Raw genomic sequence first — 57,023 nt, forward strand, 5'->3', positions numbered from 1 at the left:
TCAGCGTTTCGAGGACGATCCCGCCATTTCCTGCGTGGTGCTGAGGGGAGAAGGCGAGAGAGGGCTCTGCGCCGGCGGTGATGTCCGTATCATCCATGATCTCGGCAAGGCAGGCGACCCGCAAGTGCTGGATTTCTGGCGGGAGGAGTTTCCGCTCAACTATCGCATCGCCCGTTTCGGCAAGCCCTATGTGGCCTTGATGGACGGCATCGTCATGGGCGGCGGTGTCGGTATTTCCACCCATGGCAGCCACCGCATCGTCACGGAGCGCACGCGGCTCGCCATGCCGGAAACGGGCATCGGTTATTTCCCCGATGTCGGCGGCTCCTGGCTTTTGCCGAGAGCGCCCGGCGAATGCGGCACCTGGCTGGGGCTGACGGGCAACGCCGTCACCGCCGCCGATGCGATTTATGCCGGCTTTGCCGACTATTGCGTGCCATCAGGACGTCTCGACGCACTGGTGCAGGCTCTGTCGAAAGCTACCGATATCGAAGGTGTCGATGCGACGATAGCGTCCTACGCCACTGACGAGGGCGAGGGCCAGTTGGCTGCAAATAGGGATATCATTGACGCGACATTCCGTTTCGACACGGTCGAGGTAATCTTCGCCGCACTTTCGGCGCGTGACGATGCTTTTTCACGCGAGACCCTCGAAGTCCTGCGTAAACGTTCTCCCACCAGCCTAAAACTGACCCTGAAGTTATTGCGCCTCGGCCGGGAAAGCGCGAGCCTGATCGAATGCCTGGAGCGCGAATTTGCCGCCGGCACGGAGATATTGCGGCAGCACGATTTTTACGAAGGCGTGCGCGCCGCTCTGGTCGACAAGGACCGCAATCCCCGCTGGCGGCCTGCACGGCTGGAAGAGGTGAGTGAGGAAGACCTTGCACCTTATCTTGCCGCGCATTCCGGCAATCTGTTTCCCGAGCATCGTCTTTAGCTCGACGCAAAAGAAATCCGGCTTCCCGCCCCATATGAAATCATCGCCTTTGGATGTTTAATTCTTTGGGCAAAATTTCCAATCCACTCCTCCGCAAAGCACGACTGTTTCTCGTCGCTGTTGCCGTTGCCCGCTATGTTGAGCACCATTCGAATTGCCGGGGGTATTCATGAAACGTCTTCTCATTATCGGTACTGCCATTGCCGCTCTTTTTGCAGGTGCGGCGCAGGCGCAGTCTCCGACGACCATTCTCAACGCGTCCTATGATGTCGCCCGCGAGGTTTTTGCGGCCGAGAACGAGGCGTTCATCAAGCTGCATCCGGGCGTCACGGTCGATCAGTCGCATGCCGGCACTTCCAAGCAGGCCCGCGCCGTCGTTGAGGGGCTGGAAGCCGATGTCGTCACCTTCAACCAGGTGACGGATGTCGATTTTCTGGTGAAGCAGAAGTTCGTGTCCGCCGACTGGAAAAAGGATTTCCCGAACGACGCCTCGCCGTTCTATTCCTTCCCGTCCTTTCTCGTGCGCGCCGGCAACCCCAAGGGTATCAAGGACTGGGATGATCTTGCCCGCGACGACGTGAAGGTGGTTTTCCCCAATCCGAAGACCTCGGGTAACGCCCGTTACACCTATCTCGCCGCCACGGCTTACGCCAAGGAGAAGTTCAACGGCGACGAGAAGAAGGTTCAGGAATTCGTCAAGAAAATCTTCGACAACACGCCGGTGTTTGACACCGGAGGTCGCGCCGCCACCACCACCTTCGTGGAGCGTGAAATCGGCGACGTGCTGATCACCTTCGAAGCCGAGACCCGCGGCATTGCCAAGCAATATGGCGCCGAAAAGGTCGAAGGCGTTGTGCCTTCCGTCAGCCTGCTCGCCGAATTCCCCGTCGCCGTGGTGGACAAGGTCGTCGACAAGCGCGGCTCCCGCGACCTGGCGAAGAGCTATCTCGACTTCCTTTATACCGAGGAAGGCCAGCGCATCGCCGCCGAGTTTGGCCACCGCGTCCATAATGAAAAGGTCGCCGGCGAGTTCAAGGACAAGTTCCCGGCCATTCGTCTCGTCAACGTCGATGATGTCTTCGGCGGTTGGGATAAAATCCAGAAAGAGCATTTTGCATCCGGCGCGACGCTTGATACGCTTTACGGCAGCCGTTAATCACAACGATAGACGACAGGCAAACGACCCGGCGGGAAACTTCCGGGTCGCTTTATGATTGATGGGGGCGGGGTTTGAAGCGGAATGTTCTGCCGGGGCTGAAATTGTCCCTTGGCGTTACCCTCACTTATGTCGCCATCATCGTGCTTCTGCCGCTCTCGGCGCTGGTGTTCAAAGCCGCAAGCCTTGGGCCTGCCGAATATTGGTCGATCATCTCTTCGCCACGCGCCGTTGCCAGCTATCGCGTCACCGTGCTTTGCGCGCTGGCCGCGACGTTGTTCAACGTCATTTTCGGGGTGGCGCTCGCCTGGGTGCTGACGCGTTATCGCTTTCCGGGCTGGCGCATCGTCGATGCCATTGTCGATCTGCCTTTTGCGCTGCCCACCGCCGTTGCCGGCATTGCGCTGACGACGCTGTTTGCGGGGAATGGCTGGTTCGGTTCTCTGCTGGCGCCGCTCGGCATCAAGGTGGCCTATACGCCTGTTGGAATCATGGTGGCGATGGCCTTTACCAGCTTGCCCTTTATCGTGCGCACCGTGCAACCGGTGCTTGAAGACCTCGATCCGGCGCTGGAGGAAGCGGCACAGTCCCTTGGCGGCTCGGATCTGGAAATCTTCCGCAAGATCATCCTGCCGCTGCTGACGCCGGCATTGCTTGCCGGCCTTTCGCTTTCCTTCGCCCGCAGCCTGGGTGAATTCGGGGCGATCATCTTCATCGCCGGCAATCAGCCGTTCTCGACGGAGATCACCGCACTGCTGATCTTTATCCGGCTGGAGGAATATGATTATCAGGCCGCCGCCGCCATCGCCTCCGTGTTGTTGATAACCGCCTTTGTGATGTTGGCCGTGACAAATTACCTGCAGGCGCGTGCGCTGCGTTATACGGTGAGGAGCTGAGGCATGAGCACCGTTTCCCGACATCGCAAGCCGCCGCGCGTTGGTGACGCGCCTCTCATTCGCCGCAGCCTGATCGCCTTCGTGCTCGTCATCGGCGCCCTGCTCGTCGTCGCACCTCTCATCATCATCGGTGTCGAGGCGTTTTCGCAGGGCTGGAAGGTCTATTCCGCCACCATCACCCATCCCGATACCCGTCACGCCATCATGCTGACGGTTTTGACGGCGCTGATCGCCGTGCCGGTCAATACGGCCTTTGGGGTTGCTGCGGCCTGGGCCATCACCAAATTCGATTTTCCCGGCCGGCGCTTCCTGCTGGTACTGATCGAAATACCCTTCTCGATTTCGCCGATCGTCGCGGGTGTCGCCTATCTCTTTGTGTATGGGTTGCAGGGGCTGTTCGGACCGTTTCTCGATGCCCATGATATCAAGATACTGTTTGCGCTGCCCGGCATCGTTATCGCCTCGATGTTCGTGACCGCACCTTTCGTGGCACGCGAACTGATCCCGCTGATGCAGGCGCAGGGCCGCGATCTTGAGGAGGCCGCGACGTCGCTCGGCGCATCCGGTTGGCGCACCTTTTTTTCGGTGACGCTGCCGAATATCAAATGGGCGCTGCTTTATGGCGTCGTGCTCTGCAACGCCCGCGTGATGGGCGAGTTCGGCGCGGTGTCGGTCGTATCAGGCAATATCCGCGGACAGACCAATACGCTGCCTCTGCATATCGAACTGCTTTACCATGATTACCAGACGGCTGGCGCCTTTGCCTCGGCCTCCATCCTCGCTTTGCTTGCCGTGGTCACCATCATCGCCAAGGTGGCGCTGGAACGGCGCGGTGCCGGGCGCGGAGCCAAAAAGACCAACGGCGATGCCGCCATCGCCACGGAGACCTGATTCCCATGAAAATCCGCCTCGAAAATGTGGTGAAGACCTTCGATACCTTCCGCGCCGTTCGCGATGTTTCGCTGGATATCGAAAGCGGCGAGCTTCTGGCGCTGCTCGGCCCTTCCGGCTCCGGCAAGACCACGATTTTGCGCATGGTCGCGGGTCTGGAATATAGCGATGGCGGCCGCATCTTTTTCGGAGATGAGGATGCCACCAATATTCCGGTGCGGGACCGAGGCGTCGGTTTCGTGTTCCAGCATTATGCGTTGTTCCCGCATATGACGCTGCACGAAAATATCGCCTTCGGCATGAAGGTTTCGAAGGTAAAGCGCGACAAAGCGGCGATTGATGCCCGGGTCAAGGAACTTTTGAACCTCGTCAAACTCGATGGTTTGGGGGATCGTTTCCCGGCGCAAATCTCCGGCGGGCAGCGACAGCGCGTGGCGCTGGCCCGCGCCCTTTCGGTCGATCCCAAGGTGCTGCTGCTCGATGAACCGTTCGGGGCGCTGGACGCCAATGTGCGTCGTGACCTGCGGCGCTGGCTGCGGGAAATTCACGATTCGCTTGGCATCACCACGATTTTTGTGACCCACGACCAGGAAGAGGCGCTTGATCTGGCTGACCGCGTGGTCATTCTCAATCAGGGCGGGATCGTGCAGCAGGGCACGCCGAAAGAGGTGTGCCGCCAGCCCAACAGTTCTTTCGTCATGCGTTTCCTTGGCGATGCCAACCGGGTGTCCGGCGTGGCGCGCGGCGGCAAGGTCTATGTCGGCGACAACGAGCTGCCCTTCTCCTATGCCCAAGGCGACGGCGCCGTCGATATCTATGCCCGCCCCGGCGATCTTGAATGGGAAGATCTGCATGAGGGCATTCCGGCTTCCGTGGAGCGTGTCCTCGACCGCGCCGGCGAGCGCCGGGTGATCGCCAGCACCGATGGCGGCGATATACTGGAGTTCGACGTGCCGCCTGAAAACGATGTCACGGCCGGAGATCGCGGTTCGGTCATCATCCGCCGGGCGAAGATTTTCCCGGCGGCATAGGGGCGACAGCTGGCTTCAGATCAGAAGTTCGAAAGCACTTTTCGCCACAAGCCTGCCATTGATCATCAGCTCGACCTTGTGGATACCGGCATAGTGCTTGCGAGTGGTGAAATCGCGCATGGCGCGGCTGATTGACAGCGCGCAGGTTTCGCCGGGTTGAAGTTCGACTTCTTTCCATTTGAAAACCTTGGCGGAGGCATCGCCACTCTTCTTCACGTAATGCACGGCATAATCGATCACCAGCTTCTGCGGGCTTTTCGCGGTTGAGGTGAAAGAGGTGGAAATCCGCACCGGATTGCCAAGAGCAACCGTCTCGGGCGACACCTGAAATGCCGCAAGCCTAATCTGCGCTTCCTCATGGGCGCCGAGATGGGCAAGCGCTGCGGCATCACCCTTCTTGATGAGGGTGCGCAGGGCCTGCCGCATGATCCAGCGCGTATGCGCGTTGTCCTTCGGCCATGTGTCGATCAGCGCCAGCACGAAAGCGGGATTATCCTTGGTAATATCATTCAGGTGATTGGCGACGGATTTGCGCACATACAACGCTTCATCGGCTTTCATGGCGTCGAGGATCGCGGTGACTGGGGAGGGATCATCGATCAGCGGTTTCAGCTGGAATGACCAGGGCAGGCGGGGCCGGCAGCCTTCGCTCGCCAGCCGCCGCACATGCTCGTTTTCGTGCAGCGACCATGTTTCCATCACGGCAAGCGTGGCGCCCAAGTCCTTTTGCAGGAAATGACGGATGGCAAATTCCGAGGAGCCGAAGCGGGTGAAATAGGACAAGGCCTGCATGGAAAGGTCGAAATCATCGCGGCCATAGAGTGCAACATATTCCGGCAGCGAAATGGAGGCGAAACCGTTGCCGATGCCGGGCGCCGCGGCCGTCAGGATCTCGATGTTGCGGGCATAGTCGCCGGGCAGCGTGGCATGCAGGCTCGTCGCCACCTGCCGCATGCGCTGCATGATGCCGAGCGCCTCCAGATTCGTCGTGGCGTGTGCCATGAAGGTGGAGACGTCAAAGCGCGGGTGGACGGCCTTGGTCTGATCGGCGATGTGCTGCAGTTTTTCGCGGTTGAAGATTTCTTTCAATGCCGGTGCCGCGGTGTCGCTCATGTTGCCCTCAAAGTTCACTTTTTGTTCTTTTAGGGGAAGATGAGATTGGGGGCAAGGGAAGACTGAGCGGCTTTCGGACACTGCTGTCGGACCGAGCGGGTGCCACGGGTTTCTTCTCCCCGGCGGGGAGAAGAAATTTTGGAATACTTTAACTCATCTGACTGACGAATTTGGTCTCCAGGTAGGCCTGAACCGCTTCCGAGCCGCCTTCCGTGCCATAACCGGAATCCTTGATACCGCCGAAGGGGACTTCGGGAAGCGCAAGGCCGTTGTGGTTGATGGTCAGCATACCGGCTTCAACCTGATGGCCGAGCGCATGCGCGGTCTTGACCGAGCTGGTGAAGGCATAGGATGCAAGGCCGAAGGGCAGGCGGTTCGCTTCGGTGATGGCGTCATCGAAGGTAGAGAAGCGGTTGATGATCGCGACCGGGCCGAAGGGCTCGTCATTCATGATCTTTGCATTGGTAGGCACATTGGCGAGCACCGTCGGTTCGAAGAAATTGCCTTTGTTGCCGATGCGGCGTCCGCCGGTTTTCAGGTCTGCACCATGGGAAACGGCGTCGTTGATGAGGCCTTCCAGTGCGGGAATGCGGCGCTCATTGGCAAGCGGACCCATTACGACATCGTCTTCCAGGCCATTGCCGACCTTGATCGCCTTGGTCGCTTCCACGAAACCTTCAAGGAAGCGATCCGCCACGCCGTCCTGCACCAGGAAGCGGGTGGGGGCGACGCAGACCTGGCCGGCATTGCGGAACTTCGCAAGCGAGGTCACCTGGATGGCCTTTTCGATATCGGCATCGTCAAAGATCATGACAGGTGCGTGGCCGCCCAGTTCCATTGTGGCGCGCTTCATATGCTTGCCGGCCAAGGCCGCCAGATGTTTGCCGATAGGCGTGGAGCCGGTGAAGGAAATCTTGCGGATGACCGGATGCGGGATCAGATATTCGGAAATCTCCGACGGAACGCCATAAACGAGGCCGATGACGCCGGCCGGCACGCCCGCATCCACGAAGGCGCGGATAAGTTCAGCCGGTGACGCCGGTGTTTCTTCCGGCGCCTTGACGATGATGGAGCAGCCGGTGGCAAGCGCTGCGGAAAGCTTGCGGACGATCTGGTTGATCGGAAAATTCCAGGGCGTGAACGCCGCGACGGGACCGACCGGCAACTTGATGGCAAGCTGCGAAACGCCGGTTGCACGCGCGGGAATAACCTGGCCATAGGTGCGGCGCGCTTCTTCCGCGAACCAGTCGATAGTATCGGCGGCGCCCATGATTTCGGTGGCGGATTGCGCCAGCGGCTTACCCTGCTCGCGGGTCATGATGTAGGCGATCTTGTCCTTGCGTTCGCGCAGGATGTCGGCAGCCTTGCGCATGATCTTCGAACGCTCGAAAGGCGAGGTGTCGCGCCAGACCTTGAAACCGCGCTCGGCTGCGGCAAGCGCCAGATCGAGGTCTGCTTTCTCGGCGTGGGCGATAGCGCCAATGATTTCGTCGGTTGCCGGATCGGACACGGCAATCGTCTTGCCGGAAACGGCGTCTCGCCATTCGCCATCAATGAGGAGTTTGATGTCGGGATAGGTGTGCATAGGGGCTACCTTCATGATGCGGCCGATACGGCGGATGCCGTCCGGCCCGGAGACGTGAACAGAATTTTCCTGACCGGACGATATCCGGCATCGCGGCTTACGCTGCGCGGAACGGGTGTCTGGATGTTTCCGGCATCCGGCATCGCCGAAAACGGGAACGACAGCCTTTATATTAAGTTTCGGGCGATATGTTTCAACCGTGTACCCCGGCAATCGTCACGATTTTTCTGTGACGGGGAACCTGTCTTTGCCATTCCGGTTTGGTATCTGAAGGGACGGCGATTGGTCGGCCAATCTGCGCGAATCAGAAGAGATTCTGTGCAAGGGTGGAACAGGTTTTCGCCACAATTCGGCCTTTGTCGCACCTGACGGGTTGTGATGAAGGGCTTCTCGCGTTTGCCGTTTGCGCCATAACAGGGCGTCGAGCCTCAAAAAGCGACAATAGGACGGAAAAATTATCCAAAGGGTTTACTCCAAACCTAGAGAAAATACGGATAAAATCTCAGTGAGGATATAACATCGGTTCCTGATATATATTGTGAGCGTCGGTGCCCTTAACCTTCACAGGTTGGCGATAACCCTCGAACTGAACGTTGTCGATGGAGAAAAAGTATGAATCTCGCCCGGGTACTTCTCAGTGCGTTCTTGTCGCTCGTGTGGCTTTCCTGCGCCCAGGCCGGGCCGATTGCCAAACCGCAGGGCAAACCGATATTAACCATATCCGGAAACATCACAAACACGAATGCCGATGGTGCGGCGCAGTTTGACCGCGACATGCTGGAAGCGCTCGGCATGGAGACGGTGGAGACGACGACGCCCTGGCATGATGGCCGTGTTCGCTTTGATGGTGTTTCGCTGGCAAAGTTGATGGATGTCGTGGGCGCAAAGGGCACCAGCGTCACGGCAGTCGCTTTGAACGATTATGTCAGCACGATACCGATTGAAGATTTTAAGAAATTTAACGTTATCCTGGCGATCAAGCTGGATGGAAATTACATGACAGTTCGCGAAAAAGGCCCGTTGTTTGTCATCTATCCCTATGACAGCGACCCGGAGCTGCAAAAGCAGACCTATTATTCGCGGTCCGCATGGCAAGTTGCCAAACTGATAGTGGAATAAAGGTGCCGTTTGCGAAAACTTGTGGCGGTGATCATCTGTTGCTTCGTCCTGGCAACGGGCTATATCGCTTTCGTCATTGCCGAGCGGCAGACCGCTCTGCAGAAATTCGCCCGCTATAATGACTCCTGGGCCGTCAGCCAGACGGTGGCGGAATATCTGCGTCTGCAGAACAAACTGGCCGTCTTCGCGCTCAATCCCGGCAAGATAGACCGGGACGAATTACAGTTGCGTCTGGACATCATGCTGAGCCGGCTGGAGCTTCTGAAGCAGGGCAATCTAGGGGCTTTTATCAATGAAAAACAGCAGTGGCGGGATCTCGTAACCCGCCTCGACGCTATTCTGGCGCGTCTGGAGCAGGACGTGAACACGCTTGATCCGGCAAAGGTTCCGGATCTCCTCTCGACGATGAGCGCGCTCGATGCGCCGATGACAACGCTCGCCTCCTCCTCTGTCGCTTATGACGTCAATCTCATCGATACCGCGCACGAGGATGTGCGCAAGCTGCATATTGTTTATACCGCGCTGGCCGGCGGCCTGATCCTGTGCGGTATTGCACTCGTCATATTGCTGCTTCGCCAGAACGATCTCCTGAACCGGGCGCAAAAGAGCATGCGTGGTCTGACGGACGATCTGCGCGCCGCGACGCTGGAGTTGCAGGCAAAAAATGTCCGGCTCGAGCATGATGCCTATCATGACGCACTGACGGGCCTGCCGAACCGCGCGCTGTTCAGACAGGAACTGATCGAGAGGCTGCGCCGATCCTTCGGCGGCACGGGAACGACGGCGATCCTTCTCCTCGACCTCGACGGGTTCAAGGACGTCAACGATACGCTCGGCCATGATGCGGGCGATGCGCTGCTTCAGGCCGTGGCGCAGCGCCTTTCGGCCATTGGCGGCGATTACGACATGGTCTGCCGTCTGGGCGGCGATGAATTTGCAGTCGTCTCCGACGATCTGAACGAAGACGCTGCCCGCCGCCTTGCCACCAAACTCATCGACCAGATCAGCCGCACCTATCAGCTGGGTGAGCAGGAGGTCAAAATCGGCACCTGCATCGGCATCGCCATCTCGCATGGCGCCGTCGATGCCGATGAATTGTTCAAGCGTGCTGACCTGGCTCTTTACGAGGCGAAAGCCATCGGACCGGGCCGGGCAAGCGTGTTCAAGGTCCGCATGCAGAAGCAGCTGACGGAGAAGAAATCCTTCGAGGCCGATCTGCAGACGGCGTTGCAGAACGATGAGATGGAAGTCTACTACCAGCCGCAGGTGGCGACGCAGACCCGCAAACTCTGCGGTTTCGAAGCGTTGCTGCGCTGGAAACATCCGGTCAGGGGCGATGTGCCGCCCAGCGTCTTCATTCCTGTCGCGGAAAGAACCGGCCTCATCCATTCGCTCGGAAAATGGGTGATGGAGACAGCCTGCCGGGAGGCGATGGGCTGGGACGAAGACATGAAGGTGGCGGTTAATCTTTCGCCCGTTCAGTTCCACAGCACCAACCTCATCCAGAACGTGATGGGCGCGCTTGAGAAAAGCGGGTTGGAACCAAGCCGTCTCGAGCTTGAGATCACCGAATCGATCCTGCTCAACAAGAGCGACCAGACGATCAACACGCTGTCGCGGCTGAAGGCTGTCGGCATCAAGATCGCCATGGACGATTTTGGCACGGGTTATTCATCGCTCGCCAATCTGCGCGGTGTGCCCTTCGACAAGATCAAGATCGACCGATCCTTCCTGCGCGATATCACCAGTGACCGTGACGCCTTGGCGATCGTGGAATTCGTGGTCGGCGTCGGCCGCAGTTTGCGCATGACGACGATTGCGGAAGGTATCGAGACGGAAGAGCAATATGAATGTGTCAGACGTCTGGGATGTGATCAGGTGCAGGGATATCTGATCAGCCGGCCCTTGCCAGCCAAGGAACTGGTGGCCTGGAGTTCCGTCTGAAACGGGCTTGTTTTGCGACCTTGCAAGCGTGTCGAATTCTTAACCGATATATCATTGCCTGCTAAAACCGATATCGGTCGCCGCGCCGATGTTGTAGAGCAGTCCCGGTCGATGTGGATCATTCGGACGAAGCAACCGGGTTTTGCGAAAAGGCTTGAGACATGGAAATACTGGACGTGCATGGAGTTGCCCTGCCTCTTTCTTCCGATGAAGTGTCGCCCGTCATATGGCAGGCGCTGACCGACGGTAGCTACGAGGCGAAGGAGGCCCGCAGCGTCCTGAAAGCCATCAAGCCCGGCGACCGCGTTTTGGAGCTGGGATCCGGTATCGGCATCATCACCTCGATCATCGCCGGCATCGAGGATGTTTCCGTCTGGGCCTTCGAGGCCAACCCTGCAACGGCCGCGCTGGCGGAGCGGGTGATCAAGGCCAATTGCCGCGACAATGTGGTGTTTTCGCAGGGGCTCCTTACCGCAGACGAGCCTCGCTCCTATCCTTTTTATGTTCGCAAGGATCTCTGGATGTCGTCCATGGACGAAAATCAGGGTCCTTATGAAAAACGCATCGAAATCTCCTCGGCGAATATCGATGAATTCGTGGCCGAGCAGAGCATTACCGCGCTCGTCATGGATATCGAGGGTGCGGAGCGCGATCTGCTTGGCAAGGCCGAGCTGGCCGGTGTCGAGCGGATATTCGTCGAGCTGCACGACCACCTCTATGGTCTCGCCGGCGTTCGAGACATCATGCAGGCGCTGACCGCCAAGGGTTATGCCTATGATCCGCGCGGCTCACGCGGTCCTTGCGTGCTGTTTTCCAGGGATGACAGCCCGAGGGAATACGACCCGGACGTGGATTGAAAGCCGGGCCCCTCACGCCGAGGGTGATATTAGAGAGTTTGTTTTAAATCGAGGGCGGAGCGCGGCGCGTTCTGCCCTAAATCATTTTCCCATCCGCTCGCGCCATCCGGTGCAACTTTTGAGGCTGCGTGAAGTTTAGTGCCGTGCCATAATCCCGCAGGCAGCGGGCGGCTTCATTATTATTGCTAAAAACGCAATTCATTCCGAATTATTATTGTAATTGTTGCGGCCGTTTTCCTGCGTCATTATCCCTCCATCAAACCGGCGCACAAGAAGCTGCACTTGAGATGCCAACGCAACCGAAGGAGAAACGATCATGGGCTTTGTTAAGACGACAGACGGAACCGAAATCTTCTACAAGGACTGGGGCCCGAAGGATGCCCAGCCGATCATGTTCCACCATGGCTGGCCGCTCTCGTCTGATGACTGGGATGCGCAGATGCTGTTCTTCGTTTCCAAGGGTTTTCGTGTTGTCGCCCATGACCGCCGTGGTCACGGCCGCTCCGCCCAGGTTGCCGACGGTCACGATATGGACCACTACGCTGCCGACGCCTTCGCCGTCGTCGAGGCGCTCGATCTGAAGAATGCCGTCCATATCGGCCATTCCACCGGTGGCGGCGAAGTCGCCCGTTATGTCGCCAAGCATGGCGAACCCGCTGGCCGCGTTGCCAAGGCCGTTCTCGTTTCCGCAGTCCCGCCGTTGATGCTCAAAACCGAGGCCAATCCCGAAGGCCTGCCGATGGACGTGTTTGACGGCTTCCGCTCGGCACTTGCCGCCAACCGTGCCCAGTTCTTCCGCGACGTGCCGTCCGGCCCGTTCTACGGCTTCAACCGCGATGGCGCGACCGTGCATGAGGGCGTTATCCAGAACTGGTGGCGTCAGGGCATGATGGGCGGCGCAAAGGCCCATTATGACGGCATCAAGGCTTTCTCCGAAACCGACCAGACTGAAGACCTGAAGAATATCAGCGTTCCGACGCTCGTTCTGCACGGTGAAGACGACCAGATCGTTCCGATTGCCGACTCGGCTCACAAGTCGGTCAAGCTGCTGAAGAACGGCACGTTGAAGACCTATCCAGGCTTCTCGCACGGCATGCTGACGGTCAATGCCGATGTGCTGAACGCCGACCTGCTGGCCTTCATCAAGGCTTGAGCCTTCTGCTGAACCGAAATGCGGCCGATTGTTCGGCCGCATTTTTATGCGGATGAGGTCAGATGGCTCTGCCAGGCGGCGCGATAAGACGTAAGGCCCGGCATATCCCCCGCTGTGAAATGTCGCTCGCGACCGGCAACCGGCTTTATCCCGGTGAGGAGCGCGGCACCCGCACTGGTTCCCGTAGACCCCTCCATAGCAATGACGTCGGTTGCGGCGAAAGCGGCGAGTGCCTTCAAATACAGCGTGTTTCCGGCGAAAGGCCCCTCAACGACAACCGGCCCTCTCCGCTCAACGAGCGAAAGGCAGAGCTCCGTCATCAGGGCGAGATAGAGTGAGGCAGCCGCATGTCGCTCCGCCCCTGTTGCATCGCTATCCGCGATCCAGCGTGATGCGCTTTCCGGAAAAGGGCCGGAGCCGCGGACGACGCTCGGCAGCAACATCATCCCTTTCTCGACAACGCCACTGAGCGTGGCTTCGATTTCGTGGGGCGTCGCAGCTCCGAATTGCTGCGCCAGCATCTCATATTCCCTGCCGCCCATGAAGCGGGAGGAGGGAACGGGTCGCCCGAGAGCATCGACATTCAAAAGCGTGTCGCGGGCGGGATCCAGTGCATCCGCCTTGCCGCCAATGGCGAAATTCACCACCCAGGTGCCGGTGGAGACGACGGAAAAATCGCCCTCCCGGCGCAATAGATGCGGCAGGAGCGACGCGTTGGAATCGTGGATGCCGCAATAGACTGGCATATCGGGTGAGAGCCCGGTTTCCTGCGCCAGTGATGGGCGGATAGTACCCAGCACGTCGAAAGCGGAGCGGACAGGTGCCATCAGGTGCTCGATGCCAAGACGCCCGACCAGCGACGAGAAGCTTTTCCGGCGCGGGTTCCACAGGTCAGTATGGCACCCGAGCGATGTCGTTTCGGTTGCCTGCACCCCAGTCAGCCGGCCCGCCCAATATTGCGGATAGGTGACGATGCTGCGCACCTCGGCGAAATCGTCTGGAAAGTTGGTTTTCTGAAAGTGGATCTGCGCACCGAGGTTCAGTCCCGCGGGAAGTTGCGGTGAGCCGGTTTCGGCAAAATCGGGCCTGATGCCGCGATAGGCCTGCTGAACCGGTTCGGGGTAGCTATGCTCGTAATCGAGCACCGGCATGGCGAGGTCGCCGGTTCCATCGAGAAGCGCTGCCGAAGCGCCATGGGTGGTGATGGAAATCGCATCGAAACCCGGCTCGCGGCCAAACCGTTGAAGAGCGGCAAGAATGAAGTTCCAGAGCATCTCCACATCGTAATGCGGGTAGGGGCCATCGCGAAGAACCGGGTTCGTCCGCTTCTCTGCAGCAATCTCCTCGCCGCTGCCGGTGTCGATGACGACCACCTTGGCATTGGTCTTGCCGATATCGATGACCGCGACGCGGCCCGGTTTGATTCTGTCGCTCATGTCAGATGGAACACCGTCACCAGGTCTTTTGCGACGGGCGAGTTGTCGGGATTGCTCTCCATGATATCAGCCATATGCGCCCACCATTTTTTCATCACGGGATGTTCAGGCAAAGCCGCCATGCCATGGACCTTCGGCCGGGTCAGCACGCCGAAAAGAATGTTGGTTTCCGGGTCGAGATGGATGGAGTAGTCGCTCACACCCGCCTCGTGCAGCAGCGCCACCAGCTCCGGCCATATCTCGTCATGGCGCTTTTTGTATTCGGCCTCCTTGCCGGCGAAGAGCTTCATCTTGAAGGCGTGTTTTTCGAGTTCCGGCATGGCTCAGCCTCTCATGGCCCGAAGGCGGCGAACGACGATGGGGATGGCGATGGTAATGATCAGCAGCAGGCCGACGAAAATCGACATGACGATGCCGGGCACATTCAGAAGCCCCAGACCGAAAGTGACGAGACCCATGACGAAGGCAGCGATGACGACGCCCGCAATGGTGCCGGAGCCGCCGAGGATAGACACGCCACCCAGCACCACCATGGTCACCACCTCAAGCTCCCAGCCCTGCGCGATTGACGGGCGGGTGGAGCCGAGCCGCGAGGTGAGGCAGACGGCGGCGATGCCGCTCATCAGGCCGGTGAGCAGGAAGAGGATGAACTTCACGCGCTCGACGGGAATGCCGGAAAAGCGGGCGGCGAAGGGGTTTGTGCCGATGACATAGACCTGCCGGCCGAAATTGGTGGCGTGCAGCAGAATGGCGAAGAGGACGGCCATGATGACGAACAGCACGAATTCGAAGGAGATCACCCAGAACACGTAGCCCTGGCCGAAATAGGCGAAATCCGCCGGATATTTGCCATAGGCCTGATCCCCCAGCACCATATAGGAAATACCGCGAAACAGGCTCATCGTGCCGATGGTGACGACGATGGAGGGTAGTTTCAGCCCCGCGACCAGAAATCCGTTGAAGGCGCCGCAGAAAAGCCCGGTGCCGATGCCGATGGCGACGAGGCCTGATGTGCCGACCCCCATCTGCACCGCCGCACCCATGGCGGTGGAGGCGAGCGCAATGATGGCGGCAACCGACAGGTCGATTTCACCGGCAATGATCAGAAGCGCCATGGCAAAGGCGATGATCGCCTTTTCGGTGAAGTTGAAGGTCGCGTCGGAGAGATTCCAGGCATTGAGGAAATAGGGCGAGGCGAGCGAATTGGCGATGAAGATGAGGATCGCGACCCCAAGCAGCAATACTTCCCAGCTGGCCATGATACGGCTGAGCGGCGTGCCGAGTTTGTCGGGAATGACGCGCGGTGCCTGTGATGGTTGGGAATTCGTGCTCATGCGGATGCTTCCTTGCCATGGTCTGCCGCGGCCCGGTCACGCAGGATGATACGGCCTTTTCTGGCTTCAGCGCGGGCGTTGAAGACAACGGCGAGCACGATGACCACGCCTGATATCGCCATCTGCGCGAAGGGAGAGATGCCGATGACGGGAAGCGCGTTCTTGATGACGCCGAGGAACAGCGCGCCAAGCACCGCACCGGCCACCGAGCCAATGCCGCCGGCAATCGAAATGCCGCCGATCACATTGGCCGCGACGCTGTCCAGCTCGAAACCGGCGGCGATGTCCACATAGGCAACGGCGTAACGCGACACCCAGAGATAGCTGGCGAGACCGGCCAGCGCGCCTGAGAGCACGAAGGCGAAGAAGCGCGTGCGGCCGACATCGATGCCCGCATAGACTGCGGCACCCGGATTGCCGCCGGAGGCATAAGCGGAGCGGCCGAAGGAGCTGCGGGTCAGCACCAGCCAGGCTCCCGCGATGATGAGAATGGCGACCCAGGACAGAACAGGCATGCCGAGGATCATCGTGCGCGGCACATTGAGGAAGGTCGGCGAAAACTGATGCGCATTCACCCAGCCGCCGCCCGAGAGCACGAAAGCCATGCCGCGATAGATGGTGAGCGTGCCGAGCGTTACGACAATGGGCGGAATGCCGAGCCACCAGACGAGGATGCCGTTGAGCGAGCCGAGAAACGCGCCGATGCCGACCGCCATGACGATGAGCAGCGGCAGCGGGACACCCGGAAAGGCGGCATTGGTCATCGCCACCGCCATGCCGGTAAAGGCGAGGTTGGCGGCGACGGAGAGGTCGATGGATTTGGTGAGAATGACCGCCATCTGGCCTAGCGCCAGGATGATGAGGATGGACGTGTCATTGAAGATATTGACGAGATTGCCGGGCCGGGCGAAGCCGGGCGCGCGCAGGGCAAAGCCCGCAATCATGATGATGATGATACCCGCCAGCAGCCATTCGCGATTTTTGAGTAGACGTTGCATGTTTTGCCCCTCTCAGGCATTGCCGGTGGCAGCGCGCACCAGCTTTTCCGGAGAAAATTCGGCGCGTTCGAACTGGCCCGCCATCAGGCCTTCGCGCATGACGATGGCGCGGTCGGACATGCCGAGGATTTCGGGAAGTTCGGATGAAATCATGATGATCGACAGGCCCTCTGCCGCAAGCTCGCTGATGAAACCATGCACGGCGGCCTTGGAGCCGATATCGATGCCCTTGGTCGGCTCGTCGAGAATGATGACCTTCGGCTTTGTGGCCAGCCATTTACCGATCACCACCTTTTGCTGATTGCCGCCCGAAAGCGTGCCAACGGGCACCGAAAGCGCGGCAGCGCGCAGATCGAGCCGCGCGGCATATTTGCGCGCCAGCGCGAATTCATTGGCGGCAGCGAGAAACCCCTTGCGCGACGTGCGGGTGAGCGAGGGCAGCGACATGTTCTGATAGATCGGCATATCGAGTGCCAGCCCGTGGCGGCCACGCTCTTCCGGCACGTATACGATGCCGGCGCGGATCGCATCTTCCGGTGAGCGGATGGTGAGCGGCTGGCCATCCAGCGTCACCCCTCCCGAAGCCGGGCGGGTGATGCCGAACAGCGACTGGCAGAGTTCGGAGCGCCCGGCGCCGATCAGCCCGTAAAGACCGAGAATTTCACCCTTGCGCAGCTCGAGGGAAATGTCGCGGAATTCGGTCTGGTGTGAATAATCACGCACCGAAAGGACGGTTGGACCAAGGGTGACCGCCTGCTTCGGGAAGGCATTCGTCACGTCGCGGCCAACCATCAGCCGCACGATTTCATCTTGCGGGGTGGTGGCAAGCGTGCCGGCGCCAACCATTCTTCCGTCACGGAACACGGCATAATTCTCGGCGATTTCATAGACCTCATCGAACTTGTGGCTGATGAAGAGGATCGCCTTGCCCTGCCGCTTGAGGTTCTCGACGATGCGGAAGAGATCGTCGATCTCCTTGCGGGAAAGCGCGGCTGTCGGTTCGTCCATGATGACGATGCGCGCCTCGACCGACAACGCGCGGGCGATGGCCACCAGATGGCGCTGGGCGATCGAAAGATCTTTCAACCGGATGGTAGGATCGATGGTGCTTTCGAGCTGTTCCAGCAGAATTTTGGCCCGCTCGTTGATGGTCTTCCAGTCGATCAGGCCGAAACGACCTTTTGGCGCATGACCGAGGAAAATGTTTTCGCCGACCGAAAGCTCGTCGAACAGCACGGTTTCCTGATGAATGGCGGTGACACCGGCATCGATGGCATCTTGCGCACCGTGAAAGGTCACAGCTTTGCCATCCAGCAGGATTTCGCCCTCATTAGGGCGATAGATACCCGTGAGAATCTTGACCAGCGTGGATTTGCCCGCGCCGTTCTCACCGATCAGCGCGGCGACCTTGCCGGGGTAGAGCGCGATATCGACGCCATCAAGCGCTTTCACGCCGGGGAATATCTGGCTGATGCCGCGCATTTCCAGAATGGGCATGGCGCTGGAAGCCTGTGAGATGTTTATGGTTTGGGTTTCAGCACGCATCATTCCGTCTTACCGGTCAGTTTTGAGTGAAGTGATCGGGGCCACCCCCCTCTGCCCTGCCGGGCATCTCCCCCACAAGGAGGGAGATCGGCCAGAAGAAACGCTCGCTCACTCGCAACGTTAGAGATGGCCGAGAGGCCGCCGCATATCGATCTCCACCCTTGTGGGGGAGATGCCCGGCAGGGCAGAGGGGGGTAGCCTCCGCACCGCCGGATATTATCAAGATCAGAAAATCTTCGAGAACTGATCGATATTCTTCGCGTCGTAGATAAACGGATCGGCCATGGCCGCTTCGCTGTTTTCAACAACCTTGATCTTGCCCATGCGGCCTGCCTCGATTTCCGAGCCCGGCTTGCCATCGGCTTCGCCCTTCACAAGGCGATAGGCGATCTGGGTGGCGGAATAGCCGAGGTCGATCGGGTTCCAGATGGCGAATTCCTTGGTCGCGCCCGACTTGATGGCGCCGGCCATTTCAGACGGCAGGCCAAGGCCCGTCACGAAGACCTGGCCGATCTTGCCCGCATCCTTCACGGCCTGCGAAGCGGCGAGAACGCCAACCGTCGTCGGTGCGACAATGACCTTGACGTTCGGCTGCGAGGAGAGAAGGCCCTGCGCTTCGCGGTAGCTCTTGTCGGCCAGGTCGTCACCGTAAACCGTGGTGACGAGGTTGAGGCCGGGGAAGTCCTTCAGCTGCTTCTTCATCTCGCCGATCCAGACATTCTGGTTCGTGGAGGTGGTGGTGGCGGAAAGAATGGCGAAGTCGCCCTTGCCGCCGTCCAGATGGGCTGCCGCGAGCTGCAGGCACATCTTGCCGATCAGCGCGTTGGAGGACGGGTTAAGCTGAAGAATACGGCCTTCAGGTGCGACGCCGGAATCCCAGGAAATGACCTTGATGCCGCGCTGGGCGGCCTTCTTGAGCGCCGGAACAACGGCGTCCGGGTCGTTGGCGGAAATGGCGATGGCATCGACGCCCTGTGCGATCAGCGAATTGATGACTTCGATCTGGCCTTCCGCCGTGGTGCTGGTCGGGCCGGTATAGATGATCTCGACACCGCCGAGGTCCTTGGCAGCTTCCTGCGCGCCCTTGTTGGCGGCTTCGAAAAAGCCGTTGCCGAGCGATTTGACGACCAGTGCGATCTTGACGTCCGCAGCCTCGGCAATGCTGCCAAGTCCTGCGACAGAAAGAGCAGCGCTGAGTGCCAAGACGCTGGTCAATGTTCTGCGTGTAAGTTTCATGTCCCTTTTCCTCCCGTTTTGAACCTTGTTTTTCCCTCCAGCGCTCCTCAAGCGACTGAAGAAGAATTCTCCTCATCCGGCGGACCGGCGGTTTTTCCCGCCGCCACCGCGCCGGCGATCAGCAATTCCACGCCGGCATTTTCCACCATCCTTGCCGCTTCGTCCGAAATCCCGTCATCGGTAATGATGGTCGTGACGTTTTCGAGCGGGCATAAAATCAGGCTGGATCGTTTTCTGAATTTCGAGGAATCGACCATGACGATCAGCTCCTCGGCCTGCCGCATCAGCTTCTGTTCGCTCTGGATGACCAGTGCGTCGGATTCCATGATGCCAAGCGCGCCCACGCCCTGCGCCCCGAGAAAAATCCGTCGCGCATAAAAATTGCGGATCGCGTCGTTTTCGAAAGGCGACAGGATAAGGCTCTGATCGCGATAGATCGCGCCGCCCGGCACATTGACGTTGCATTTGGAATGTTTGACCAGATGTTCGGCGATGGCGAAAGAATTGGTCATCACCTGCAGCCGTCGCGCCGCCATGTAATGCACCATCTGGAATGTCGTCGTGCCGCCATTCAGGATGATCGCGTCACCATCATTGCAGAGATCAACCGCCTTGCGCGCAATTGCGCGTTTCTTGTCGATATTGACCGATTCGGAGACGCGGAACGGGCGGGCTGCGAGATTGCCGAGCTGCGGCGGATGAACCGCTTCCGCTCCGCCGCGCACGCGCCGCAACTTTCCCTGAACATGCAAAGACGCAATATCCCTGCGGATCGTCGCTTCGGACGCATCCGTCAGTTCGGCAATATCCTGCACCGTCACGACAGCTTTTTCCTGCGTGGCGCTCAAGATGATGCGATGGCGTTCGCGTTCGTGCATGGGGTCCTCCTGATTGTGATTATTCGCAATCTCTTTACGTTGTCAATCAAGAACGATCAAATTAATCAATATCGCGCTGCAACATGAAAATTTATGATCGTTTTTGATTGACATTCTGCTTTTGGATGCGCGATACCTGCCATCAAAGGAGGCGGGCCGAGATCGGCTCCGCGAATACAGACAGATATTGGGAGGAAGACATGACGGGAACATCCCGCCTTCTCGAAAGCCGTTGGGACGACGCTTACGCACAGGCGCTCGATGAGCCCGGCAAGCTGCTTTATCGCTCCAATCTGCTGGGTGCCGACAAGCGCATCACCAATTACGGCGGCGGCAACACATCTGCAAAGGTGCTCGAGACTGACCCGCTAACTGGCGAAAAGGTCCGGGTGATGTGGGTGAAGGGCTCCGGCGGCGATGTCGGCACCATCAAGCTCGATGGCTTTGCCACCCTTTATCTCGAAAAGCTGGAAGCGCTGAAGGGCATCTACAAGGGTGTTGAAGATGAGGACCGCATGGTCGGCTTTTTGCCGCACTGCACCTTCAACCTTAACCCGCGCGCGGCCTCCATCGATACGCCGCTGCATGGTTTCGTGCCTTTCGATCATGTTGACCACATGCATCCGGACGCGATCATCGCGATTGCCGCCTCGAAAAACTCCAAAGAACTGACACAGCAAATCTTTGGCGATGACATCGGCTGGCTGCCCTGGCGTCGTCCGGGTTTCCAGCTGGGTCTCGATCTGGAGGCTTTCGTCAAGGCCAATCCGAAGGCCAAGGGCGTGGTGCTGGAAAGCCACGGCCTGTTCACCTGGGATAACGACGCCAAGGCATGTTACGAACTGACGCTCGCCATCATCAACAAGGCGATCGAATGGTTTGCGGCTGAGACCGAAGGCAAGACGGTCTTCGGCGGTGCCGTGGCCAAAAGCCTGCCGGTGGCCGAACGCCGCGCCATCGCCGCCCGGCTGATGCCGGAAATTCGTGGCCGCATCGGCCGCGAGGAGCGCAAGCTCGGTCATTTCGACGATCAGGACGCGGTTCTGGAATTCGTCAATTCGAAGGACCTGAAGCCGCTTGGGAGCCTCGGCACATCCTGCCCGGACCATTTTCTGCGCACCAAAATCCGGCCTCTGATTCTCGATCTCGATACCGCGAAACCCGATGTGGACGCGCTGACGGCGGGTCTGGACAAAGCGCTTGAGGCTTACCGCGCCGACTACAGCCGCTATTACGAAGCCTGCCGCCACGATAACTCGCCGAAGATGCGCGATCCAAACCCGGTGATTTTCCTGATCCCTGGCGTTGGCATGTTGTCCTTTGCCAAGGATAAGGCGACGGCCCGCATCGCTGGCGAGTTTTATGTCAACGCCATCAACGTCATGCGTGGTGCATCCACCGTGTCCGAATATCAGGGCCTGCCTGAGCAGGAAGCCTTCGATATCGAATATTGGCTGTTGGAAGAAGCAAAGCTGCAGCGCATGCCGAAGCCAAAAAGCCTTGCCGGCCGTGTTGCCTTTGTCACCGGCGGTGCCGGCGGCATCGGCCGGGCAACGGCGGAACGGCTGGCGGGTGAGGGCGCTTGCGTTGTGCTGGCGGATATTGACGAGGCGGCGCTGGAAGCTGCCAAGGGCGATTTCGTCAAGCGTTACAGCGGCGATGCCGTGCGCACCGTCAAGCTTGATGTAACGCAGGAAGATGCGGTCATTTCCGCCTTCACGGAAGCGAGCGTGGAATTCGGCGGCGTGGATATTCTGGTCTCCAATGCCGGCATCGCTTCCTCCGCGCCGGTGGAAGAGACGACGCTTGCCATGTGGAACAAGAATATCGACATTCTCGCCACGGGCTATTTCCTCGTGTCACGAGAAGCATTCCGGCTTCTGCGGCGCCAGAATCTCGGCGGTAACGTCGTGTTTGTCGCCTCCAAGAACGGCCTTGCTTCTTCGCCCAATGCATCGGCCTATTGCACGGCCAAGGCTGCGGAAATTCATCTTGCCCGTTGCCTTGCGCTCGAAGGGGCGGAGGCCGGTATTCGCGTGAACACCGTCAATCCCGATGCCGTGCTGCGCGGTTCGAAAATCTGGAATGGCGAATGGCGTGAGCAGCGTGCGGCGTCGTCCAAGATCGAGGTGACCGATCTGGAGGAACATTACCGCAAGCGTTCGATGCTCAAGCTCAACGTGTTTCCGGAAGACATCGCCGAGGCGATCTACTTCCTGGCATCCGATGCTTCGGCCAAGTCGACCGGCAACATCATCAATGTCGATGCCGGTAATGCGCAGAGTTTTACGCGATAATTGGGGACGGTGACAGGCGGGTGCACCGCCGTGATGACCGGGGAGGAAGAGATGACCGAGACGAAAATCGCCGCCGATGTGATCGCGGCTGAAAACGAAAAGCGCGCCGGCGCACAGAAAGACGATTATCAGGCGCTGGGCAACCAGCTGGCGCGCCGCAACATCGACATTGACGCCGTTACGGCCAAGGTGGCGGAATTTTTCGTCGCGGTGCCGTCCTGGGGCGTCGGCACAGGCGGCACGCGTTTTGCCCGCTTTCCGGGCGCGGGTGAGCCACGCGGCATTTTCGACAAGCTGGATGATTGCGCTGTCATCAACCAGCTGACGCGCGCCACCCCCAATGTCTCCCTGCATATTCCGTGGGACAGGCAAGATCCGAAGCGGCTGAAGGCCCATGCCGATGCGCTGGGTCTCGGTTTCGACGCCATGAATTCCAACACCTTTTCGGATGCGCCCGGCCAGAACCATTCCTACAAATACGGCTCGCTCAGCCACACTGATGCCGCCACGCGCCAGCAGGCTGTTGAGCACAATATCGAATGTATCGAGATCGGCAACGCCATCGGTTCGAAGGCGCTGACGGTGTGGGTGGGTGACGGTTCCAATTTCCCCGGCCAGAGCAATTTCACCAGAAGCTTCGAGCGTTATCTCGCCGGCATGGCCGATATCTACAAGGCGTTGCCGGATGACTGGCGCATCTTTTCCGAACACAAGATGTATGAGCCGGCCTTCTATTCCACCGTCGTGCAGGACTGGGGGACCAATTACCTCATTGCCAACACGCTCGGTGAAAAGGCCTTCTGCCTCGTCGATCTCGGCCATCATGCGCCCAACACCAATATCGAGATGATCGTCGCCCGGCTCATCCAGTTCGGCAAGCTCGGCGGTTTCCACTTCAATGACAGCAAATATGGCGATGACGATCTGGATGCAGGCTCGATCGAGCCCTACCGCCTGTTCCTCGTTTTCAACGAGCTGGTTGATGCCGAATATCGCGGCGTGAAGGGTTTCCATCCCGCCCATATGATCGATCAGTCGCATAATGTGACCGACCCGATTGAAAGCCTGATCTCCAGCGCCAATGAAATCCGCCGCGCCTATGCGCAGGCGCTGCTGGTGGATCGCGCCGCTCTCGATGGCTATCAGCAGGATAATGACGCTCTGATGGCGTCAGATATGCTGAAGCGGGCTTATCGTACCGATGTGGAGGCGATTCTAGCGCAGGCCCGGCAATTGGCTGGGGGCGCGATTGATCCCATTGCGACTTACCGGGCGAGCGGTTATCGAAAGCGTGTGGCGGCGGAACGCCCGGCTTCGGTTGGCGGTAGCGGCGGTATTGTGTAGGGTCGATGTTTTTTTGGGGAGACACCCCTCATACCCGTCACCCCGGACTTGATCCGGGGTCCAGTGCGATCAAGTCCTTGATCGCGTAAGAGTCTTTCACGGCGCAGACGCGCCGTGGCTGGATGCCGGATCAAGTCCGGCATGACGGAAATAGAGTTTCACTTCCCCGAAGGCGATTGCCGGCGCACCTGAAACGTATGCTCCGGCCCCGGAAACGCACCGGAGCGCACCTCATCTGCATAAGCCGCGGCCGCTTGCGAAGCCGCCGTGCCGAGATCGGCATATCGTTTGACGAATTTCGGTTTGAAGTCTGAAAACAGGCCGAGCATGTCGTCGGAAACCAGCACCTGCCCGTCGCAGGCCGGCGATGCGCCGATGCCGATAGTGGGGACGGAGAGTTTTTCCGCCAATTCGCGGGCAAGCGGCTCGACGGTGCCTTCCACGACGATGGCGAAAGCGCCGGCCTGATCGACCGTAATTGCATCGCGCCAGATTTTTTGCGTTTCCGCATCCGAATGGCCGAGCGAGCGGAAGCCGCCGGCGGTGTGGACCAGTTGCGGCATCAGCCCGACATGGCCGAAGACGGGAATGCCGCGCGCGACCAGAAAGGCAATGGTTTCGGCCATTTCTTCGCCACCTTCCAGCTTCACGCCATCACAGCCGGTCTCCTGCATCACCCGCACGGCGTTGCGGAATGCCTGTTCCCTGGATTCCTGATAGGTGCCGAAGGGAAGATCGACGATGACGCAGGCACGTTCGACGCCGCGCATGACGGCGCGGCCATGGGCGATCATCATATCCAGCGTCACACCAACAGTCGTATCCATGCCGTAAAGCACCATGCCGAGGGAATCCCCCACGAGCAAAAGGTCGCAATGCGGATCGAGCAGCCGGGCAATCGGTGTCGTATAGGCGGTGAGGCAGACGATGCGCGCCTCGCCCTTCATCTGCCGGATGGAAGCTGTCGTCAGCCGCTTTTGTTTTGCATGGGCGCTCATCGGGCGGACTCCTGTTTCGCGGGTTTTTCACGGCCGATGACGCGGTTCTCGAGAAGCCGCGTGCTGCCAAAGCGCACGAACAGTGCGACCAGCACAGGCCCGGCCTGCAGGGAGGCAACGGGTGCCAGCGTATCGGGATCGCGCACCGCAACGACCTCGGGTGAAGCCAGCGGCTCGGCTGCGATGAACTTTTCTATCGCCGCTTCAAAGGCTGCCGGGTCATCGACGCCTTCAGCATAAAGCCGTTCCGCCTCGTCCAGTGCGCGCGGCACGATCACGGCGGCAGCGCGTTGCTCGGGGCTTAGATAGACATTACGCGAGGAGCAGGCGAGCCCGTCGGCCTCGCGCACCGTGGCGACGGGAACGACTCGCACTGGCTGAGCAAGGTCATCGACCATGCGGCGGATCAGCGTCACCTGCTGATAATCCTTTTCGCCGAAATAGGCCGCGTCCGGCTGGACGAGGTTAAAAAGCTTGGTCACGACGGTGGTAACGCCGGCAAAATGCCCCGGCCGCACCGCGCCTTCCAGCTGGCTGCCCAGTTCAGGCACATCCACCACCGTCTGCATCGGGCGCGGATACATCTCCGTAACGTCAGGAGCGAACAGAATATCGACGCCGGCTTCCTGCAAAAGCGCGCTGTCACGGGCAAGATCGCGCGGGTAGCGCGCCAGATCCTCATTCGCGCCGAATTGCAGAGGATTGACGAAGATGGAAACCACCGTCGCGTCGTTTTCCGTTTTGGCTCTGGCAACCAATGTCAGATGGCCGATATGCAGAAAACCCATGGTCGGCACGAAGCCGATGGTTTTGCCGGCGCGGCGAAAGGCAGCGATCGCATCCCGCAATTCGGCGACGGTTTTTACAAGGCGCATGGGGTCTCCTCCGGCTGCCCGATCACCATCCGGCGAAAGGTGCTGGATAGAACGCGATTTGCTGAACGGGGTCAACGCGGCCGCGGGCATTATATCGATTAACAGCCGAAGCGGCGCTGCCGCTGCGAAGCGCGGCGTTTCAGGACCTGCCGGCCCATACAGGCGGGCGCTTTTCTGCAAAAGCCTGCCGCCCTTCGCGCGCTTCATCGCTGCCGCTGATGGCAGCGATGGCGCCTTCGGCAAAGGCAAGCCGTTCATCCGGTGGCATGTCGCGCATCGCCAGCAAGGCCGCCTTTCCGGCGGCGATGGCGCCCGGCGCGTTCTGCCGCAGCTTTGCGAGAACCTCTTCGATCAGGCCGTCGAGTTCAGCCAGGGGCGCGGTGCGATTGACGAGGCATAGACGTATTGCCTCCGCAGCGCTTATCGGCTGGCCGAGATAGGCCATTTCCTGAAGCCCGCCCAGGGGTATTTTTGCCAGCAGCTTTGCCGCCACCATGGCCGGGAAAAGCCCGACCCGCACCTCAGGCAGGCCGAATTCGGCATGATCGGCGGCATAGGCAAGATCGCAGGTGGCGACGAGGCCGAGCCCGCCGGCCAGAACCCGGCCATTGATGCGGGCAATGACGGGTTTGTCGCAGCTCTCTATCGCGCGCATCACGTCGGCAATGGGGTTCGTGCCGTTGCGCGACAGGAACATGCCGCCGGCACTTTCCTTCAGGTCGGCTCCCGAACAGAAGCTGCGGTCTCCGGCTGCCGTTATCACCACGGCGCGAAGGCTGCCATCGCCGGACGCAGCGCGGATCGCATCCGTGAGTGCCTCCGTCATCGCGGCATTGAGGGCGTTGTGAACCTCGGGCCGGTTGAGTGTCAGCCACAGAACATCTTGGCGCCTCTCGTGCAGCAGTTCATCCGCCATGCATGTCTCCCTCCTGTTTTGCGGCAAGCAGCGCTTTTCCCGCGCGCGCCGCATTCGGCCTGCCGAGATGCCGGCTGATCCACTCACCGGTCTTCGCCACCCCCATCAGGTCAACACCGGTTTCGATACCAAGTCCTTGCAGCAGGTAAACGACATCCTCCGTGGCGACATTGCCGCTCGCTCCGGGCGCAAAGGGACAACCACCCAGCCCTGCAACGGAGCTGTCGAAAACGCTTATGCCTTCCTGAAGCGAGGCCAGAACATTGGCGATGCCCTGCCCATAGGTATCATGGAAATGCATGGCAATTTGCTCGCGCGGAATGCCGGTCGCCACGCGTTCCACGACATTGCGAATCTGGCCGGCCGTGCCGACGCCGATTGTATCGCCGAGCGAGATTTCATAGCAGCCGAGGGCCACAAGCGCCTCGGCCATCGCCGCCACGTCATCGGGCGCGACCGCTCCGTCGTAGGGACAACCGGCAATGCAGGAGACGTAACCGCGCATGCGAATATTCCGGCTGGCGGCAGCCTCCGCGACATCGCGCAGGCGCTCGAGGCTTTCAGCTTGCGAGCAGCCGATATTGTGCTGGCTGAAGCCTTCCGAGGCGGAAACAAAAACGGCGATTTCCGTCACGCCGGCCTCGATGGCCGCTTCGAAACCTTTCATATTGGGAACAAGCGCTGGATAGGCAGTTCCGGGCCGTCGTCTAAGGCCCTGAAACACCTCTTTCGAACCTGCCATTTGCGGCACTTTCCGGGGAGATACGAAAGCGCCCGCCTCGACTGCAGGCAAACCGGCTGCGGCGAGCCGCTCGATCAGTTCGATCTTGATGGCGGTGGAGACCTCGGCGCTTTCGTTCTGCAGACCGTCACGCGCACCCACCTCAACGATCTTCACGTTGCGAGGCCAGCCCATATCAGGCGTCCTCCGGCTCGAAATCCACTAGCACCGCACCGGCGGCCACCATGTCGCCTTCGGCGCAGTTGATGGCGGTGACGATGCCTTTCGCAGGGGCGCGGATGGTATGCTCCATCTTCATCGCTTCCATCACCACAAGTGCATCACCGGTTTCGACGGCCGCGCCGCTCTGGCTGAGCACGGCGCGGATGACGCCCGGCATGGGCGCCTCCAGACCACCCGTATGGCTAGACGAATCCGCGATATCGACCGGGTCTGGCTGGCTGATGCGATAGTGTTCGCCGTGCAGAAAAAGCGTGTAGCTGTCACTCTCTGCAAAGAAATAGCTTTGCCATGTCCTGTCGTTGATGGTCGCGTGAAAGCGGCCGTTGTCTGAGAGGTCGCCATAAGCGCGGATCGTGTGTCCGCCCATCTCCAGCGAAAAGCTGTTTGCCTCATGGGCTACGCCAAGGTCGATCGGCCGGTTCTGCATGGTGAAATGCAGCGTCTCCCGCGCCGGCGCATTCAGTCGGAAGGCGTTGGCGGTATTCCAGGGACTATGAGGGTCGGCCTGCGCTCGTAGCTTGATGCTTGCATTTTTACGGCTGAGAAGAAGGCCGAGTGCCGCTAGTGCAATCTCATTGTCGCCCACGGCCTCCGGAGCAAAAAGGTCTGCCTCGTTGCGCGCGATAAAGCCGGTATCCAGATCGGCGGCGGCGAAAGCGTCGAGCCCCGCGAGCCGGGTCAGAAAGGCAGCATTGCTGGTGACGCCGCAAATCGCCAGCTTCTCAAGCGCCGCCTTTAGACGCCGCACGGCGGCAGCTCGGTCATGATCCCAGACGATCAGCTTGGCGATCATCGGATCGTAATGCACGGTGATGGCGTCGCCGGCGCTGATGCCGCTGTCGATCCTGAGGTGAGGACCTTCATCGGGAAAGACGAGATGGCTGATCGTGCCAATCGACGGCAGAAAATCATTCGCCGGGTCTTCGGCGTAAATGCGCGCCTCGATGGCATGGCCGTTGATGCGGAGATCGGCCCAGTCTTTAGGCAGGGCTTCTCCATTCGCAACACGCAGCTGCCATTCGACCAGATCGAGACCGGTAATATATTCCGTCACCGGATGCTCGACCTGAAGGCGCGTGTTCATTTCCATGAAATAGAAGTCGCCGGATGGATCGAGGAGGAATTCCACCGTTCCCGCGCCGCGATAATCGATGGCGCGGGCGGCGGCGGTTGCCGCGTCATACATGCGTTGCCGCAAGTCATCGGGCAGGCCGGGGGCGGGGGCTTCCTCTATCACCTTCTGGTGGCGGCGCTGGATCGAGCAGTCGCGTTCAAAAAGCGAAACACAATTGCCATGGCCATCGGCAAAGACCTGCACTTCCACATGGCGCGGCCGCTCGAGGTATTTTTCGATCAGCATGCGGTCATTGCCGAAGGCGGCCAGTGCTTCGCGTTTGGCGCCGGCAAGCTCCGCAGCAAAGTCGTGCTTCTGCCGGACGACGCGCATGCCCTTGCCGCCGCCGCCTGCCGAAGCTTTCAGCAGTACCGGGTAACCGATCTGGTCCGCCTCGCTTGCCAGTCGTTTCTCGGCCTGTTCATCGCCGTGATAACCCGGAACGATGGGAACGCCCGCCGTTGCCATCAGCGCCTTCGCCTCGCTTTTGCCGCCCATGGCGCGGATTGCGTCTGGTGGCGGGCCGATGAAAACGAGGCCCGCAGAAGCACAGGCTTCGGCGAAACCGGCATTTTCGGAAAGAAAGCCATAGCCGGGATGGATGGCCTCCGCGCCGCTTGCCTTTGCGGCAGCGATGATCTTTTCGCCGTCCAGATAGGAGGCGCGCGCCGGTGCGGGGCCGATGGCGATGGCCTCGTCGGCCAGCGCCACATGCATGGCGTTTCGGTCGGCATCCGAATAGACCGCAACTGTGCGGATACCCATGCTGCTGGCGGTGCGGATGATGCGGCAGGCGATTTCGCCCCTGTTGGCGATCAGTATTTTCGAGAACATCGTCGCCTCACATCCTGAATATGCCAAAACGGGTGGGTTCAATCGGCGCGTTGAGCGCGGCAGAAAGACCAAGGCCGAGCACCAGGCGGGTATCCTTCGGGTCGATGATGCCATCGTCCCACAATCTTGCGCTGGCATAATAGGGATGGCCTTCCCGTTCGTATTTTTCGCGGATCGGCTGTTTGAAGGCCTCTTCGCCTTCTTTCGACCAGTGGCGGCTATCGGCCTCGATGCCGTCGCGGCGGATTTGCGCCAGCACGGAAGCCGCCTGTTCGCCACCCATCACGGAAATGCGGGCATTCGGCCACATCCAGAGAAAGCGTGGTGAATAGGCGCGCCCGCACATGCCGTAATTGCCGGCGCCGAAGGAGCCGCCGATGATGACGGTGAATTTCGGCACCTTGGCCGATGCAACGGCGGTGACGAGCTTGGCGCCATCCTTGGCGATGCCACCCGCCTCATAGGCCTTGCCGACCATGAAGCCGGTGATGTTTTGCAGGAAAACCAAGGGAATGCCGCGCTGGCAGCAGAGCTCGATGAAATGCGCCCCCTTCAGCGCCGATTCCGAAAACAGTATGCCGTTATTGGCGATGATGCCGACGGGATAGCCATGGATATGGGCGAAACCACAGACGAGCGTCGTCCCGTAAAGCGCCTTGAACTCATCAAATTCAGAACCATCCACCAGACGGGCGATGATCTCGCGCACCTCGAAGGGTTTGCGCGTATCGGAAGGAACAATGCCATAGAGTTCGTCAGTCGGATAAAGCGGCTCCACCGGTTCGCGAATATCCAGTTCCACCTGTTTTCGGCGGTTAAGGGTGGAAACGATCCGCCGGGTCAGCGCCAGCGCATGGCGGTCGTCATTGGCATAATGATCAGTCACGCCGGATTGCCGTGAATGCACATCCGCGCCGCCGAGGTCCTCAGCGCTCACCACCTCGCCGGTTGCTGCCTTCACCAGCGGCGGGCCACCGAGAAAGATCGTGCCCTGATTTTTGACGATGACGGACTGGTCGCTCATGGCAGGGACATAGGCCCCGCCCGCTGTGCAACTGCCCATCACCACGGCGATCTGGGCGATGCCGGCTGCCGACATATTGGCCTGATTATAGAAGATGCGGCCGAAATGATCGCGGTCGGGAAACACTTCGTCCTGATTTGGCAGGTTAGCACCGCCGGAATCGACGAGGTAAATGCAGGGGAGGCGGTTCTCGGTGGCGATTTCCTGCGCGCGCAGATGTTTCTTCACCGTCAGCGGATAATAGGTGCCGCCCTTCACCGTTGCATCATTGGCGACGATGACGCATTCGCGGCCCGCGACCCGGCCGATACCGGTAACGATGCCAGCGGCGGGAACGGGTTCGTCATAGACCTCGTAGGCCGCAAATTGCGAAAATTCGAGGAACGGACTGCCGGAATCGAGAAGCGTCTCGATGCGATCACGCGCCAGCAATTTGCCGCGGGAAAGATGCCGATCACGCGCTTTGTCGCCGCCGCCTTTCGAGATTTTTTCGACATGCCCTCTCAAATCCTCCACCAGACCGGACATGAAAGCGGTATTGGCGGTGAAGGCGGGATCACGGTTCAGATTGGAAACAAGCTTCATCGCATTCCTCACCCGTTGCCTTTTACCAGTTCGCGGCCGATCAGCATCCGGCGGATTTCGCTGGTGCCCGCGCCGATCTCATAAAGCTTGGCGTCGCGCAGCAGCCGTCCGGCCGGGCTTTCATTGACATAGCCGGAGCCGCCGAGAAGCTGGATCGCATCCAGCGCCACCTGTGTCGCCCGCTCGGCGGCAAACAAAATCGCGCCGGCCGCATCCTGTCTTGTGATACGGCCATTGTCGCATGCCCGGGCCACGGCATAGACATAGGCGCGGGATGCATTCATGGCCGAATAGATATCGGCAAGCTTTCCCTGCACCAGCTGGAACTCGCCGATCGGCTTGCCGAATTGCTTGCGCTCGCGGGCATAGGGCAGCACCAGATCGATGGCCGCCTGCATGATACCAACAGGGCCGGCGGCAAGCACGGCGCGTTCGTAATCCAGCCCGCTCATCAGCACCGTCACGCCATCATTCAAACGCCCGAGGATGTTTTCCTCCGGCACCTCGCAATCCTCGAATACCAGTTCCGAGGTGGGTGAGCCGCGCATGCCGAGTTTGTCAAGTTTCTGGGCCGGGCGGAAACCCTTGAAGTCCTTTTCGATCAGGAAGGCGGTGATGCCGCGCGCACCGGCGGACGTGTCCGTCTTGGTATAAACCACCAGCGTATCGGCCTCGTGGCCATTGGTGATCCACATCTTCGCGCCGTTCAGCACGTAACGGTCACCCTTGCGTTCCGCCTTCAGCCGCATCGAGACGACGTCGGAACCGGCTTCCGTCTCGCTCATGGCGAGCGAACCGACATGTTCACCGGAGACAAGTTTCGGCAGATATCTGTGCTTCTGCTCATCGGTTCCCCAGCGGTGAATCTGGTTGATGCAGAGGTTGGAATGAGCGCCGTAGGAAAGGCCGATGGAAGCGGAAGCCCGGCTTATCTCCTCCATCGCCACACAATGGGCGAGATAACCCATGTCGGCACCGCCGAACTCTTCCGAAACGGTGATGCCGTGCAGGCCAAGCTCACCCATTTGCGGCCAGAGCTGACGCGGGAAGCGGTCGTCGCGGTCGATTTCGGCGGCGAGCGGCGCAATTTTATCATCTGCGAATGCACTGGCGCTGTCGCGCAATGCTGCGATTTCCGGGCCGAGATCGGCATCGAAAATGGCGGCGAGGTTCAAACTCATCGCGTCTCCTCCTCCGGACGGCTTTGCCGCCGTCCCTCTTGTCAGCTGCCGGCACCTCCTCCGCGCCGGCAACCCCTGATTATGGCGCGTCACCTCCAGTGAAGGCGGCGGAACGGCGCACGAATGTCTTGATGGCGAAATTGGACTGGATGCGCGACACGCCGGGAACCGTCGTCAGGAAATCCAGAAGCTCCTGATAATGCGGCAAATCCCGAACCATGGCGTGGATCAGATAATCCGAACTGCCGCTCGTTTGGTAACCGCCCACGACTTCGGGAATGGAAGCGACATGATGTTCGAAGGTCGTCAGCGCTTCCTTGATCTGCCGTTCAAGCGTGACGGAGATGAAAACGCCCATATTGCCGAGCAGCCGGTTCTCATCGAACACCGCGGTATAGCCGCGAATGATGCCTTCATCTTCCAGCTTGCGCACGCGCCGCAGCGTCGGCGTGAAGGAAAGGCCGATACGGGCAGCAAGATCGCGCCAGCTTACCCGCCCGTCATCACCGAGCACATGCAGAATCTTGCGGTCGAAACTGTCGAGCTCAATCATGGATCATTTGCTCTATGATATGACTAATTGTTGGATCAAAGATATCGCCAATCAAAAAACTGTCAATCAAAATAGCTTTGAAATGAATTCGAGTTGGTGATAGCGTTCATGTCAGTCGCGGTCTGGAGGAGATCGTGATGATGGTCGTTCTCTCAAAGCGAGAGGGTGGCCAAGGGAGGTGAATTTGGCTGTGCATGACCCTGTCGTGATCGTCGGGGCCGCCCGTACTGCTATGGGTGGGTTCCAGGGCGAATTCAAATCGGTGGCTGCGCCCGATCTTGGGGCCGCGGCGATCCGTGCGGCCGTCGAACGGGCGGCTATTCCGGTTTCTGACATTGATGATGTGCTGATGGGCTGTGTGCTCACGGCTGGGCAGGGGCAGGCTCCGGCCAGACAGGCGGCCATTGCCGCCGGTATTCCCAATTCCGTGGGCGCAACGACCATCAACAAAATGTGCGGCTCGGGCATGAAGGCGATCATGCTGGGCCATGATCAGATCGCGGCGGGAAGCTCTTCCATCGTGCTGGCGGGCGGCATGGAAAGCATGAGCAATGCGCCTTATCTGCTGGACCGCGCCCGGAACGGCTATCGTCTCGGCCATGGCAAGGTCATCGACCATATGTTTCTCGATGGTCTCGAAGATGCCTATGACAAGGGCCGGCTGATGGGCACTTTCGCTGAAGATTGCGCTGAAGCCTACCAATTTACCCGCGCCATGCAGGATGACTATGCGCTGACCTCGCTTGAACGGGCGCGACGCGCCATAGCGGAAGGCGCATTCCAAGCGGAAATCGCGCCTGTCGGTGATGTTTCCGTGGACGAGCAGCCGGGCAAGGCTAAGCCGGAAAAAATCCCGCAGCTGAAGCCAGCCTTTCGCGATGGCGGAACGGTGACGGCGGCGAATTCCAGTTCCATCTCAGACGGTGCGGCCGCTCTTGTTCTCATGCGCAGATCGGAAGCGGAAAGGCGGGGTCTTTCACCGCTGGCAACCATTATCGGTCAGGCCTCCCATGCGGATGCCCCTGCCGGATATCCAACGGCTCCTATCGGCGCGATGAGGAAGCTGTTCGATAAAACCGGCTGGGCCGCGAAGGATGTCGATCTCTTCGAAATCAACGAGGCCTTTGCGGTCGTGGCCATGGCGGCGATGCGCGATCTCGATCTGCCGCATGAGAAGGTGAATGTGCATGGCGGCGCCTGCGCCCTCGGCCATCCCATCGGCGCTTCCGGCGCGAGGATCGTCGTCACATTGCTGGCGGCCCTACAGCGCCACGGGCTGAAGCGTGGCGTGGCCGCCGTCTGTATCGGCGGCGGTGAAGCAACCGCGCTCGCTATCGAGCGGCATTGAAGGGAGGCGGCGATGATCCTGAACGAAGCCCAGCAGCAGATCAGGGACATGGCCCGCGATTTTGCCCGCGAGCGGCTCGCCCCCGGCGCTGCCGCGCGTGACCGGGAAAGCCGGTTCCCGAGAGGCGAACTGAAGGAAATGGGCGAGCTCGGTTTCCTCGGTATGCTGGTTTCAGAGGACTATGGCGGATCGCAAACCGGTGCCGTGGCCTATGCTCTGGCGCTGGAGGAGATCGCTGCTGGTGACGGTGCCTGTTCCACCATCATGAGTGTGCATAATTCGGTCGGCTGCGTACCGATCCTGAAATTCGGGACCGAGGAGCAAAAGCAGCGTTCCCTGCCGAAACTGGCTTCCGGCGAGTGGATCGGCGGTTTTGCGCTGACCGAACCGCAGGCCGGTTCGGATGCCTCCAATCTCAAGACCCGGGCGCGGCGCGATGGCGATCGCTATATTCTCGACGGCGCGAAGCAGTTCATCACCTCTGGCAAGAATGGCGATGTCGTCATCGTCTTTGCCGTCACAGATGCGGCGGCCGGCAAGAAGGGTATCAGCGCCTTCATCGTGCCGACGGATACGCCGGGTTACGAGGTCATACGCGTAGAAGAAAAACTCGGCCTGCATTCGTCCGATACCTGCCAGATAGCCTTTACCGAGATGGCGGTTCCGGCTGAATTGCGGCTGGGCGAAGAGGGGCAGGGATATCGCATCGCGCTCGCCAATCTGGAAGGCGGCCGCATCGGCATCGCCGCGCAGGCCGTTGGCATGGCGCAGGCGGCTTTCGAGGCGGCGCGGGATTACGCTCGCGAGCGCAAGGCCTTCGGGCAGGCAATCATCGAACATCAGGCCGTGGCGTTCCGTCTGGCGGATATGGCGACGCGGATTACGGCGGCGCGGCAGCTGGTGCTGCATGCGGCGGCGCTGAAGGAGGCGGGCGAACCCTGTCTTTCGGAGGCGTCGATGGCCAAACTCTTTGCGTCCGAAATGGCCGAGCGCGTCTGCTCGGACGCCATCCAGATTCACGGCGGTTATGGCTACATGGCGGATTATCCGGTGGAGCGGATCTATCGCGATGTGCGCATCTGCCAGATTTACGAGGGGACCAGCGATGTCCAGCGCATGGTGATCGCAAGAAACCTTTGAGGATTGTTTCGTGGTCTGGAGGAGACCACGACGGGAGGAGTAGAATGGATATATCAGAAACGCCACATCTCAGCCTGCATGTTCCAGAGCCTGCGGTGCGGCCCGGCGGGGAGCCGGATTTCTCCAATGTGAAGATACCCAAGGCCGGCACCGTGCCGCGCCCGGAGGTGGATGCCGCGCCTGAAAGCATGCGTGATCTTGCCTATTCGATCATCCGCGTTCTCAATCATCAGGGCGAGGCTGTAGGGCCATGGGCGGGGCTGCTCTCGGACGAGGATTTGCTTGTAGGCCTCAAAAACATGATGCGGCTTCGGGCTTTCGATGCCCGCATGCTGATGGCGCAGCGGCAGGGCAAGACTTCCTTTTACATGCAGCATCTGGGGGAGGAGGCCGTCAGTTGCGCCTTCCGCAAGGCGCTTTCCAAAGGCGACATGAATTTCCCGACCTATCGGCAGGCAGGACTGCTGATCGCCGATGATTATCCGCTCGTCACCATGATGAACCAGATCTATTCCAACGAGCTGGACCCGCTGCATGGGCGGCAGTTGCCGGTGCTCTATTCCTCGAAGGAGCACGGCTTCTTCACCGTGTCAGGCAATCTTGCCACGCAATATGTGCAGGCGGTCGGCTGGGCGATGGCCTCCGCCATAAAAGGGGATACAAAGATTGCGGCCGCCTGGATCGGTGACGGTTCGACGGCGGAGTCGGATTTCCATTCCGCGCTGGTCTTCGCCTCCACCTACAAGGCGCCGGTCATCCTCAATATCGTCAATAATCAATGGGCTATTTCCACCTTTCAGGGCATTGCCCGCGGTGGTTCCGGCACTTTTGCGGCGCGCGGGCTGGGCTTCGGCATTCCCGCACTCCGGGTCGATGGCAATGATTATCTCGCCGTTTATGCCGTGGCACGCTGGGCGGTGGAGCGGGCCCGCCGCAATCTCGGCCCGACACTGATCGAATATGTGACCTATCGTGTCGGTGCCCATTCGACCTCGGATGATCCAAGCGCTTATCGGCCCAAGACCGAGTCCGAAGCCTGGCCGCTAGGCGATCCGGTTCTCCGCCTCAAGAAACATCTCACCCTGCGCGGCGTCTGGTCGGACGAGCGGCATCGGCAGGCGGAGGCGGAAATCGCCGATGAGGTGATGGAGGCACAGCGCGAGGCGGAAAGCCACGGCACGCTGCACGAAGGCAAAAAACCGCCGAAAAAGGATATTTTCGAAGGCGTTTACGCCGAGATGCCACCGCATCTCGCCCGCCAGCGCCAGAAGGCAGGATGGTAGGACATGGCAAGAATGACGATGATCGAAGCCGTCCGCAGCGCCATGGATGTGTCCATGGAGCGCAGCGACGATGTCGTGGTGTTCGGCGAAGATGTGGGTTATTTCGGCGGCGTCTTCCGCGCCACGCAGGGGCTGCAGGGAAAATACGGGAAGACCCGCTGTTTCGATGCGCCGATCAGCGAATCCGGCATTGTCGGCACGGCCATCGGCATGGCCGCTTATGGCTTGCGGCCCTGTGTCGAAATCCAGTTTGCCGATTACATGTATCCTGCCTATGATCAGATCACCCAGGAGGCGGCGCGCATCCGGTATCGCTCCAATGGCGATTTCACCTGCCCCATAGTCCTGCGCATGCCGACCGGCGGCGGTATTTTTGGCGGGCAGACGCATAGCCAGAGCCCGGAGGCGCTTTTCACCCATGTCTGCGGGCTGAAGGTGGTGGTTCCCTCCAATCCCTATGATGCCAAGGGGTTGTTGATCGCCTCGATCGAAGACCCCGATCCGGTGATGTTTCTGGAGCCGAAGCGGCTTTATAACGGGCCTTTCGACGGCCATCACGACCGGCCGGTGACGCCGTGGTCGAAACACGAAATGGGCGAGGTGCCGGAAGGTCATTACACCATCCCCATCGGCAAGGCGGAAATCCGCCGTCCCGGCAACGCTGTCACGGTTATTGCTTACGGCACCATGGTGCATGTGGCATTGGCGGCGGCGGAGGAGACGGGCGTGGATGCCGAAATCATCGATCTGCGCAGCCTGCTGCCGCTCGATCTCGACACCATCGTGAAGTCTGTCTCCAAAACCGGCCGCTGTGTGATGGTGCATGAGGCGACGCTGACTTCAGGCTTCGGCGCCGAAGTCGTGTCGCTGGTGCAGGAACATTGCTTTTACCATCTCGAGGCTCCCGTCGTCCGGGTCGCCGGCTGGGATACGCCTTATCCCCATGCGCAGGAATGGGACTATTTTCCGGGACCCGCCCGCGTCGGGCGTGCCCTCGTAGACGTCATGGAGGCCTGATTATGGCGGAATTTGTTATCACGATGCCCGATGTCGGTGAAGGCGTGGCGGAAGCCGAGCTGGTGGAATGGAACGTCAAGCCGGGCGATATCGTCCATGAGGACATGGTGCTCGCCGCTGTCATGACGGACAAGGCGACGGTGGAAATCCCCTCGCCGGTGGCGGGGATCATCACCTGGCTCGCCGTGACTGTCGGAAACACGGTGCCGGTGAAAGCACCGCTCGTCCGCATCGAAACCGATGTCGCTGCGGCTGCGCCTAATGGCAGCGCGCCTGAGGCGGAGGCGCCAACCCGGATGACGGAAGAGGAAGCGCCTGCCGATATGACAGAAGCGCCGCCACCAGTCGAAACCCAGCCGGCGGCTCGCCAGACCAAGGAGGCGCCGTCTGCGCCCGTAGCCGAGCCGCATCATAAACCTCTGGCATCCCCTGCCGTCCGCCAGCGTGCCGACGATCTCGATATCGATCTCACCAAGGTCAAGGGAACGGGGCCGGACGGGCATATCACCCATGCCGATCTCGATGGGTTTTTAACGGTACGGGCACGGCCGGAACGTCCCGAGCCGATGACGCCGCACGATAGCGCCGTCGAGGAAGTGAAGGTAACGGGGCTGCGGCGCAAGATTGCCGAGAAGATGGTACTCTCCGTCTCACGTATTCCCCACATCACCTATGTCGAGGAGATCGACGTGACGGAGCTGGAGGATCTGCGCGCGACGATGAACGGTAACCGCCGCTCCGGGCAGCCGAAACTGACGATCCTGCCGTTTTTGATGCGTGCGCTGGTGAAAGCCGTAGCCGATCATCCCGGCATGAACGCCACTTTCGATGACGAAAAAGGCGTCGTCAGCCATTACGACGCGGTTCATATCGGCATTGCCACGCAAACGCCCGCGGGCCTGACTGTTCCGGTCGTTCGCCACACGGAAACGCTCGGCCTCTGGGACTGTGCGGAAGGCGTCGCGCGCGTCGCGGAAGCCGCCCGCACCGGCACGGCGCATCGGGAAGAGCTGATGGGTTCCACCATTACCATCAGTTCGCTTGGAGCCTTGGGCGGTGTGGTTTCGACGCCCATCATCAATCATCCGGAGGTGGCGATCATCGGCGTCAACAAGATCATGACGCGGCCGGTCTGGGACGGAAACCGGTTTGTGCCGCGCAAGATGATGAACCTGTCTTCGAGTTTCGACCATCGTGTGGTCGATGGCTGGGATGCGGCGGTCTTCATTCAGGCCGTCAAAGCGCTGCTGGAAAAGCCGGCGCTTATTTTCATCGAGTGAGCGCCTGCGACCGGCCATCCTCACGCCAATCACCCCTGTGCTTGTCACAGGGAGCCGGCCAGCCCAACTCCTTGGGCTGGAAAGGAATCCTCTCCCCGTGCAGACGCGCGTAGGCAGGATTCCTGTAACAGGCACGGGAGTGAGGGACCGCGTGGATGGCACAACATGCCACTTTCGGGCAGGCTTTTTTCGACCTTCATGGAACTGTTTCGCTGCTGGTATAGGCTTGCGTTCGTCATCTTCGGGTATAGAAGAGAAGAACGAGAAGCATGTTTTCTCACCATGATCATAGTGGCGGACGCGGGCGCTCCGGTGCCCGGCGGTCCGCTGTCCGTCGGCAACCGAATGAAGAAGAAGGTCCTCCCATGCGCACTCCCAAACCCGTTGTCCTGACTATTCTCGATGGCTGGGGGCTGAACGAGGACACATCCAGCAATGCGCCGGTTCTGGCGAATACGCCGACCATGGACCGGCTTTTCGCCACCTGCCCGAATGCAACGCTCACCACCTTCGGCCCGAATGTCGGCCTGCCCACCGGGCAGATGGGCAATTCCGAAGTCGGTCACACCAATATCGGCGCCGGCCGCATCGTTGCGATGGATCTCGGCCAGATCGATCTGGCGATCGAGGATGGCAGCTTTTTCCGCAATGCGGCGATGCTTGATTTCGCCGCCACGGTGAAGGCCGCAGGCGGTGTGGCGCATCTGATGTGCGTCGTCTCCGATGGCGGCGTGCATGGTCATATCCTGCATGGCCAGGCGGCGGTGAAGCTGATGGTCAGCCATGGGCTGAAGGTCGTGGTGCATGCCATCACCGATGGCCGCGATGTCGCGCCGCAATCGGCTGAAGATTTTGTGGCGGCGCTTGTGGCAAGCCTGCCGCAGGGTGCGAGTATCGGCACAGTGATCGGCCGTTATTATGCGATGGATCGCGACAATCGCTGGGAGCGCGTCGAGAAGGCTTACGACGCGATGGTTCTCGGCAAGGGCGAACACGCTAGGGATGCGGTGAGCGCCGTGGCCCAGAGCTACGCGAACAAAGTCACGGATGAATTCATCCTGCCGACGGTGATCGATGGCTACGAGGGCTTCAAGGCTGGCGACGGCCTGTTCTGCCTGAATTTCCGCGCCGACCGTGCCCGTGAAATCCTGCTCGCTATCGGCGCGGATGATTTCGACGGTTTTGCGCGCGAAAAGCCCGTGCTTTCGGCGCTGCTGGGCATGGTGGAATATTCCACCCGCCATAATGATTTCATGACCACGGCCTATCCGAAGCGCGACATCGTCAACACGCTCGGCGCCTGGGTGGCAAAGCAGGGGCTGACGCAGTTTCGCCTGGCTGAGACGGAAAAATACCCGCATGTCACCTTTTTCCTGAATGGCGGTAAGGAAGAGCCGGAAGTGGGCGAGGACCGCTTCATGCCGAAATCCCCGAAGGTCGCGACCTACGATCTGCAGCCGGAAATGAGCGCGGCGGAGGTCACGGAGAAATTCGTGGAGGTGATCGGCAAGGGCTACGACCTGATCGTCACCAACTACGCCAATCCTGACATGGTCGGCCATACCGGTGATCTGCAGGCGGCGATCAAGGCCTGCGAAGCCGTGGATCGCGGGCTTGGTGCCGTCGTTGCTGCTCTCGAAAAGGTGGGCGGCGCGATGCTCGTCATTGCCGACCACGGCAATTGCGAAACCATGGTCGACCCCGTCACAGGTGGCCCGCATACGGCTCACACCACCAATCCGGTGCCGGTGATCCTGTTTGGCGGCCCGGAAGGCGCAAAAGTACATGATGGCATTCTCGCCGATGTCGCGCCGACGCTGCTGCAACTGATGAACGTGCCGTTGCCCCCGGAAATGACGGGCAAGAGCCTGATCGATCTGTAATCGAGCGTGGTCGCGCAGGTGTTTTTGCCCGCGCGACCATCTGCTTTTCGTCCATCGTGAACGAGCGCTGGCTTCAGGGCTCTTTTGCGTGGAGCCGGTCGTGAACGAACATGCCGGCGATCATGGCGCAGACGAAGAGGATGACCGGCGCAAGCCCGAGGGCGAAAGCCGAGAGTGCCGGGCCAGGACAGAAACCGGCAAGCCCCCAGCCAAGGCCGAAAATCGTCGAGCCAAGGATGAGCGGCCGGTCGATGCGGGTTTTCGCGGGGAGGCTGAAATCTTCCGCAAGGATGGGCCTGACAAGCAAACGGCTGAGCAGGACGCCCGGCACGGCCACAAGGACCGCGCCGCCGAGAACGAAGATCAGGCTCGGATCCCAATGGCTGCTCGCTACATCAAGAAAACCCGAAACGCGAGCCGGATCGATCATGCCGGAAAGCGAGAGGCCGAAGCCGAACAGCGCTCCGGCGATGAGTGCCAGCGCAAGACGTGCCGCTGCCGGATTTTTCATGACAGCACTCCCACTATCGTCGCGGCACAAATGCCTGAAATCAGGAAAGTGGCAGTGGCGGCGATGGAGCGGCGGGAAAATCGCGCCAGCCCCATGATGCCGTGACCGGAGGTGCAGCCGGAGCCCATGCGTGTGCCGAACCCTACAAGCAGGCCGGCAATGATAATGAGCGGCCATGGCGTTACCGCCGTGACGGCGGGAAACCGACCGAAGACGGCGGCATAAAGATAAGGCCCGGCCAGCAGGCCCGACAGGAAGGCCAGATCGGCAAAGCGCCGCTCGCCACTGAGCGCCTTGCCCATGATGCCGCTGATACCGGCGATGCGGCCGTTAAAGACAAACAGCAGAATGCTGGCGAGACCAAGCAGCATGCCGCCGAAGAGAGAGGGCCAATAGGGCGTCACAGATTTTCCTCCGGCGCGCAGAAAATGGCGTAGAGAGCCTCAATCAGCCGCGCCGCCTTGTCTTCCGCCAGCCGGTAGAAAATTTGTTTGGCTTCACGCCGTGTGTCGACGATACCCGCTTCCCGCAACACGCCGAGTTGCTGGGAGAGCGTCGGCTGGCGGATATCGAGCTTGGCCTCCAGCTCGCCGACGGAAAACTCTCCCTGCGCCAGCGTGCACGCCAGCATCAGCCGGGCAGGGTGAGCCAGCGTCTTTAAAAGTATCGCGACCTCAGTGGCGCGTTTTTCCATGGCGGGAAGGGGTATCTCGCCGATATCTAGTTTTTTTTCCAGCGGGATTTCCGTCACCATGTGCTGCCCTCCAGCACGTCGAGCGGAAACTTCAGATAGTGCTTGCCATTCGCTTCCGGCTCCGGCAGGCGGCCGCCGCGAATATTGACCTGTAAGGCATGGAGAATGAGCTTCGGCATTGGCAAGGTGCGATCTCGCGCTTCTCTCAGACGAACGAAATCCTCTTCCGTCACGCCTGCCAGATGCGGATTGCTGCGTTTCTGTTCGTCAACCGAGCTTTCCCATTTCGGGGCGCGGCCGCCGGGTTGATAATCATGGCCGGTGAAAAGCCGTGTGTCGTCGGGAAGGGCGAGGATATCCTGAATCGATGCCCAAAGCTGTTTGGCGCTGCCGCCCGGAAAATCGGCGCGCGCCGTGCCCGAGTCTGGCATGAACAGCGTATCGTGCACGAAGGCGGCGTTGCCCACCACATAGGTCACGGAAGCCAGCGTATGACCGGGGGAAAACAGCACGCGGGCTTCCAGCGAACCGATGCTGAACCGGTCGCCGGCCGCAAACAGCCGGTCCCATTGCGAACCATCGGTCTTGAGATCAGGCCAATTGTATTTTTCCTGCCAGAGCTTCTGTACGCCGGTGACTTTGGCGCCGATGGCCGTCTTCGCGCCGGTTTTCCTCTTCAGATAATCGGCGGCGGAAAAATGGTCGGCATGCGGATGGGTATCTAGTATCCATTCCACCGAAAGCCCCTGGCTCTCGACATAGTCCAGAATGGCGTCGGCACTCATCGTTCCGGTCGCGCCGGATTTTTCATCGAAATCATAGACCGGGTCGATGATGGCGCAGCCGCCGGTCGCAGGGTCGGAAACGACATATTGCACACTCCAGGTGTGCGGGTCGAAAAACGCCTTGATGTGCGGCACCGCTGCCGACTGGCGCTCGAGCCAGTGCGTGGCGGCGGAAAGATCAAAACCATGCGTCTTGCCAAAATCCTCAATGTCGCTCCGCTGAATACGCCCGTCGAGCGCTTCACCGAGAACATAAAGCGTCAATGCCCGGGTGCCGCCTTTGCAATGGGCGAAAACGGGACCCTCGGCCTCGGCCATCTTCTGCTGGAAGGCGCGGATATCGGCTTCGGTGATGGTGGGGCCACTGACCGGGATGAAGCCATAATCCATGTCAGCGGCACCGGCGGCGCTTCTTTCCTGCGCATTGCCCGGCTGACCGGGCTCCTCGCCATCGGGCCGGGCATTGATGATGCTTTTAAAGCCCTGGGCGGAGAGCGATGGGAAGTCGGCGATCAAGGGCTGGCCCGCAACCGTCAGACGTTCGTTGATCCTTACGGCCTTCATCGCCTTCTCCTGTTTGCTAAATTAGTATATATTATCATATAATGTATAATGTTTATTTGCAAGGGCTGAAAATTGCCGTCGTGCCCAATGCCTTCTGCGATCCTTTCAGGGGGATTCGAAAGGAAATTCTAGAGGCGGGATTTCTTCTTTTTGTGACGGGTGGATGGAGATTTGGCTGCATTTGGCGCGCAAAACGCCCTGTGCCCGAAATTACTCGGGCACAGGGCGTCTTCTCCGGAAGCCGGTTAGATTTCGACGTGCCTCAGGTGGCAAGCCTGCGGCGCGTCGCCTTCCAGCCAAGACAGATCGCAGCCAGAAGCAGGACCGTCTGAGCCACGACAAATGGCGGCTCGTTGCCGTTCGGCGCCAGATTGTTGAGGGTTTCGACCTTGAGGAAGGACTGGACGATCAACACGAACATATTGAGATAAAGGCTGATCGTGGCGGCGATCGTGTAGATGATGCGCGATCTGCCATTGAGACCATATCCGTAAAGCGCAACGAACGCGATTGCCAGAAAGAGGGTCGAGATGATGCCGACGCCGAGTGCGGGCGTGAAATTCCCGATGGGAAACAGAAAGCCGGTAAGCGTGGTGGCAAGCGTGGTGACGAGAAAAACCGCCGTCATGCGCGGCATCCACCGCCCCACCGCATAAGCGGGCAGGGCGATCAGTCCGGTGGCGATGCCGATGAGGCTCAAGGCCACATGCAATGTCGTGAATTGGGGAATGGTCAGTCCAAGGATCATGATACGTCTCCCACTATTCGGTTCTGCCTGCACGATACCGGCTGGCGGCAAGTGCATGCGACAGATTGGGCCTCAACGCTGCGCGTGCTGCAAGGAAATTTTCAAGGTCGACCGTATCCGGCAGGGAAGGAATGGTCAGCGCCTCACCGAGATCAAGACCGGCAAGGGCCGCGTCCACCATGTCGTGCACGTCCATGACCATGGCGGCCGGGATGGCATCGAGCCGTTCCTCTTCCCATATCGCGGTGCGGGTGATGCCGGGCAGCACGGCTTGAACCCGCACGCCGGAAGGCGAAAGCTGCGCCTGCAGCGCTTCGGTGAAGGCGAGCACGAAGGCCTTTGTGGCCGGATAGACGGCGGTGAATGCCGCCGGCATCAGCGCCGTGACCGACGTCATGTTGATGATCGTGCCTTTGCCTGCGGCGGCAAGGCGCGGCGCGATGGCTGCCGCCAGCCGGGTGACGGCAAGAATGTTGAGATTGATCATCGTCGTCACATAGGCCGGGTCCAGTGCCGTGATCGCGCCTTCCCCGGCTATGCCGGCATTGTTGACGAGGCCGGTGATGCGCTGGTCTTCGCGCAGCCGGGCCTCGACCTTTTCGAGGTCTTCCGCCCTGGAAAGATCGGCGCTGAGAACCTCGACGGCAATGCCGTGGTCCTTTTCCAGCTGCGCTGCCAGCGCCTTCAGCTTCTCGGCACGCCGCGCCACGAGGATAAGATCGTGGCTGCGTCGTGCGAGGCGTTCGGCATAAACAGCACCGATACCATCGGATGCGCCGGTGATGAGAAAGGTATTCTGTGTCATGTCCGTGTCTCCGGTGTCTGGTGGTTTCAGGCGTTGATGAAGGTGAGGAGGTCGGCGTTGAACCGGTCCTGATGGGTCTGCGTCAGGCCATGGTCGGCGCCCTCGTAGATTTTGAGGGTCGCATGTTTGACGATCTTGACCGTGGAAAGTGCTGAAGCGCCGACCGGCACGATCTGGTCGTCATCGCCATGCAGCACCAGCGTTGGTTTGTCGAAGGCCTTCAGGTCCTGGTGGAAATCGCTTTCCGAGAAGGCGCGGATACTGTCGAGCTGGCCCTTGAGGCCGCCCATCATGCCCTGCCGCCAGAATTCCTCGCGAATGCCTTGCGAAATCACGGCGCCTTCACGGTTGTAGCCGTAGAAGGGAATGGTCAGATCCTTGAAGAACTGGCTGCGATTATCATAGGTGCCCTTGCGGATGCCATCGAAGACATCGATCGGCAGGCCGATGGTATTGCTTTCCGTCTTCAGCATAAGCGGCGGCACCGCGCCGATGAGGGCGATCTTCGCGACGCGGGCCGTGCCGTGGCGGCCGATATAACGGGTCACCTCGCCGCCGCCGGTGGAATGACCGACCAGAATGATGTCGTGGAGATCGAGCTGTTCGATCAACTCGGCGAGATCGTCGGCATATTGATCCATTGTATTGTTGTGCCAGACCTGATCCGAGCGGCCGTGGCTGCGGCGGTCATGGGCTATGGTGCGGAAACCGTTATTGGCGAAGAACACCATCTGTGCATCCCAGGTATCGGCGCTGAGCGGCCAGCCATGGGAAAAGATGATGGGCTGGCCGTCTTTCGGACCCCAGTCCTTGTAGAAGATGTGCGTTCCGTCTCTGGTGGTGATCGTTGTCATGGCTCTCTCTCCTGTTGCAGGCAGCTTGCTTGCGTCCCGTGGGAATAGAGATACTCTTGATGCAGCCGGGGCTGGATTGGCGCTTCTGACAGAAAGCGAGCCAAAACTGACAAAACTGGGGTAGTGGGCATGGCGGGTGTAACGGGAAGCACGCTGGAAGTCGGTCTGGTCCTCTACCGGGACTGTCAGATCGCCATGGTACATGGCATCACCGATCTTTTTGCCATCGCATCGGTATTTTCACAGGATCGTGGCGGGCCGAAATTGCGGGTCAGTCACTGGAGCATGGGGGAGAGCGGTGAATTCTCCCGCTGTCATGATACCGATCCAGGTGTGGGCCATCCCGACATCTTTGTCGTACCCGGTAGGCTGACCGGGCCGGCAGAAATCGAGGAGGCCGAGCCTTACGCCCGCTGGTTGCTCGACCGACACGCGCAAGGCGCGACGCTGGCAGCCAGTTGCGGCGGCTCCTTCATGATCGCCGCGACCGGGCTTCTGGCCGCCCGCCCGGCCACGACCCACTGGCTGTTTGCCGAACGGTTTCGTGAGCGTTTTCCCGATGTACGGCTGGAAATAGACAAGATCGTCATCGAGGACGGTGATATCATCACCGCCGGCGGACTGATGGCGTGGACCGATCTCGGCCTGCGCATCGTTGACCGGCTGCTCGGCCCTTCGGTCATGATCGAGACCGGCAAATTCCTGCTGATCGATCCTTCCGGGCGAGAGCAGCGCCATTATAGCAGCTTCGCCCCGAGGCTGACCCATGGCGACGAGCCGATCCTGAAGGTGCAGCACTGGCTGCAGGCGCGTGCCGGGCGGGCGACGAGCGTGACCGACATGGCCGGTCACGCCGGGCTGGAGGAGCGTACCTTCCTGCGTCGCTTCAAGGCGGCGACCGGTATGAAGCCCATCGAATATGTCCAGCATCTGCGGGTCGGCAAGGCGCGGGAGTTGCTGGAATTCACCCGCCGTTCGGTCGATCAGATCGCCTGGTCGGTTGGTTATGAGGATGCTGCCGCCTTTCGCCGCGTGTTTCACCGCATTCTCGGGCTTTCGCCGGGTGAATATAGAAGCCGCTTTTCCAGCAACTCGGCCATGGCGGCCGCCTGAACCTTTCCCGCGGCTGCTCCGACGCTGATGCCGGCCCTTGCAATGTAGCGGGTGTTTGCTAACATGCCAGACAGGTTTAAAACAGGTGGGCCGGAATGGACGTTGAGAGCAGCACCAAGCAAGTATCGCTTGCGGCGAAAATCAGTTCGGCCTTGCGGCGGGATCTGGCGGAAGGCGTGTTCCGCGCCGGTGACCGGCTTCCGAGCGAAAGCGAGTTGACGCGGGAATATTCCGTCAGCCGCACGGTTGTGCGTGAGGCCATCGCCATTCTTCGTGCCGATGGCCTGGTTGAAGCCCGCAAGGGGGCAGGCGTTTTTGCCATTGAGGCAAAACCCGCCAAGGAAGTGCCTTTTAACGATCTGGCGGTGGGGCGGATTTCCTCTGTCATCGAGCTGTTGGAATTGCGCACCGTCTTTGAGGTCGAATCCGCCGGCCTTGCGGCCTCGCGCCGTTCCGCCGTGCAGGTGGAGGCGATTGTCGATGCGCATCGGCGCGTGGGGGACTGTCTTGGCGCGGGCTTGCCGACGCGCGATGCGGATTTCGAGTTTCATCTGGCGATTGCACAGGCGACCCAGAACCGGCGGTTCCCCGAATTTCTCCAGCTTATCCGCTCCGGCATCATTCCCCGTGGCGAATTGCAGGGTGCGGCGCCGGGGTCGCGTCCCAAGGACTATAATCTGCATCTCCAGGAGGAGCATGCGAAGATCGTCGACGCCATCATCGAAGGGGACGCCGATGCCGCGCGCCAATATATGGCGGCGCATCTGCGCGGCAGCCTTGAGCGTTACAAGGTGCTGCTGCGTTCCCGCACCACGGCTGAGTGAGGCGGAAACAGCATAAACGACAATGGCTTATGCGCTGGTCCGTCGGTAAAGGGCAAGGGACGCGGTAAGCGTCGACAGCGCGCCGCCACAGATGCGGTCGAGCCACAGGGCGCCGGACTTGCGCAACATCCTGACCGCCTGCGCGCCGAGCAGAACGACATCCGAAAGGACGGCGCCAGCCATGCCGATCATGGCGCGACGCACGCCGAATTTCGAGCCATTGGCAAGTGCCAGCAAGACGGTGTGCCGGGCGTCGCAATGCCGATAAAGGCGACCACGGCAAAGGCCATAAGGGTCACGTCCATCATAATTTTCTCCCCGGAGGTGGCAGACATTGTCGGCGATATCGCCGCAAGCTTCCATGTCCGCCTCTTGTGAGGCGGGAGAATACAGGTGTTTGCATTTGCGGCAATGCGGGCGATTCTTCTGAAATAAGGGTGCCGGAACCCTGGCTCGAAACAACGCCGCGGATGCATTTCGCTGCCCCTTGGCAAGATCGATTTCGGCGGCACATGCTTGACAGCTTTTGATACCTGTGACAACTTATGAATAGTTGTCAGACAGGATTGCGCTTTTATCCTTGCGCCGGTCGGTTTCTGGCAAGGGAGGAATCATGTCAAAAAGACGCCTTTCGCTTTATGGCCTGTCCGGCCAGATCGGAAGTATTGCGGTTACGCTGCTTGGATTGCTGCTGCTGACCTTTTTTATCGGCCGCCTGATGCCCGCCGATCCGGTGCGGGCGATCGTCGGCGAAGATGCGACGCGCGAAACCTATGAACAGGTTTACCATGCGCTCGGCTTCGACCGGCCGCTGTGGCAGCAGTTCATCTATTATCTCGGTGATGTCTTCACCGGCGATTTCGGAACCTCGATCCGCACCGGCCGCCCGGTCATCGAGGATATCATCCGGGTCATGCCGGCGACGATGGAGCTTGCCACCTTCGCGATCCTGATCGGTGCCGGCCTCGGCATTCCCATGGGCGTTTATGCCGCCGTCAACAAAGACCGCTGGCAGGACCATCTGGTGCGCGTGCTCAGCCTGTTCGGCCATTCGATGCCGATCTTCTGGACGGGCATGATCGCGCTGATCGTTTTTTACGCCCATTTAGGCCTTGTCGGCGGCGGTGGTCGCATGGACCAGTTCTATATCGGTCTCGTGGAGGAGCGGACGGGCTTTCTTTTGATCGACAGCCTGCTTGCCGGCGATATGGAAGTGTTCTGGTCGGCGATCAACCACCTCATCCTTCCCGCCGCTTTGCTCGGTTATTCCTCCTCTGCTTACATTACCCGCATGACGCGCAGCTTCATGCTGGACCAGCTGGGCCAGGAATATGTGACGACCGCGCGCGTCAAAGGCCTGTCGCAGCGGCAGACGGTTTGGCTGCATGCTTTCGGCAATATCCGCGTCCAGCTGGTTACCATCATCGCCCTTGCTTACGGCTCGCTGCTGGAAGGCGCGGTGCTCATTGAGACCGTCTTCGCCTGGCCGGGCTTCGGCCAATATCTGACCAGCAATCTTATCATCGGCGATATGAATGCCGTGATGACCTGCGTTTTGATCGTCGGTGTCATCTTCATCGGGCTTAATCTCCTGTCCGACATTCTCTATCGCTTTTTCGATCCGAGGACCCGCTGATGACGGCTCGCGCAGAAACTTCCTCACGTCTTCCGGTGCCGTTGAACGCGCTGAAGAACATCGTCCTCTTCCTGCTGAAAAGCCCGACATCGGCTTTCGGCCTGGCTGTCCTGCTTCTCCTTGTCATCGCCGCGGTTTTCGCGCCCTGGCTTGCGACGCATGACCCCTATGCGCAGGATCTCGCCAATACGCTGAAGGCGCCGGGTGATGGCCATTTCTTCGGCACGGATGAGCTGGGGCGCGATATTTACAGCCGCCTTCTCTGGGGCGCTCGCATCACGCTCACCATCATCACGCTGGTGTCGGTCATCGTCGGCCCCGTCGGTCTGCTGGTCGGCACGGCATCCGGTTATCTCGGCGGCAAGTTCGATACGGTGATGATGCGCATCACGGATATCTTCCTGTCGTTCCCAAGCCTCATCCTGTCGCTCGCCTTCGTCGCAGCACTCGGCCCGAGCCTCAACAATGCGATCATCGCCATTGCGCTGACCTCCTGGCCGCCGATCGCGCGTCTCGCCCGCGCCGAAGCAATGACTTTCCGCAAGGCGGATTACATCGCCGCTGCCAGGCTTCAGGGCGCCTCGCCGTTTCGCATCATCGTCAAATCGATCATGCCCATGTGCCTGCCGTCGGTGCTGATCCGCCTGACGCTGAATATGGCGACCGTCATCCTCACCGCTGCCGGTCTCGGTTTTCTCGGTCTCGGCGCACAGCCGCCGCTGCCGGAATGGGGAGCGATGATCGCGACCGGACGGCGCTACATGCTGGACAGCTGGTGGCTGGTGACCTTTCCCGGCGTCGCGATCCTTTCCGTCAGCCTCGCCTTCAACCTTCTGGGCGATGGGTTGCGGGATGCGCTTGATCCGAAGCAGATGAACCGGAGATAGGACCATGGAAAAACCAATCCTTGATGTCGAAAATCTTCGCATCCGTTACGGCGGCTCGCCCACCGAGGCGGTGCGCGGCATCTCCTTCACGCTCGGCCGGGAACGTCTCGGCATCGTTGGTGAAAGCGGCTCAGGCAAGTCCACCGTGGGCCGCGCCCTGCTGCGCCTTTTACCATCGGCAACGATCACCGCCGACAAGCTTGATTTCGAAGGGATCGATCTTCTCGCACTTAGCGAAAAAGAGATGCTAAAGGTGCGTGGCCGGCGCATGTCGATGATCCTTCAGGATCCGAAATTCTCCCTTAACCCCATCCGCCGCGTCGGTGATCAGGTAACGGAGACCTATCTGCGACACTTCAAGGCATCGAAATCGCAAGCGCGGGAAAAGGCGCTCGCCATGCTGGATGCGGTGAAAATTCGTGACGCGGAGCGCGTCTACGAGCAATATCCGCATGAAATTTCCGGCGGCATGGGCCAGCGGGTGATGATCGCCATGATGTTGCTTGCTGATCCCGATCTCGTCATTGCCGATGAGCCGACCTCGGCGCTGGATGTGACGGTGCGGCTGCAGGTGCTGAATATTCTCGATGGCCTGGTGCGCGATCGCGGCATCGGCCTGATCATGATCAGCCACGACCTCAATCTCGTGCGCAATTTCTGCGACCGGGTGCTCATCATGTATGCCGGCCGTGTGGTGGAAACGCTTGCCGCACGCGATCTCGATCAGGCGCAGCATCCCTATACGCGCGGCCTGTTGGCGGCGCAGCCGCGCATCGGCGGCTCACGTGCGCCGCTTGCGGTGCTGGATCGCCGTCCAGAATGGCTGGAGGAGAACGTATAATGGCCGTTTCCGTCGAAATCCGCGATCTCTCCATCACCTTCGGCAGCGGCCATACGGCGCTGAAAGTGCTGCCTTCGGTATCCTTCCGCGTCGAGCCGGGCGAATGTTTCGGGCTGGTCGGTGAAAGCGGCTCGGGTAAATCCACCGTGCTGCGCTGCGTCTCCATGCTCAACGATTTCTGGACGGGCGACATCCTCATCAACGGCAGGTCGGTGCGCGACATGCCGCTGATAGAGCGGTGCCGCATGCTGCAGATGGTGTTTCAGGATCCCTATGGTTCGCTGCATCCTCGCCAGTCGGTGCGCACCGTGCTTTCGGAATCGCTTGCGATCCATAAGCTCGGTGACCGCGAAGAGCGTATGCGCAAGGTCATCACGGATGTCGGCCTGCCGGTCTCCTTCCTAGACCGCTTCCCGCATCAGCTTTCCGGTGGCCAGCGGCAGCGCGTGGCGATTGCGCGCGCACTGATACTCGAACCCTCGCTGCTCCTGCTCGATGAGCCGACCTCCGCGCTCGATGTCTCGGTGCAGGCGGAAATCCTCAACCTGTTGCAGCGGCTGCGCGAAGAGCGCGGCTTCACCTATATCATGGTGACCCATGATCTCGCCGTGGTCGACCACATGTGCGACCGGTTCGCGGTGATGCTGCGTGGCGAAATCACCGAAATCCTGCCGCGTGAGGCCATCGCCGGCAATGGTGCGACGCATCCCTATGCGCGCGAACTGATCGGCGCTTCGCTGGAATATGAAGGCGCATGACGGCTCCAAAACGTGATCGTCCTCCTCCGGGGCGTCACGGATAATAACATCCTCCTTCCTTGCCCGGCCTCCCTGCCGGGCTTTTTTTTGGATGGTCTCGGCGGAGTGAGGAGGATGCCCTTTGGCCAAGCATTTCGGCCCTGGAAGCCTTGTCGCCAACAAAAAGGCGCGGGGGTTAGCCGCGCCTTTTCTTATTCGCAGACAGGGTGGCCGATTACCGCTCCTTGCTGACGCTTTCAAACCGGGAGAGCCAGGGGCTGACGATCATGCCCTTGATATCGCTGCGGAAGGCGGCGGTGTCGATGACTTCGGAGAAGGGCTGAATGGACATGACGATCTCGTCCATATAGCCCTGCAGGTCCTCATAAAGCTTCGTCTGTTTGGCTACGTCGCGCTCGACAAGGGCTTCCTCGATCATCTTGTTCAGCTTTTCATCGAAGAAGCTCGTGCGCCAGCTCTGGTAATTGGTGAGCTTGGCGTCGTCGGCATTGTTGGGGTTATAGGCGATCGAGCGCAGGTTGTTGTCGGGATGCGGCTGCTGGCCGCCGCCGCCGCGACCGAGCAGCAGTTCGAAGTTACGCTCGCGCATCGCGCCGTAAATCTGGTCGCCGGAACCGCTGATCAGTTCGGCCTGAATGCCAGCCTGTGCGAGCGTGTTCTGGATCGCCGTTGCCGCTTTCATGAACGGGTCTTCCGAAAGCACACGCAGCGTCGTCTTGAAGCCGTTCGGATAACCCGCCTCCGTCAGAAGCGCCTTGGCTTTTTCGATGTCGAGCTTGTAGCCCTGATCCGGCAACGATCCCATCACGCCGGTGCTGAGGGAGCGCTGATGCAGCTTGCCGTAATAGGGCATTACCGCCTTGTCGAGACCGTCGTAATCGATCAGGTAACGCAGTGCTTCACGCACCTTCTTGTTCGCGAACTTTTCATCCTTCATCGAAACGCTGAGGTAATAAAAACCGGAGCCGGGGGTGGATTCGATGGCGATGGCCTTGTCGGCTTCCAGCGACTTCAGGTCTGGCGCTTGCAGGGAATAGGCAACATCGATATCGCCTTTTTCCAGCATCAGACGCTGCGATTGTGATTCCGGCAGATGGCGCATCAGGATGCGTTTCATCTTGGCCTTTTCGCCCCAATAATCATCGTTGCGGGTGAGGATGATATATTCGTTGGATTTCCACTGCGTCAGCTTGAAGGGGCCGGAGCCGGCGGAATTCAGCGTCAACCAAGCGCCGCCCAGATCGCCGTCCTTTTCATTCTCAAGCGCGGTCTTGCTGTCGATGATTGAGCCGGGACCGTTCTGCGCGAGGATCATCAGCAGCAGGTTCGGGTCATCAGGTTTGGGGATGTTCAGCACGAAGGTCTGGTCGTTTTCGGCAACGAACAGCTTGTCCGCCTCTTCCAGCTTGAAACCACGGGTTTTCAGGAAGGACGATTGCGCCAGGTTACGGGCGAGCAGGCGCTTCAGGCTCCAGGCCACGTCCTTTGCCGTCACGGCATTGCCGGAGGCGAATGTGGCATCGGCGCGCAGATGGAAACGGATCGATTTGCGGTCTTCGGCAATTTCCCAGCGCTCGGCAAGGCGTGGCTGAACGCTGCGATCTTCAGGGGAAAGCACGACCAGCGTGTCATAGACGTTGTTCAGAACCTGCACGGTCTCGCGGCCGGTGATGGCGGCGGGGTCGAGGGTCAGGATGTTGCTCATGGTCGTGGCGACGATGAGCTGGTCCTTCGGCGTTTCGGCAAAGCTGCTGAGCGGCATGGCGCCGATCAGCAGGGCGCCAAGCGCTGCGGTTGCAAGAAAATGTTTCATCTTTCCTCCCAATACGGCCGGTTCATACGGCCTTTCCACGTTTTGATCCACGCGCCCGGTTCCTCCGCAGGCGGCGCATGATCAGCCAAGAATGTCTCTGACCGGCGGGGCAAGCGCTCGGCCGATCGCCGCCGTTGCCAGCGCATCCAGATGCACGCCATCCACCGGCGAGGCGCTGGCGACCGATCCGGCATCGAAGAAGTGATGCCCCAGTTCGGCAGCGAGTTTGCGGTAAAGCGGCGAAAGCCGCATGGACTGTTCGATATCGCGCCCGCCGGCGGGTTCTCCGCCGGGGCCGGCGACGCAGGGCGGCGGTGCGACGATCAATAGTTTCGGCACGGCCTCGCGCGGTTTGTAGATGAAGGTCTCGACGATCTGCGCCAGCCTGCGCATGCCGGAAACGGCAGCTTCGGCCCGTCCGCCATGCACCGGCTTGATGTCGTTGGTGCCGAGCATGATGATGACGAGATCGAGCGGCATGTGGCAGGACAACGCGACCTCCAGCGCCCGCGCGCCGTTGCGGCAGGCGGGGCCGGCATGGTCGTCGTAACAGGTGGTGCGCCCGCCGAGACCTTCCGGATGAACCTTCGCCTTTCCGGGAAGGGCGGCCTCAAGCACCTCCGGCCAGCGGTGTTCGACGGGGTGCCTCAGACCCGTGGCCGGGTCGGCACCCCAGGTGAGGCTGTCTCCGAAGGCGAGCACCGTTTTCATCGCCCCTTACCTCACCCGGTTGTTGTCGATGAAGGTAAAATCGATGTCCTCGCCGAGGCCCGGCCGATCAGGGACATGCACGAAGCCGTCGCGGTCCATCGGGTCCGACAGCGACTTCAGATAGTCGTGGCCGTCATCATATTCGAGGAAGGGGTGCAGCAGGCCGCGCTCATACCAGCGGCAATTCTTGGTGGCGGCAACGACATGCAGGTTCATCGCCGTATTGCCGTGCACCTCGCATTCCATGCCGAAGGCTTCGGCCAGATGCATGGTCTTCAGCGCCGGCGTGATGCCGCCGACATCATTAACGCCGGTGCGCAGAATATCGCAGGCGCCGGCCTTGATCCATTCGGCGCGGTGCCAATGCTTGCCGGCTGCACTTTCCGGGCCGACGACGGGGATATCCAGATTGTCGGAGAGCCATTTGTAGGAGGAGAGCGACTGTTCATCCATCGGCTCCTCGATCCAGTCGAAGCCCAGCTTTTCAAGGCCACGGCCCAGCGCCAGGGCATCGGTGCGGGAATACCAGTGGAAGGCGTCGATCATCAGGCGAATATCGGGACCAACCGCTTCACGCACGGCGGCGCAGGCCTTGAGGTCCATCTTCACATCCGGCGCCCAGCTGACGGGCGGCATCCAGGTGTGCAGCTTGATGCCCTTATAACCGCGGTTTACCAGCGTTTCGGCAAAGCGGCCGTAATCTTCAGGCGTCGCCAGCCCGCCCTCCAGCTCGTCGCCGCACATGATGGAGCCATAGGCCAGCACCTTGTCGCGATAACCGCCGATCAACTTGTATACAGGTTGATCGAGCGACCGGCCGGCAAGGTCCCACAACGCACAATCCACTACGGCCAGCGTGCGGTCGGTCAGCTGCGCGGCCGAGCCGCGCTGCCAGTGGGCAAGATCCTGCCACAGGCGTTCCCGGTCGCGGTGGTCCTCACCGATCAGAACCTTCTTGACGAATTTTTCGATGACATGCGGGCGAACGATCTCCGGCGCGGTGAAGGAGTGGCCTTCCTGCCCATCTTCGGTGCGGATGGTCAGCATGGCCTGTTCCACCTGATGCGCCGGACCCGGATGAGCGTGACCGGCACTGTCGGAGTGGCGACGGGTCGTCGTGCGGAAAACCCGGACCTCGACGTCGGTGATGATCATAATTCCTCCCTCATGCAGGTGTCTCGGCGTTCTGATTGCCGCTATGTCATACATGTATGCGTTATTTGTCAACATGTATGATAATCTGTATTACATGTTTGGATGAGAAATCAAGTTTATTTGCGCGGAACGCCATAGGGATGTCTCTGGTGGGTGGGGCGTTCTTGGCCGGGCGAGGCGCAGTGTCACCTGCAAAAAGCAGGAGCAATGCGTGCCATCGCAAAGTAATCTATAATTTTAGTAGATTATTGAATCGCGCAACGATCTTTCAACAATCGCCGGCACTATAAAAGACCATGCCGTGCCATCCCTGCCGGCCATCGTGCATTCTGCGGACATATGCGCGGCACGGTGAGACAGCCGCACCTGCGCAGCCTGAGCCCCATTTTCCCATCAACAACTGGTCCCGGATGAACACCATGCCCCTTTCCCATATTCCCCATTTCGCCTTTCTGGTTCCCGGCAATTATAACGATGATGACCCTGAGCGGGGACTGGAGGAGACCCTGCGGCTTTTCGAAGCCGGGGAGACGCTGGGTTATCACAGCGCCTGGGTTCGCCAGCGTCATCTGGAACGTGGCGTTTCCTCGGCGGCGACCTTTCTTGCCGCAGCCTCGCAGCGCACCAAGCGGATCGGCCTTGGCACCGCCGTCATTCAGCTGGGTTATGAAAATCCATTCAGGCTGGCCGAGGACCTCGCCACGGTGGATGTCCTGTCACATGGGCGGTTGAATGTCGGCGTTTCGGTGGGCGCGCCACCCTTCGCTCACTTGATCTCTGACTATGTCGATACGGCTTCTGATGCGGATTACAGCCACGCCCGCGCTGAAAAGCTGGCAAGGGCCTTGAGATCGGAACCATTGTCTGGCGATACGGAGGCGGGCAATGCGGCCGGTGCGCAGGTGCCGCGCCTTCGGCCCTTTGCCAGGGGTTTGACCGACCGGCTGTGGTACGGCGGTGGATCGCAGAATTCCGCCCGCTGGGCGGGCAAGGCAGGGTTCAATCTTCTCACCGGCAATATCGTCAGTGGTGAAAATACCGATGATTTTCTGACGGCGCAGGCGGCTCTTGTTGCGCGCTTCCGGCAGGAATGGGCGCATGAGCGCCAGCCGCGTATCGCGCTTGGCCGGGTGATCCTGCCGACCGATAGCGCAAGCCCCGCAACACGCCGCCTTTATGCGGAATTTGCAGCTGAGCGCGACAAGCGCACGCATGCGCCCCATGGCGCACGCCGCACACTTTTCCTGCCTGACATTGTCGGTACGACGGATGAAATTCTGGAGACGCTGTCGCGTGATCCCGTGCTGCCGCATATCTCGGAATTCCGTCTGGAATTGCCCTATGAGTTTCAGCCGGATGATTATCGTCAGATCGTGACGGATTTCGCTTCCGTTTTACCGCAGCTTTCCGGTGGAAGGCCGGTTTTGAAAGTGGCGACGGGTCAATAATATGTCCCTGAGATCAGCCACTCCCGCGTGCTGCGGGTATGGCGGGAGATAGACCTGTGGCGCTTTTAATCGCGCCACAAGCGTCTTGCTGAAATGTTCGAGCCTTTCTATCCGCTCGCGCACGTCGGCAA

General features: G+C 60.1%; 51 protein-coding genes and 2 pseudogenes (2 of these 53 cut by a window edge). 24 read left to right on the forward strand and 29 right to left on the reverse strand.

Annotated elements, in window-relative coordinates; translation table 11 throughout:
* The 5 genes from NYR50_RS21355 to NYR50_RS21375 all read left to right on the forward strand — a co-directional run.
* Positions 1–937 carry the 3' portion of an enoyl-CoA hydratase/isomerase family protein gene (locus tag NYR50_RS21355; protein WP_418138285.1) on the forward strand. 155 nt of this gene lie to the left of the window's left edge, so the window shows 937 of its 1,092 coding nt (coding positions 156–1,092); its start codon lies off the left edge, out of view; the stop codon is at positions 935–937.
* Between the two features lie 169 nt (positions 938–1,106).
* Entirely contained in the window at positions 1,107–2,093 is a 987-nt protein-coding gene (gene cysP / locus NYR50_RS21360; RefSeq protein WP_174009988.1) for a thiosulfate ABC transporter substrate-binding protein CysP, read from the forward strand.
* A 74-nt stretch (positions 2,094–2,167) separates the two neighbouring features.
* Positions 2,168–2,989, forward strand: coding sequence for a sulfate ABC transporter permease subunit CysT (gene cysT / locus NYR50_RS21365; RefSeq protein ID WP_174009987.1), 822 nt, complete (start codon positions 2,168–2,170; stop codon positions 2,987–2,989).
* Positions 2,990–2,992: 3 nt separating this feature from the next.
* On the forward strand, positions 2,993–3,880 hold the full coding sequence (gene cysW / locus NYR50_RS21370; RefSeq protein WP_174009986.1) for a sulfate ABC transporter permease subunit CysW: 888 nt from the start codon (positions 2,993–2,995) through the stop codon (positions 3,878–3,880).
* A 5-nt stretch (positions 3,881–3,885) separates the two neighbouring features.
* Positions 3,886–4,911: a sulfate/molybdate ABC transporter ATP-binding protein gene (locus tag NYR50_RS21375; RefSeq protein ID WP_174009985.1), complete on the forward strand. Its 1,026-nt coding sequence runs from the start codon at positions 3,886–3,888 to the stop codon at positions 4,909–4,911.
* 15 nt (positions 4,912–4,926) lie between these two features.
* On the opposite strand, the gene NYR50_RS21380 is transcribed toward NYR50_RS21375, so the two are convergent.
* Positions 4,927–6,024 carry a DNA alkylation repair protein gene (locus NYR50_RS21380; RefSeq protein ID WP_174009984.1) on the reverse strand — a complete coding sequence of 366 codons (1,098 nt, stop codon included), beginning with the start codon at positions 6,022–6,024 and terminating at the stop codon, positions 4,927–4,929.
* A 148-nt stretch (positions 6,025–6,172) separates the two neighbouring features.
* On the reverse strand, positions 6,173–7,609 hold the full coding sequence (locus NYR50_RS21385; protein ID WP_418138286.1) for an NAD-dependent succinate-semialdehyde dehydrogenase: 1,437 nt from the start codon (positions 7,607–7,609) through the stop codon (positions 6,173–6,175).
* A 612-nt stretch (positions 7,610–8,221) separates the two neighbouring features.
* Here NYR50_RS21385 and NYR50_RS21390 point away from each other — a divergent pair.
* The 4 genes from NYR50_RS21390 to NYR50_RS21405 all read left to right on the forward strand — a co-directional run bounded on the left by NYR50_RS21390 (position 8,222) and on the right by NYR50_RS21405 (position 12,682).
* Positions 8,222–8,728, forward strand: coding sequence for a molybdopterin-dependent oxidoreductase (locus NYR50_RS21390; RefSeq protein ID WP_418138028.1), 507 nt, complete (start codon positions 8,222–8,224; stop codon positions 8,726–8,728).
* A gap of 21 nt (positions 8,729–8,749) precedes the next feature.
* Positions 8,750–10,672, forward strand: coding sequence for a putative bifunctional diguanylate cyclase/phosphodiesterase (locus NYR50_RS21395; RefSeq protein ID WP_418138029.1), 1,923 nt, complete (start codon positions 8,750–8,752; stop codon positions 10,670–10,672).
* Between the two features lie 161 nt (positions 10,673–10,833).
* Complete coding sequence (locus NYR50_RS21400) at positions 10,834–11,529, forward strand: FkbM family methyltransferase (RefSeq protein WP_418138030.1); 696 nt, start codon at positions 10,834–10,836, stop codon at positions 11,527–11,529.
* A 316-nt stretch (positions 11,530–11,845) separates the two neighbouring features.
* Positions 11,846–12,682, forward strand: coding sequence for an alpha/beta fold hydrolase (locus NYR50_RS21405; protein ID WP_418138031.1), 837 nt, complete (start codon positions 11,846–11,848; stop codon positions 12,680–12,682).
* A gap of 44 nt (positions 12,683–12,726) precedes the next feature.
* On the opposite strand, the gene NYR50_RS21410 is transcribed toward NYR50_RS21405, so the two are convergent.
* From NYR50_RS21410 to NYR50_RS21440, 7 genes are all read right to left on the reverse strand, one after another.
* Complete coding sequence (locus tag NYR50_RS21410; protein ID WP_174009981.1) at positions 12,727–14,118, reverse strand: FGGY-family carbohydrate kinase; 1,392 nt, start codon at positions 14,116–14,118, stop codon at positions 12,727–12,729.
* Positions 14,115–14,438 carry an L-rhamnose mutarotase gene (gene rhaM / locus NYR50_RS21415; protein ID WP_174009980.1) on the reverse strand — a complete coding sequence of 108 codons (324 nt, stop codon included), beginning with the start codon at positions 14,436–14,438 and terminating at the stop codon, positions 14,115–14,117. The genes NYR50_RS21410 and rhaM overlap by 4 nt, the downstream gene beginning before the upstream one ends.
* A gap of 3 nt (positions 14,439–14,441) precedes the next feature.
* Positions 14,442–15,452, reverse strand: a complete 1,011-nt coding sequence (locus NYR50_RS21420; protein WP_092771539.1) for an ABC transporter permease — start codon at positions 15,450–15,452, stop codon at positions 14,442–14,444.
* On the reverse strand, positions 15,449–16,450 hold the full coding sequence (locus NYR50_RS21425) for an ABC transporter permease (protein ID WP_092771537.1): 1,002 nt from the start codon (positions 16,448–16,450) through the stop codon (positions 15,449–15,451). Before NYR50_RS21425 ends, NYR50_RS21420 begins: the two co-directional genes overlap by 4 nt.
* Before the next feature lie 12 nt (positions 16,451–16,462).
* Positions 16,463–17,998, reverse strand: a complete 1,536-nt coding sequence (locus NYR50_RS21430) for a sugar ABC transporter ATP-binding protein (protein ID WP_174009979.1) — start codon at positions 17,996–17,998, stop codon at positions 16,463–16,465.
* Between the two features lie 222 nt (positions 17,999–18,220).
* Positions 18,221–19,231, reverse strand: coding sequence for a rhamnose ABC transporter substrate-binding protein (gene rhaS, locus NYR50_RS21435; protein ID WP_418138032.1), 1,011 nt, complete (start codon positions 19,229–19,231; stop codon positions 18,221–18,223).
* Between the two features lie 47 nt (positions 19,232–19,278).
* Positions 19,279–20,109, reverse strand: a complete 831-nt coding sequence (locus NYR50_RS21440; protein ID WP_010973082.1) for a DeoR/GlpR family DNA-binding transcription regulator — start codon at positions 20,107–20,109, stop codon at positions 19,279–19,281.
* A gap of 200 nt (positions 20,110–20,309) precedes the next feature.
* Here NYR50_RS21440 and NYR50_RS21445 point away from each other — a divergent pair, with 200 nt between their 5' ends.
* The gene (locus NYR50_RS21445) at positions 20,310–22,406 is read left to right on the forward strand and encodes a bifunctional rhamnulose-1-phosphate aldolase/short-chain dehydrogenase (RefSeq protein ID WP_174009977.1); all 2,097 of its coding nucleotides are present in this window, start codon (positions 20,310–20,312) and stop codon (positions 22,404–22,406) included.
* Between the two features lie 51 nt (positions 22,407–22,457).
* Positions 22,458–23,750: an L-rhamnose catabolism isomerase gene (gene rhaI / locus NYR50_RS21450; RefSeq protein ID WP_174009976.1), complete on the forward strand. Its 1,293-nt coding sequence runs from the start codon at positions 22,458–22,460 to the stop codon at positions 23,748–23,750.
* 158 nt (positions 23,751–23,908) lie between these two features.
* On the opposite strand, the gene panB is transcribed toward rhaI, so the two are convergent.
* The 8 genes from panB to NYR50_RS21490 all read right to left on the reverse strand — a co-directional run bounded on the left by panB (position 23,909) and on the right by NYR50_RS21490 (position 32,794).
* Positions 23,909–24,748 carry a 3-methyl-2-oxobutanoate hydroxymethyltransferase gene (panB, locus tag NYR50_RS21455; protein WP_418138033.1) on the reverse strand — a complete coding sequence of 280 codons (840 nt, stop codon included), beginning with the start codon at positions 24,746–24,748 and terminating at the stop codon, positions 23,909–23,911.
* Complete coding sequence (gene panC, locus NYR50_RS21460; protein WP_418138034.1) at positions 24,745–25,623, reverse strand: pantoate--beta-alanine ligase; 879 nt, start codon at positions 25,621–25,623, stop codon at positions 24,745–24,747. The genes panB and panC overlap by 4 nt, the downstream gene beginning before the upstream one ends.
* A gap of 139 nt (positions 25,624–25,762) precedes the next feature.
* A complete protein-coding gene (locus NYR50_RS21465) occupies positions 25,763–26,539 on the reverse strand; it encodes an enoyl-CoA hydratase-related protein (RefSeq protein ID WP_174009973.1) in 777 nt (258 codons plus the stop codon).
* Positions 26,529–27,455, reverse strand: coding sequence for a hydroxymethylglutaryl-CoA lyase (locus NYR50_RS21470; protein WP_174009972.1), 927 nt, complete (start codon positions 27,453–27,455; stop codon positions 26,529–26,531). Before NYR50_RS21470 ends, NYR50_RS21465 begins: the two co-directional genes overlap by 11 nt.
* A 1-nt stretch (position 27,456) precedes the next feature.
* The gene (locus NYR50_RS21475; RefSeq protein ID WP_418138035.1) at positions 27,457–29,451 is read right to left on the reverse strand and encodes an acetyl/propionyl/methylcrotonyl-CoA carboxylase subunit alpha; all 1,995 of its coding nucleotides are present in this window, start codon (positions 29,449–29,451) and stop codon (positions 27,457–27,459) included.
* A gap of 7 nt (positions 29,452–29,458) precedes the next feature.
* Entirely contained in the window at positions 29,459–31,060 is a 1,602-nt protein-coding gene (locus tag NYR50_RS21480) for a carboxyl transferase domain-containing protein (protein WP_174009970.1), read from the reverse strand.
* 8 nt (positions 31,061–31,068) lie between these two features.
* Positions 31,069–32,241 carry an isovaleryl-CoA dehydrogenase gene (locus tag NYR50_RS21485; protein WP_174009969.1) on the reverse strand — a complete coding sequence of 391 codons (1,173 nt, stop codon included), beginning with the start codon at positions 32,239–32,241 and terminating at the stop codon, positions 31,069–31,071.
* 79 nt (positions 32,242–32,320) lie between these two features.
* The gene (locus NYR50_RS21490; protein ID WP_006315041.1) at positions 32,321–32,794 is read right to left on the reverse strand and encodes an Lrp/AsnC family transcriptional regulator; all 474 of its coding nucleotides are present in this window, start codon (positions 32,792–32,794) and stop codon (positions 32,321–32,323) included.
* A gap of 232 nt (positions 32,795–33,026) precedes the next feature.
* Between NYR50_RS21490 and NYR50_RS21495 the strand changes: the two genes are divergently transcribed.
* From NYR50_RS21495 to gpmI, 6 genes are all read left to right on the forward strand, one after another.
* Entirely contained in the window at positions 33,027–34,142 is a 1,116-nt protein-coding gene (locus NYR50_RS21495; RefSeq protein WP_236777151.1) for an acetyl-CoA C-acyltransferase, read from the forward strand.
* 12 nt (positions 34,143–34,154) lie between these two features.
* The gene (locus NYR50_RS21500) at positions 34,155–35,282 is read left to right on the forward strand and encodes an acyl-CoA dehydrogenase family protein (RefSeq protein WP_418138036.1); all 1,128 of its coding nucleotides are present in this window, start codon (positions 34,155–34,157) and stop codon (positions 35,280–35,282) included.
* Positions 35,283–35,326: 44 nt separating this feature from the next.
* Positions 35,327–36,565 carry a 3-methyl-2-oxobutanoate dehydrogenase (2-methylpropanoyl-transferring) subunit alpha gene (locus NYR50_RS21505; protein ID WP_174009966.1) on the forward strand — a complete coding sequence of 413 codons (1,239 nt, stop codon included), beginning with the start codon at positions 35,327–35,329 and terminating at the stop codon, positions 36,563–36,565.
* 3 nt (positions 36,566–36,568) lie between these two features.
* On the forward strand, positions 36,569–37,582 hold the full coding sequence (locus NYR50_RS21510) for an alpha-ketoacid dehydrogenase subunit beta (RefSeq protein ID WP_065118089.1): 1,014 nt from the start codon (positions 36,569–36,571) through the stop codon (positions 37,580–37,582).
* Positions 37,583–37,584: 2 nt separating this feature from the next.
* Positions 37,585–38,862 (forward strand): dihydrolipoamide acetyltransferase family protein, encoded by a 1,278-nt coding sequence (locus tag NYR50_RS21515; RefSeq protein WP_174009965.1) that lies wholly within the window; start codon positions 37,585–37,587, stop codon positions 38,860–38,862.
* 365 nt (positions 38,863–39,227) lie between these two features.
* The gene (gene gpmI / locus NYR50_RS21520; protein ID WP_092771507.1) at positions 39,228–40,745 is read left to right on the forward strand and encodes a 2,3-bisphosphoglycerate-independent phosphoglycerate mutase; all 1,518 of its coding nucleotides are present in this window, start codon (positions 39,228–39,230) and stop codon (positions 40,743–40,745) included.
* 73 nt (positions 40,746–40,818) lie between these two features.
* Here gpmI and NYR50_RS21525 read toward each other — a convergent pair whose 3' ends face one another.
* From NYR50_RS21525 to NYR50_RS21555, 7 genes are all read right to left on the reverse strand, one after another.
* Positions 40,819–41,256 (reverse strand): YeeE/YedE family protein, encoded by a 438-nt coding sequence (locus NYR50_RS21525; RefSeq protein WP_174009964.1) that lies wholly within the window; start codon positions 41,254–41,256, stop codon positions 40,819–40,821.
* Positions 41,253–41,660, reverse strand: a complete 408-nt coding sequence (locus NYR50_RS21530; protein ID WP_006315050.1) for a YeeE/YedE family protein — start codon at positions 41,658–41,660, stop codon at positions 41,253–41,255. The genes NYR50_RS21525 and NYR50_RS21530 overlap by 4 nt, the downstream gene beginning before the upstream one ends.
* Entirely contained in the window at positions 41,657–42,010 is a 354-nt protein-coding gene (bigR, locus tag NYR50_RS21535) for a sulfite-sensing transcriptional repressor BigR (protein ID WP_174009963.1), read from the reverse strand. The genes NYR50_RS21530 and bigR overlap by 4 nt, the downstream gene beginning before the upstream one ends.
* Positions 42,004–43,299, reverse strand: a complete 1,296-nt coding sequence (gene blh / locus NYR50_RS21540; RefSeq protein ID WP_174009962.1) for a bifunctional sulfur transferase/dioxygenase Blh — start codon at positions 43,297–43,299, stop codon at positions 42,004–42,006. Before blh ends, bigR begins: the two co-directional genes overlap by 7 nt.
* Before the next feature lie 262 nt (positions 43,300–43,561).
* Entirely contained in the window at positions 43,562–44,047 is a 486-nt protein-coding gene (locus tag NYR50_RS21545) for a hypothetical protein (RefSeq protein ID WP_174009961.1), read from the reverse strand.
* 13 nt (positions 44,048–44,060) lie between these two features.
* On the reverse strand, positions 44,061–44,852 hold the full coding sequence (locus tag NYR50_RS21550) for an SDR family NAD(P)-dependent oxidoreductase (protein ID WP_174009960.1): 792 nt from the start codon (positions 44,850–44,852) through the stop codon (positions 44,061–44,063).
* Positions 44,853–44,878: 26 nt separating this feature from the next.
* Positions 44,879–45,706 (reverse strand): alpha/beta fold hydrolase, encoded by an 828-nt coding sequence (locus NYR50_RS21555; RefSeq protein ID WP_006315055.1) that lies wholly within the window; start codon positions 45,704–45,706, stop codon positions 44,879–44,881.
* A gap of 129 nt (positions 45,707–45,835) precedes the next feature.
* Here NYR50_RS21555 and NYR50_RS21560 point away from each other — a divergent pair, with 129 nt between their 5' ends.
* Positions 45,836–46,819 (forward strand): GlxA family transcriptional regulator, encoded by a 984-nt coding sequence (locus NYR50_RS21560; RefSeq protein ID WP_006315056.1) that lies wholly within the window; start codon positions 45,836–45,838, stop codon positions 46,817–46,819.
* Positions 46,820–46,914: 95 nt separating this feature from the next.
* Complete coding sequence (locus tag NYR50_RS21565) at positions 46,915–47,643, forward strand: FadR/GntR family transcriptional regulator (RefSeq protein ID WP_174009958.1); 729 nt, start codon at positions 46,915–46,917, stop codon at positions 47,641–47,643.
* Positions 47,644–47,670: 27 nt separating this feature from the next.
* On the opposite strand, the pseudogene NYR50_RS21570 reads toward NYR50_RS21565, so the two are convergent.
* A pseudogene (locus tag NYR50_RS21570) lies at positions 47,671–47,951 on the reverse strand (hypothetical protein).
* A 305-nt stretch (positions 47,952–48,256) separates the two neighbouring features.
* On the opposite strand from NYR50_RS21570, the gene NYR50_RS21575 reads away from it, so the two are divergent.
* Genes NYR50_RS21575 through NYR50_RS21590 form a run of 4 tightly spaced genes read left to right on the forward strand, consistent with a single transcriptional unit; the run spans position 48,257 to position 51,765 of the window.
* Positions 48,257–49,279, forward strand: coding sequence for an ABC transporter permease (locus tag NYR50_RS21575; protein ID WP_006315059.1), 1,023 nt, complete (start codon positions 48,257–48,259; stop codon positions 49,277–49,279).
* Positions 49,279–50,166: an ABC transporter permease gene (locus NYR50_RS21580; protein WP_174009957.1), complete on the forward strand. Its 888-nt coding sequence runs from the start codon at positions 49,279–49,281 to the stop codon at positions 50,164–50,166. Before NYR50_RS21575 ends, NYR50_RS21580 begins: the two co-directional genes overlap by 1 nt.
* A 4-nt stretch (positions 50,167–50,170) precedes the next feature.
* On the forward strand, positions 50,171–51,007 hold the full coding sequence (locus NYR50_RS21585) for an ABC transporter ATP-binding protein (RefSeq protein ID WP_174009956.1): 837 nt from the start codon (positions 50,171–50,173) through the stop codon (positions 51,005–51,007).
* Positions 51,007–51,765 carry an ABC transporter ATP-binding protein gene (locus NYR50_RS21590; RefSeq protein WP_174009955.1) on the forward strand — a complete coding sequence of 253 codons (759 nt, stop codon included), beginning with the start codon at positions 51,007–51,009 and terminating at the stop codon, positions 51,763–51,765. The genes NYR50_RS21585 and NYR50_RS21590 overlap by 1 nt, the downstream gene beginning before the upstream one ends.
* A 214-nt stretch (positions 51,766–51,979) precedes the next feature.
* Here NYR50_RS21590 and NYR50_RS21595 read toward each other — a convergent pair whose 3' ends face one another.
* From NYR50_RS21595 to NYR50_RS21605, 3 genes are all read right to left on the reverse strand, one after another.
* Entirely contained in the window at positions 51,980–53,578 is a 1,599-nt protein-coding gene (locus NYR50_RS21595; RefSeq protein ID WP_174009954.1) for an ABC transporter substrate-binding protein, read from the reverse strand.
* An 81-nt stretch (positions 53,579–53,659) separates the two neighbouring features.
* Entirely contained in the window at positions 53,660–54,289 is a 630-nt protein-coding gene (locus NYR50_RS21600) for an SGNH/GDSL hydrolase family protein (RefSeq protein WP_174009953.1), read from the reverse strand.
* A gap of 6 nt (positions 54,290–54,295) precedes the next feature.
* Positions 54,296–55,444 (reverse strand): mandelate racemase family protein, encoded by a 1,149-nt coding sequence (locus NYR50_RS21605; RefSeq protein WP_174009952.1) that lies wholly within the window; start codon positions 55,442–55,444, stop codon positions 54,296–54,298.
* A 419-nt stretch (positions 55,445–55,863) separates the two neighbouring features.
* On the opposite strand from NYR50_RS21605, the gene NYR50_RS21610 reads away from it, so the two are divergent.
* Positions 55,864–56,892: an LLM class flavin-dependent oxidoreductase gene (locus NYR50_RS21610; protein WP_174009951.1), complete on the forward strand. Its 1,029-nt coding sequence runs from the start codon at positions 55,864–55,866 to the stop codon at positions 56,890–56,892.
* Between the two features lie 78 nt (positions 56,893–56,970).
* Here the strand turns inward: NYR50_RS21610 and NYR50_RS21615 are convergent.
* Positions 56,971–57,023 (reverse strand): annotated as a pseudogene (locus NYR50_RS21615) (LLM class flavin-dependent oxidoreductase); its annotated part runs 695 nt beyond the window's last position; the annotation flags it as partial.

It is taken from the genome of Agrobacterium sp. El2ro-1b, from assembly GCF_048298475.1.
GTDB classification, from domain to species: domain Bacteria; phylum Pseudomonadota; class Alphaproteobacteria; order Rhizobiales; family Rhizobiaceae; genus Agrobacterium; species Agrobacterium fabrum.

What these genes read in the sequence shown, in the direction of transcription:
- cysP (WP_174009988.1), top strand. Translation starts at nt 1,107, where the DNA reads ATGAAACGTCTTCTCATTATCGGTACTGCCATTGCCGCTCTTTTTGCA.
- cysW (WP_174009986.1), top strand. Translation starts at nt 2,993, where the DNA reads ATGAGCACCGTTTCCCGACATCGCAAGCCGCCGCGCGTTGGTGACGCG.
- NYR50_RS21375 (WP_174009985.1), top strand. Translation starts at nt 3,886, where the DNA reads ATGAAAATCCGCCTCGAAAATGTGGTGAAGACCTTCGATACCTTCCGC.
- NYR50_RS21380 (WP_174009984.1), bottom strand. Translation starts at nt 6,024, where the DNA reads ATGAGCGACACCGCGGCACCGGCATTGAAAGAAATCTTCAACCGCGAA.
- NYR50_RS21385 (WP_418138286.1), bottom strand. Translation starts at nt 7,609, where the DNA reads ATGCACACCTATCCCGACATCAAACTCCTCATTGATGGCGAATGGCGA.
- NYR50_RS21390 (WP_418138028.1), top strand. Translation starts at nt 8,222, where the DNA reads ATGAATCTCGCCCGGGTACTTCTCAGTGCGTTCTTGTCGCTCGTGTGG.
- NYR50_RS21400 (WP_418138030.1), top strand. Translation starts at nt 10,834, where the DNA reads ATGGAAATACTGGACGTGCATGGAGTTGCCCTGCCTCTTTCTTCCGAT.
- NYR50_RS21405 (WP_418138031.1), top strand. Translation starts at nt 11,846, where the DNA reads ATGGGCTTTGTTAAGACGACAGACGGAACCGAAATCTTCTACAAGGAC.
- NYR50_RS21410 (WP_174009981.1), bottom strand. Translation starts at nt 14,118, where the DNA reads ATGAGCGACAGAATCAAACCGGGCCGCGTCGCGGTCATCGATATCGGC.
- rhaM (WP_174009980.1), bottom strand. Translation starts at nt 14,438, where the DNA reads ATGCCGGAACTCGAAAAACACGCCTTCAAGATGAAGCTCTTCGCCGGC.
- NYR50_RS21420 (WP_092771539.1), bottom strand. Translation starts at nt 15,452, where the DNA reads ATGAGCACGAATTCCCAACCATCACAGGCACCGCGCGTCATTCCCGAC.
- NYR50_RS21425 (WP_092771537.1), bottom strand. Translation starts at nt 16,450, where the DNA reads ATGCAACGTCTACTCAAAAATCGCGAATGGCTGCTGGCGGGTATCATC.
- NYR50_RS21430 (WP_174009979.1), bottom strand. Translation starts at nt 17,998, where the DNA reads ATGATGCGTGCTGAAACCCAAACCATAAACATCTCACAGGCTTCCAGC.
- rhaS (WP_418138032.1), bottom strand. Translation starts at nt 19,231, where the DNA reads ATGAAACTTACACGCAGAACATTGACCAGCGTCTTGGCACTCAGCGCT.
- NYR50_RS21440 (WP_010973082.1), bottom strand. Translation starts at nt 20,109, where the DNA reads ATGCACGAACGCGAACGCCATCGCATCATCTTGAGCGCCACGCAGGAA.
- NYR50_RS21445 (WP_174009977.1), top strand. Translation starts at nt 20,310, where the DNA reads ATGACGGGAACATCCCGCCTTCTCGAAAGCCGTTGGGACGACGCTTAC.
- rhaI (WP_174009976.1), top strand. Translation starts at nt 22,458, where the DNA reads ATGACCGAGACGAAAATCGCCGCCGATGTGATCGCGGCTGAAAACGAA.
- panB (WP_418138033.1), bottom strand. Translation starts at nt 24,748, where the DNA reads ATGAGCGCCCATGCAAAACAAAAGCGGCTGACGACAGCTTCCATCCGG.
- panC (WP_418138034.1), bottom strand. Translation starts at nt 25,623, where the DNA reads ATGCGCCTTGTAAAAACCGTCGCCGAATTGCGGGATGCGATCGCTGCC.
- NYR50_RS21465 (WP_174009973.1), bottom strand. Translation starts at nt 26,539, where the DNA reads ATGGCGGATGAACTGCTGCACGAGAGGCGCCAAGATGTTCTGTGGCTG.
- NYR50_RS21470 (WP_174009972.1), bottom strand. Translation starts at nt 27,455, where the DNA reads ATGGGCTGGCCTCGCAACGTGAAGATCGTTGAGGTGGGTGCGCGTGAC.
- NYR50_RS21475 (WP_418138035.1), bottom strand. Translation starts at nt 29,451, where the DNA reads ATGTTCTCGAAAATACTGATCGCCAACAGGGGCGAAATCGCCTGCCGC.
- NYR50_RS21480 (WP_174009970.1), bottom strand. Translation starts at nt 31,060, where the DNA reads ATGAAGCTTGTTTCCAATCTGAACCGTGATCCCGCCTTCACCGCCAAT.
- NYR50_RS21485 (WP_174009969.1), bottom strand. Translation starts at nt 32,241, where the DNA reads ATGAGTTTGAACCTCGCCGCCATTTTCGATGCCGATCTCGGCCCGGAA.
- NYR50_RS21490 (WP_006315041.1), bottom strand. Translation starts at nt 32,794, where the DNA reads ATGATTGAGCTCGACAGTTTCGACCGCAAGATTCTGCATGTGCTCGGT.
- NYR50_RS21495 (WP_236777151.1), top strand. Translation starts at nt 33,027, where the DNA reads ATGGGTGGGTTCCAGGGCGAATTCAAATCGGTGGCTGCGCCCGATCTT.
- NYR50_RS21500 (WP_418138036.1), top strand. Translation starts at nt 34,155, where the DNA reads ATGATCCTGAACGAAGCCCAGCAGCAGATCAGGGACATGGCCCGCGAT.
- NYR50_RS21505 (WP_174009966.1), top strand. Translation starts at nt 35,327, where the DNA reads ATGGATATATCAGAAACGCCACATCTCAGCCTGCATGTTCCAGAGCCT.
- NYR50_RS21510 (WP_065118089.1), top strand. Translation starts at nt 36,569, where the DNA reads ATGGCAAGAATGACGATGATCGAAGCCGTCCGCAGCGCCATGGATGTG.
- NYR50_RS21515 (WP_174009965.1), top strand. Translation starts at nt 37,585, where the DNA reads ATGGCGGAATTTGTTATCACGATGCCCGATGTCGGTGAAGGCGTGGCG.
- gpmI (WP_092771507.1), top strand. Translation starts at nt 39,228, where the DNA reads ATGCGCACTCCCAAACCCGTTGTCCTGACTATTCTCGATGGCTGGGGG.
- NYR50_RS21525 (WP_174009964.1), bottom strand. Translation starts at nt 41,256, where the DNA reads ATGAAAAATCCGGCAGCGGCACGTCTTGCGCTGGCACTCATCGCCGGA.
- bigR (WP_174009963.1), bottom strand. Translation starts at nt 42,010, where the DNA reads ATGGTGACGGAAATCCCGCTGGAAAAAAAACTAGATATCGGCGAGATA.
- blh (WP_174009962.1), bottom strand. Translation starts at nt 43,299, where the DNA reads ATGAAGGCCGTAAGGATCAACGAACGTCTGACGGTTGCGGGCCAGCCC.
- NYR50_RS21545 (WP_174009961.1), bottom strand. Translation starts at nt 44,047, where the DNA reads ATGATCCTTGGACTGACCATTCCCCAATTCACGACATTGCATGTGGCC.
- NYR50_RS21550 (WP_174009960.1), bottom strand. Translation starts at nt 44,852, where the DNA reads ATGACACAGAATACCTTTCTCATCACCGGCGCATCCGATGGTATCGGT.
- NYR50_RS21555 (WP_006315055.1), bottom strand. Translation starts at nt 45,706, where the DNA reads ATGACAACGATCACCACCAGAGACGGAACGCACATCTTCTACAAGGAC.
- NYR50_RS21560 (WP_006315056.1), top strand. Translation starts at nt 45,836, where the DNA reads ATGGCGGGTGTAACGGGAAGCACGCTGGAAGTCGGTCTGGTCCTCTAC.
- NYR50_RS21565 (WP_174009958.1), top strand. Translation starts at nt 46,915, where the DNA reads ATGGACGTTGAGAGCAGCACCAAGCAAGTATCGCTTGCGGCGAAAATC.
- NYR50_RS21575 (WP_006315059.1), top strand. Translation starts at nt 48,257, where the DNA reads ATGTCAAAAAGACGCCTTTCGCTTTATGGCCTGTCCGGCCAGATCGGA.
- NYR50_RS21580 (WP_174009957.1), top strand. Translation starts at nt 49,279, where the DNA reads ATGACGGCTCGCGCAGAAACTTCCTCACGTCTTCCGGTGCCGTTGAAC.
- NYR50_RS21585 (WP_174009956.1), top strand. Translation starts at nt 50,171, where the DNA reads ATGGAAAAACCAATCCTTGATGTCGAAAATCTTCGCATCCGTTACGGC.
- NYR50_RS21590 (WP_174009955.1), top strand. Translation starts at nt 51,007, where the DNA reads ATGGCCGTTTCCGTCGAAATCCGCGATCTCTCCATCACCTTCGGCAGC.
- NYR50_RS21595 (WP_174009954.1), bottom strand. Translation starts at nt 53,578, where the DNA reads ATGAAACATTTTCTTGCAACCGCAGCGCTTGGCGCCCTGCTGATCGGC.
- NYR50_RS21600 (WP_174009953.1), bottom strand. Translation starts at nt 54,289, where the DNA reads ATGAAAACGGTGCTCGCCTTCGGAGACAGCCTCACCTGGGGTGCCGAC.
- NYR50_RS21605 (WP_174009952.1), bottom strand. Translation starts at nt 55,444, where the DNA reads ATGATCATCACCGACGTCGAGGTCCGGGTTTTCCGCACGACGACCCGT.
- NYR50_RS21610 (WP_174009951.1), top strand. Translation starts at nt 55,864, where the DNA reads ATGCCCCTTTCCCATATTCCCCATTTCGCCTTTCTGGTTCCCGGCAAT.